Annotated in this window: 52 protein-coding genes and 3 pseudogenes (2 of these 55 only partly in view); 33 read left to right on the plus strand and 22 right to left on the minus strand. The window is 58.0% G+C overall.

Translation table 11 applies throughout. The annotated features are described in order from the left end of the window. The 5 genes in view from C3F38_RS14540 to C3F38_RS14560 are tightly spaced (at most 39 nt apart) and all read left to right on the plus strand, a layout consistent with a single transcriptional unit that may run on beyond the window. On the plus strand, positions 1–828 hold the 3' portion of the coding sequence (locus C3F38_RS14540; protein ID WP_223294936.1) for a PP2C family protein-serine/threonine phosphatase. Its footprint begins 408 nt before the window's first position; the window shows 828 of its 1,236 coding nt (coding positions 409–1,236); its start codon lies beyond the left edge, outside the window; its stop codon occupies positions 826–828. Between the two features lie 27 nt (positions 829–855). Then, positions 856–1,197 (plus strand): STAS domain-containing protein, encoded by a 342-nt coding sequence (locus C3F38_RS14545; protein ID WP_038871672.1) that lies wholly within the window; start codon positions 856–858, stop codon positions 1,195–1,197. Positions 1,198–1,222: 25 nt separating this feature from the next. Further along, positions 1,223–1,675, plus strand: a complete 453-nt coding sequence (locus C3F38_RS14550) for an ATP-binding protein (protein ID WP_038871669.1) — start codon at positions 1,223–1,225, stop codon at positions 1,673–1,675. 39 nt (positions 1,676–1,714) lie between these two features. After that, entirely contained in the window at positions 1,715–3,595 is a 1,881-nt protein-coding gene (locus tag C3F38_RS14555) for a diguanylate cyclase domain-containing protein (RefSeq protein WP_038871667.1), read from the plus strand. A gap of 4 nt (positions 3,596–3,599) precedes the next feature. After that, complete coding sequence (locus tag C3F38_RS14560) at positions 3,600–5,375, plus strand: sensor domain-containing phosphodiesterase (RefSeq protein WP_038871664.1); 1,776 nt, start codon at positions 3,600–3,602, stop codon at positions 5,373–5,375. 11 nt (positions 5,376–5,386) lie between these two features. Here the strand turns inward: C3F38_RS14560 and C3F38_RS14565 are convergent, their stop codons facing one another. The 7 genes from C3F38_RS14565 to C3F38_RS14595 all read right to left on the minus strand — a co-directional run bounded on the left by C3F38_RS14565 (position 5,387) and on the right by C3F38_RS14595 (position 16,854). Beyond that, positions 5,387–7,570: a glycoside hydrolase family 2 gene (locus tag C3F38_RS14565; protein WP_055312862.1), complete on the minus strand. Its 2,184-nt coding sequence runs from the start codon at positions 7,568–7,570 to the stop codon at positions 5,387–5,389. Beyond that, positions 7,567–10,248, minus strand: a complete 2,682-nt coding sequence (locus C3F38_RS14570) for a response regulator (protein WP_038871660.1) — start codon at positions 10,246–10,248, stop codon at positions 7,567–7,569. Before C3F38_RS14570 ends, C3F38_RS14565 begins: the two co-directional genes overlap by 4 nt. Next, positions 10,245–10,697, minus strand: a complete 453-nt coding sequence (locus C3F38_RS14575) for a hypothetical protein (protein WP_038871657.1) — start codon at positions 10,695–10,697, stop codon at positions 10,245–10,247. Before C3F38_RS14575 ends, C3F38_RS14570 begins: the two co-directional genes overlap by 4 nt. Position 10,698: 1 nt before the next feature. After that, on the minus strand, positions 10,699–12,081 hold the full coding sequence (locus C3F38_RS14580) for a DUF3131 domain-containing protein (protein ID WP_047730702.1): 1,383 nt from the start codon (positions 12,079–12,081) through the stop codon (positions 10,699–10,701). Then, positions 12,066–13,634, minus strand: a complete 1,569-nt coding sequence (locus tag C3F38_RS14585) for a DUF3131 domain-containing protein (protein WP_047730701.1) — start codon at positions 13,632–13,634, stop codon at positions 12,066–12,068. The genes C3F38_RS14580 and C3F38_RS14585 overlap by 16 nt, the downstream gene beginning before the upstream one ends. A 19-nt stretch (positions 13,635–13,653) precedes the next feature. Next, positions 13,654–14,934: a DUF3131 domain-containing protein gene (locus tag C3F38_RS14590; RefSeq protein ID WP_233790553.1), complete on the minus strand. Its 1,281-nt coding sequence runs from the start codon at positions 14,932–14,934 to the stop codon at positions 13,654–13,656. Positions 14,935–15,015: 81 nt separating this feature from the next. Next, the gene (locus C3F38_RS14595; RefSeq protein ID WP_055317124.1) at positions 15,016–16,854 is read right to left on the minus strand and encodes a glycosyltransferase; all 1,839 of its coding nucleotides are present in this window, start codon (positions 16,852–16,854) and stop codon (positions 15,016–15,018) included. A gap of 306 nt (positions 16,855–17,160) precedes the next feature. Between C3F38_RS14595 and opgC the strand changes: the two genes are divergently transcribed. Then, a complete protein-coding gene (gene opgC, locus C3F38_RS14600; protein ID WP_055317125.1) occupies positions 17,161–18,363 on the plus strand; it encodes an OpgC domain-containing protein in 1,203 nt (400 codons plus the stop codon). A 63-nt stretch (positions 18,364–18,426) separates the two neighbouring features. On the opposite strand, the gene C3F38_RS14605 is transcribed toward opgC, so the two are convergent. After that, positions 18,427–19,296, minus strand: coding sequence for a LysR substrate-binding domain-containing protein (locus C3F38_RS14605; RefSeq protein ID WP_055313530.1), 870 nt, complete (start codon positions 19,294–19,296; stop codon positions 18,427–18,429). A 181-nt stretch (positions 19,297–19,477) separates the two neighbouring features. Between C3F38_RS14605 and C3F38_RS14610 the strand changes: the two genes are divergently transcribed. From C3F38_RS14610 to C3F38_RS14645, 8 genes are all read left to right on the plus strand, one after another. Next, positions 19,478–20,644, plus strand: a complete 1,167-nt coding sequence (locus C3F38_RS14610; protein WP_233211737.1) for a nitrate/nitrite transporter — start codon at positions 19,478–19,480, stop codon at positions 20,642–20,644. Between the two features lie 373 nt (positions 20,645–21,017). Then, positions 21,018–21,335: a cupin domain-containing protein gene (locus C3F38_RS14615; protein ID WP_038871643.1), complete on the plus strand. Its 318-nt coding sequence runs from the start codon at positions 21,018–21,020 to the stop codon at positions 21,333–21,335. A 357-nt stretch (positions 21,336–21,692) separates the two neighbouring features. Further along, positions 21,693–22,484: a helix-turn-helix domain-containing protein gene (locus C3F38_RS14625; protein WP_055317128.1), complete on the plus strand. Its 792-nt coding sequence runs from the start codon at positions 21,693–21,695 to the stop codon at positions 22,482–22,484. Positions 22,485–22,642: 158 nt separating this feature from the next. Continuing rightward, complete coding sequence (locus C3F38_RS14630; protein ID WP_233211738.1) at positions 22,643–24,106, plus strand: phospholipase D family protein; 1,464 nt, start codon at positions 22,643–22,645, stop codon at positions 24,104–24,106. Positions 24,107–24,485: 379 nt separating this feature from the next. Continuing rightward, the gene (locus tag C3F38_RS26215; protein ID WP_139108060.1) at positions 24,486–25,151 is read left to right on the plus strand and encodes a hypothetical protein; all 666 of its coding nucleotides are present in this window, start codon (positions 24,486–24,488) and stop codon (positions 25,149–25,151) included. Positions 25,152–25,252: 101 nt separating this feature from the next. Beyond that, entirely contained in the window at positions 25,253–25,327 is a 75-nt protein-coding gene (locus tag C3F38_RS14635) for a helix-turn-helix domain-containing protein (RefSeq protein WP_080479051.1), read from the plus strand. A gap of 99 nt (positions 25,328–25,426) precedes the next feature. Beyond that, positions 25,427–25,783 (plus strand): hypothetical protein, encoded by a 357-nt coding sequence (locus C3F38_RS14640; protein WP_071934102.1) that lies wholly within the window; start codon positions 25,427–25,429, stop codon positions 25,781–25,783. Between the two features lie 509 nt (positions 25,784–26,292). After that, positions 26,293–27,696 carry an ISNCY-like element ISKpn21 family transposase gene (locus tag C3F38_RS14645; protein WP_001567368.1) on the plus strand — a complete coding sequence of 468 codons (1,404 nt, stop codon included), beginning with the start codon at positions 26,293–26,295 and terminating at the stop codon, positions 27,694–27,696. A 28-nt stretch (positions 27,697–27,724) separates the two neighbouring features. Here the strand turns inward: C3F38_RS14645 and C3F38_RS14650 are convergent, their stop codons facing one another. After that, entirely contained in the window at positions 27,725–28,357 is a 633-nt protein-coding gene (locus tag C3F38_RS14650; RefSeq protein WP_001567369.1) for a hypothetical protein, read from the minus strand. A gap of 225 nt (positions 28,358–28,582) precedes the next feature. Here C3F38_RS14650 and C3F38_RS14655 point away from each other — a divergent pair, with 225 nt between their 5' ends. From C3F38_RS14655 to C3F38_RS14665, 3 genes are all read left to right on the plus strand, one after another. Next, a complete protein-coding gene (locus tag C3F38_RS14655; protein WP_077253535.1) occupies positions 28,583–29,929 on the plus strand; it encodes an ISNCY family transposase in 1,347 nt (448 codons plus the stop codon). A gap of 48 nt (positions 29,930–29,977) precedes the next feature. Next, the gene (locus C3F38_RS14660; protein WP_004143398.1) at positions 29,978–30,373 is read left to right on the plus strand and encodes a helix-turn-helix domain-containing protein; all 396 of its coding nucleotides are present in this window, start codon (positions 29,978–29,980) and stop codon (positions 30,371–30,373) included. Between the two features lie 852 nt (positions 30,374–31,225). Beyond that, positions 31,226–31,603: a VOC family protein gene (locus tag C3F38_RS14665; protein ID WP_055317264.1), complete on the plus strand. Its 378-nt coding sequence runs from the start codon at positions 31,226–31,228 to the stop codon at positions 31,601–31,603. Between the two features lie 84 nt (positions 31,604–31,687). On the opposite strand, the pseudogene C3F38_RS14670 reads toward C3F38_RS14665, so the two are convergent. Further along, positions 31,688–32,142, minus strand: a pseudogene (locus tag C3F38_RS14670) (YbaK/EbsC family protein). Positions 32,143–32,309: 167 nt separating this feature from the next. Between C3F38_RS14670 and C3F38_RS14675 the strand changes: the two are divergent. Both C3F38_RS14675 and C3F38_RS14680 read left to right on the plus strand, forming a co-directional pair. Further along, positions 32,310–32,735: a DUF2231 domain-containing protein gene (locus C3F38_RS14675; protein WP_103767482.1), complete on the plus strand. Its 426-nt coding sequence runs from the start codon at positions 32,310–32,312 to the stop codon at positions 32,733–32,735. Positions 32,736–32,745: 10 nt separating this feature from the next. Further along, positions 32,746–34,047, plus strand: coding sequence for a sorbosone dehydrogenase family protein (locus C3F38_RS14680; protein ID WP_038871605.1), 1,302 nt, complete (start codon positions 32,746–32,748; stop codon positions 34,045–34,047). Between the two features lie 43 nt (positions 34,048–34,090). Here C3F38_RS14680 and C3F38_RS14685 read toward each other — a convergent pair whose 3' ends face one another. Continuing rightward, positions 34,091–34,696, minus strand: coding sequence for a class I SAM-dependent methyltransferase (locus tag C3F38_RS14685; protein ID WP_055317263.1), 606 nt, complete (start codon positions 34,694–34,696; stop codon positions 34,091–34,093). 231 nt (positions 34,697–34,927) lie between these two features. Between C3F38_RS14685 and C3F38_RS14690 the strand changes: the two genes are divergently transcribed. From C3F38_RS14690 to C3F38_RS14700, 4 genes are all read left to right on the plus strand, one after another. Then, positions 34,928–35,392: a DUF2946 domain-containing protein gene (locus C3F38_RS14690; RefSeq protein ID WP_071890212.1), complete on the plus strand. Its 465-nt coding sequence runs from the start codon at positions 34,928–34,930 to the stop codon at positions 35,390–35,392. Between the two features lie 161 nt (positions 35,393–35,553). Beyond that, positions 35,554–37,620, plus strand: a complete 2,067-nt coding sequence (locus C3F38_RS14695; protein WP_055317262.1) for a TonB-dependent copper receptor — start codon at positions 35,554–35,556, stop codon at positions 37,618–37,620. A 141-nt stretch (positions 37,621–37,761) separates the two neighbouring features. Continuing rightward, positions 37,762–37,923 carry a hypothetical protein gene (locus C3F38_RS26415; RefSeq protein ID WP_162838235.1) on the plus strand — a complete coding sequence of 54 codons (162 nt, stop codon included), beginning with the start codon at positions 37,762–37,764 and terminating at the stop codon, positions 37,921–37,923. Positions 37,924–38,033: 110 nt separating this feature from the next. Next, positions 38,034–38,513 carry a GNAT family N-acetyltransferase gene (locus C3F38_RS14700; protein ID WP_038871599.1) on the plus strand — a complete coding sequence of 160 codons (480 nt, stop codon included), beginning with the start codon at positions 38,034–38,036 and terminating at the stop codon, positions 38,511–38,513. Positions 38,514–38,526: 13 nt separating this feature from the next. On the opposite strand, the gene C3F38_RS14705 is transcribed toward C3F38_RS14700, so the two are convergent. Then, entirely contained in the window at positions 38,527–39,420 is an 894-nt protein-coding gene (locus tag C3F38_RS14705) for a LysR family transcriptional regulator (RefSeq protein ID WP_055317261.1), read from the minus strand. Between the two features lie 84 nt (positions 39,421–39,504). Here C3F38_RS14705 and C3F38_RS14710 point away from each other — a divergent pair, with 84 nt between their 5' ends. Next, positions 39,505–40,281, plus strand: a complete 777-nt coding sequence (locus C3F38_RS14710; RefSeq protein ID WP_055317260.1) for an NAD(P)H-dependent oxidoreductase — start codon at positions 39,505–39,507, stop codon at positions 40,279–40,281. A gap of 37 nt (positions 40,282–40,318) precedes the next feature. On the opposite strand, the gene C3F38_RS14715 is transcribed toward C3F38_RS14710, so the two are convergent. Next, positions 40,319–40,873: an NAD(P)H-dependent oxidoreductase gene (locus tag C3F38_RS14715; protein ID WP_038871591.1), complete on the minus strand. Its 555-nt coding sequence runs from the start codon at positions 40,871–40,873 to the stop codon at positions 40,319–40,321. A gap of 104 nt (positions 40,874–40,977) precedes the next feature. On the opposite strand from C3F38_RS14715, the gene C3F38_RS14720 reads away from it, so the two are divergent. Both C3F38_RS14720 and C3F38_RS26225 read left to right on the plus strand, forming a co-directional pair. After that, on the plus strand, positions 40,978–41,337 hold the full coding sequence (locus tag C3F38_RS14720) for a helix-turn-helix domain-containing protein (protein ID WP_025302868.1): 360 nt from the start codon (positions 40,978–40,980) through the stop codon (positions 41,335–41,337). Then, positions 41,334–41,501: pseudogene (locus tag C3F38_RS26225) on the plus strand (hypothetical protein); the annotation flags it as partial. The gene C3F38_RS14720 and the pseudogene C3F38_RS26225, both read left to right, overlap by 4 nt. Positions 41,502–41,551: 50 nt before the next feature. Here C3F38_RS26225 and C3F38_RS14725 read toward each other — a convergent pair. Then, positions 41,552–42,172, minus strand: coding sequence for a transcriptional regulator (locus C3F38_RS14725; protein ID WP_047730687.1), 621 nt, complete (start codon positions 42,170–42,172; stop codon positions 41,552–41,554). 513 nt (positions 42,173–42,685) lie between these two features. Between C3F38_RS14725 and C3F38_RS14730 the strand changes: the two genes are divergently transcribed. Together C3F38_RS14730 and C3F38_RS14735 are read left to right on the plus strand one after the other, a co-directional pair. Continuing rightward, the gene (locus tag C3F38_RS14730; RefSeq protein ID WP_055317259.1) at positions 42,686–43,033 is read left to right on the plus strand and encodes an antibiotic biosynthesis monooxygenase; all 348 of its coding nucleotides are present in this window, start codon (positions 42,686–42,688) and stop codon (positions 43,031–43,033) included. A 540-nt stretch (positions 43,034–43,573) separates the two neighbouring features. Continuing rightward, on the plus strand, positions 43,574–44,848 hold the full coding sequence (locus C3F38_RS14735) for a Glu/Leu/Phe/Val dehydrogenase (protein WP_047730686.1): 1,275 nt from the start codon (positions 43,574–43,576) through the stop codon (positions 44,846–44,848). Between the two features lie 39 nt (positions 44,849–44,887). On the opposite strand, the gene C3F38_RS14740 is transcribed toward C3F38_RS14735, so the two are convergent. After that, entirely contained in the window at positions 44,888–46,426 is a 1,539-nt protein-coding gene (locus C3F38_RS14740; RefSeq protein WP_047730685.1) for a long-chain fatty acid--CoA ligase, read from the minus strand. Positions 46,427–46,561: 135 nt separating this feature from the next. Between C3F38_RS14740 and C3F38_RS14745 the strand changes: the two genes are divergently transcribed. After that, a complete protein-coding gene (locus C3F38_RS14745) occupies positions 46,562–47,131 on the plus strand; it encodes a DJ-1/PfpI family protein (protein WP_004937978.1) in 570 nt (189 codons plus the stop codon). Positions 47,132–47,138: 7 nt separating this feature from the next. Here C3F38_RS14745 and C3F38_RS14750 read toward each other — a convergent pair whose 3' ends face one another. From C3F38_RS14750 to C3F38_RS14755, 3 genes and pseudogenes are all read right to left on the minus strand, one after another. Continuing rightward, positions 47,139–47,492 carry a DUF1493 family protein gene (locus C3F38_RS14750; protein WP_038871577.1) on the minus strand — a complete coding sequence of 118 codons (354 nt, stop codon included), beginning with the start codon at positions 47,490–47,492 and terminating at the stop codon, positions 47,139–47,141. Positions 47,493–47,548: 56 nt separating this feature from the next. Further along, entirely contained in the window at positions 47,549–47,725 is a 177-nt protein-coding gene (locus C3F38_RS26860; protein ID WP_162272811.1) for a hypothetical protein, read from the minus strand. Between the two features lie 16 nt (positions 47,726–47,741). After that, positions 47,742–47,957, minus strand: a pseudogene (locus C3F38_RS14755) (hypothetical protein); the annotation flags it as partial. Positions 47,958–48,116: 159 nt separating this feature from the next. On the opposite strand from C3F38_RS14755, the gene C3F38_RS26865 reads away from it, so the two are divergent. Continuing rightward, positions 48,117–48,206: a potassium-transporting ATPase subunit C gene (locus C3F38_RS26865; protein ID WP_158006784.1), complete on the plus strand. Its 90-nt coding sequence runs from the start codon at positions 48,117–48,119 to the stop codon at positions 48,204–48,206. A 5-nt stretch (positions 48,207–48,211) separates the two neighbouring features. Here the strand turns inward: C3F38_RS26865 and C3F38_RS14760 are convergent, their stop codons facing one another. After that, entirely contained in the window at positions 48,212–49,333 is a 1,122-nt protein-coding gene (locus C3F38_RS14760; protein ID WP_047730684.1) for an agmatine/peptidylarginine deiminase, read from the minus strand. Between the two features lie 143 nt (positions 49,334–49,476). On the opposite strand from C3F38_RS14760, the gene C3F38_RS14765 reads away from it, so the two are divergent. From C3F38_RS14765 to C3F38_RS14775, 3 genes are all read left to right on the plus strand, one after another. Then, positions 49,477–50,340: a LysR substrate-binding domain-containing protein gene (locus C3F38_RS14765; protein WP_055312660.1), complete on the plus strand. Its 864-nt coding sequence runs from the start codon at positions 49,477–49,479 to the stop codon at positions 50,338–50,340. 161 nt (positions 50,341–50,501) lie between these two features. Further along, the gene (ggt, locus tag C3F38_RS14770; protein WP_047730682.1) at positions 50,502–52,175 is read left to right on the plus strand and encodes a gamma-glutamyltransferase; all 1,674 of its coding nucleotides are present in this window, start codon (positions 50,502–50,504) and stop codon (positions 52,173–52,175) included. Between the two features lie 203 nt (positions 52,176–52,378). Further along, positions 52,379–54,676, plus strand: coding sequence for an FdhF/YdeP family oxidoreductase (locus tag C3F38_RS14775; RefSeq protein ID WP_094300741.1), 2,298 nt, complete (start codon positions 52,379–52,381; stop codon positions 54,674–54,676). 63 nt (positions 54,677–54,739) lie between these two features. On the opposite strand, the gene C3F38_RS14780 is transcribed toward C3F38_RS14775, so the two are convergent. The 3 genes from C3F38_RS14780 to C3F38_RS14790 form a co-directional block, all read right to left on the minus strand. Further along, the gene (locus C3F38_RS14780; protein ID WP_048233999.1) at positions 54,740–55,510 is read right to left on the minus strand and encodes a DeoR/GlpR family DNA-binding transcription regulator; all 771 of its coding nucleotides are present in this window, start codon (positions 55,508–55,510) and stop codon (positions 54,740–54,742) included. Between the two features lie 113 nt (positions 55,511–55,623). After that, entirely contained in the window at positions 55,624–56,847 is a 1,224-nt protein-coding gene (locus tag C3F38_RS14785; RefSeq protein WP_055317257.1) for an FAD-dependent oxidoreductase, read from the minus strand. Further along, on the minus strand, positions 56,837–57,137 hold the 3' portion of the coding sequence (locus C3F38_RS14790; protein WP_048234005.1) for an NAD(P)/FAD-dependent oxidoreductase. The gene runs 1,103 nt beyond the window's last position; 301 of the gene's 1,404 nt are visible here — the last part of the coding sequence; the start codon falls outside the window, past its right edge; its stop codon occupies positions 56,837–56,839. Before C3F38_RS14790 ends, C3F38_RS14785 begins: the two co-directional genes overlap by 11 nt.

The raw sequence follows: 57,137 nt of genomic DNA on the forward strand, positions 1-57,137 counted from the left end.
ACGCTGGCGATTCGCAACCAGCGGTTGAGCAGCGCCTACCGGCAAATCGAGCAGGATCTGCAGGCTGCCGCACGATTGCAGCGCAGCGTGTTGCCGGCGGCAGCGTTGACGTTCAGCGGCTATCAGGCGGACTGGATGTTTTTGCCTTCCGCGTACGTTTCCGGCGACCTGCTGAACTATTTTGCGCTCGACGCCCGTCATTTGGCGTTTTACTGCATTGATGTCGCCGGTCATGGGGTGAGCGCCGCGATGCTTTCCCTGGCGGTCGCCAGAGAGTTTCTTACCGGCCGGGCCGATGGGCGACTGCTGATCGACGAGGGAGGCGTCATTGCGCCTCATCAGGTGGTCGCGGCGCTCAACCGGCGTTTTTGCTTCGACAACGAAGAAATCACCAGCTATTTCACGCTTATTTACGGTTTTATCGACACTCGAACCGGGCGGGGGGCGCTCTGTCAGGCCGGGCATCCGACGCCTTTCATTATCTGCCGGGACGGTGAACTGCGTACCGTCGGCCTCGGTGGTGTCCCCGTTGGGCTTTTTCCCCAGTCGGAGTATCAAAGCTGCGAGTTTTCTCTGGCGCCCGGCGAACGGCTCTATCTTTACAGTGACGGCATCAGCGAATGTGAGAACCGCGCGGGAGAGCTCTATGGAGAAACGCGGCTGCAGCAGTTACTGACAGAGCATCGTCTGCTGGCGACGGCCGCGGTTTTCCAGCGCGTTGAACGCGAGCTGGGCGACTGGAGCCGACCGGAGCCTGACGGGCTCGCAGAGTACGGCCGTTTCTTTAATGACGATATTTCGCTGGTGGCGATCGAGCGCACCGCATAACCGCAGACAACTTCGATGAGGAAGACCATGAATTTTGAAATGTACACCGAAAATGACATCGAGATCGTGGTGCCGCTGGTGCGCCGCCTCGACGCTTCCGTCGCGCTGGCGTTCAAGCAGCAGGTGCTGGAAGTGATCGAGCGTAACGGTAATCACGTACTGCTCGACTTCAGCCGAGTCGATTTCATCGACAGTAGCTGTTTGGGCGCGCTGGTGTCGATACTCAAGACGTTGAACGGAAAAGGGGAACTGGTGCTGTGTTCGCTGAACGGCAATATTCAGCATCTGTTCAAACTGACCCGTATGGACCGGATTTTTACCATCGGCGCTACGCGGCAGGACGCGCTAAATATCCTTGCCCGCGAATAGCGTGGCGTTTAACCGGGAGGCCTTGATGGAGACAGCCACCACCACGCTGCGCCTGGGTGCGGCGCTTGAAAATCTGGATACGCTGAGCAACGCTTTTCAGCGGTTCGTGGCGCCGTTCGCGCTTGATCCGGCAGCGATATATCAGATGGATTTGGCGGCCAGCGAGGCATTCAGCAACATCGTCCGGCACGGCGTCAATTACGACGTGCGGCATAACGTGGATGTGACTATGTCACTATTTGCCGACGCGATCGCCGTGACGCTCACCGACAGCGGGCGTCCTATACCGGCGGACATTCTGCAGGCGGTAGCGGATAAACAGCGGTCGTTCCCCGAACCGGGCTCGCTGGAAAGTTGGCCAGAAAGCGGAATCGGATTGATACTGATTTATTCCATGATGGACGAAGTTCGTTACCGTTCCGCCGACGGACGCAACGAACTGATTCTGATTAAAAATACGACGGGCGATCGGACCTGAAAGGCGGCGTGGCCCGTTGGAGACGCAACAGGAGTCAATATGCTCGAACCCTGCTTCCCCGAAAACGAGGCCGAACGCCTGTCGGTATTGAATTCGCTGAACGTGCTGGATTCGAACTCGGTGGAAAAGCTGGATCGCATCACGCGGCTGGCCGCCAAATATTTCGGCGTCACCATTGCGCTGGTGTCACTGATCGACCGGGATCGCCAATGGTTTTTATCGCGCTATGGCTTGGATGCGCGGGAAACGCCGCGCAATATCTCGTTTTGCGGCCATGCCATCTTGCAGCGTGAAACGCTGGTGGTGCCCGACACTGCCAAGGATCCGCGCTTTTTCGATAATCCGCTGGTGGTCGGTGGCCCGAGGATCGGTTTTTATGTCGGGCAGCCGTTGTTATCGCTGGACGGCTTGCCGCTCGGCACGCTTTGCATTATCGACAGCCACCCTCATCCTTTTCCTCAGGACAAACTGGCCGACCTGCATGACTTCGCCGCGGTAGTGGAAGAGTATCTGCAAAGCATTGAGCGCCACGTCTATACCGAAAACCTGAAATCCGATCTGCAGCGCACGGAGGCGCTATTCGAGCAGACCTTTTCTCAGGCGGCGGTGGGCATGGCGCTGGTCTCGCTGCAGGGCTATTGGCTGCGGGTCAATCCGCGCATCTGCGAAATGCTGCAATACTCCGAGCGCGAGCTGATGGATCGCACGTTTCAGGACATCACTTATCCACTCGATCTCAATACCGATCTGGAGTACTTGCAACAGCTGCTGAAAAACGAAATCAGCACCTATTCGATGGAAAAGCGTTATTTCCGCGCCGACGGCTCGATCGTCTGGGTGCAGTTGACGGTGGCGCTCAATCGCCTGCCGAACGGCAAGCCGGACCATTTTATCTCGGTTATCGTCGACATCAGCGAGCGCAAGGCGGCGGAGGCCGACCTGTTCGCCTTGCAGCATGAGCTGGAAGAGCGCGTCGAAATCCGCACGCATGAGCTCAACGTGGTGGTTAAAAAGCTCAACGAAGAGATAGAAACCCGGGTACTCGCCGAATCTCAGCTCAGCGCGGAGAAAGAACGCCTGCGCGCCATTACCGACAACATGCCGGCGTTAATCAGCCAGATCGACGCCAATGAACGCTATCTGTTTGCCAACAGCGCCTATAAAACCTGGTTTGGTCTGGAAGAGGCCAGCCTGCAGGGCATGACGGTGCGCGAGTTTATGGGCGAAAGCGTCTATCAAATGGCCAAGCCGATGATCGAACGGGCTCTAGCGGGCGAAATGGTCAGTTTCGAAAACGAATTGCAGACCCAGCAGGGGCTGCTGATGATCCACACCACGCTGGTGCCTTGCGAAGCGCAGGGATTTTACATTCTCGCCATGGACATCACTGAACTGAAGCGCCTGCAGCAACGGTTGGAGTATGACGCGACGCACGACATGCTGACCGGATTGACCAACCGACGCGCATTTCTGCGCCGGTTATCGGGCACGCTGCAGGCCTGTTGCCACCAGCGACAGATGGCGCTGCTGTTCATCGATCTTGATGGTTTCAAGACCCTGAACGACAGCTATGGCCATGACTTCGGCGATGTGATCCTGAAGACGTTCGCCAAATTGCTCAGCGCCTGCGCCGGCGAACGCCACAGCGTATCGCGCCTGGCCGGCGATGAATTCACGGTGATCCTGTGGCCGTTGACGGCGCCGCGGCGCGAGGTCAACGAATTCTGCGAAAAGGTGTTGGCGCAGCTGGCCGGCATTTCGCAGATCGGTCAACAAAAGGTCTGCCTGTCCGCCAGCATTGGCGCGGCGATCTCTTCGAACGGAGAGGTGACGGCGGAAATGCTGTTGGCCAGCGCCGATAGCGCAATGTATCAGGCGAAATCCGCCGGCAAAGGCACTTACGCCATCTGCGAGCTGTGAACGAATGCTAAGACATCTCAGTAAGAACGAAGACGAGCGCCTGGCGGCCATCGATGCACTGGCGGCCTTGGGGGCCGGCCACGACGATGCGATCCATCAGGTGCTGAATATCACCCGTAAACTGCTGGAGGCGTCGGGTTGCCTCATCTGCCTGTACGGATCGCGCAAGATCTGGCTCCGCGCACAGATTGACATCGGCTTTGAAGAGATAGATTTCGCCAGCCCTTTGTTCAATTTCGTTCGCCTGCAGGGCGAGGCGCTGTTTTGTCCGGATACTTTCGCGGATGAACGCTTTGCATCGGATCCCATGGTCAGGGGGGAGGCGGCTGTCCGCCACTGTACCGCCATCCCGCTTTCCACCCGCGAAGGTTACACGATCGGCGCATTTTGCCTCGTTGGCCCGCGACCAAAGCACTTAACGCGTCGCCAGGTCGAACTGCTACGCAGTATGGCCACTATCGTTGCCGAGCTCATCGAAGCACAGAGCGAAATCGGCCTGGTCGATGCCATTACCCGCTTGCCCAATCGTCAACGTCTAATGGGGGAGCTGGGTAATCTAGCGGATACGGGAAAATACGCGTTATTGCTGGTCGATACGATAGATATCAAGTACGCCTACGAGATGGCACGCTCCTTCGGCCTGTCTACGGTAGAGTTACTGCTGGGGGACATCGGCCATTTCCTGAAAGAGACTTTTCTCAGCGATCGGATGTTATACAGCATCGCGCCAGGACGTTTCGCCGTCATCATCGCGGCGCAGCAAATACCGCAGGCCAAGCACGATTTGTTGCGCTGCGCCGACCGTCTGCACCGCGAAGTGAGGGGGGACGTGCCGTTGCGGCTGGAACTTTATGCCGGTTATGCGTTATTTTCCGCGCCGCATGCCGATCCTGCCGAGATTTTGCGCCAGGCGACCAGCGCGCTGCATGATTCGATAGACGAAGGCAGGATCGTTTCTCTTTACAGCGAGCCGAAAGATGCGGTGCGTAAACATAAGTTCAATCTGTTCAATGAATTGGCGCAGAGTCTTAAGCAGAATCGCGGGCTGTTTTTGGAGTATCAGCCCCAGATTGATTTGACAAGCGGCAGGATTGTCGGTGCGGAGGCATTATTGCGTTGGCGGCATGAACGCTTGGGGGCTATCCCGACGGCGGAATTCATTCCGCTGGTGGAAAATACCTCTCTGATAAAACCGCTTACCGAGTTCGTCATCGCGCAGTCGATTGAACAGCTGCTGTTGATGCGCGAAGCGGGGATCGTGTTCCCGATTTCGATCAATGTGACGGCCGGCAATCTGGCCGAGCGGCACTTTGCTGCGCGGTTGCACGAGGCCATTGTCCGGCGAGGGCTGCAGCCGGGCGATATTGAGATAGAGTGTCTGGAGTCGCAACGTATCCAGGAAAGCAGCGTGGCGCTGGCCTGTCTGCATACGCTAAAGGCTAACGGGCATCGCATTGCGCTGGATGACTTCGGCGCCGGTTACAGCAATTTAAACTATTTGCGCCATATCCCCGCCGACGTTGTCAAACTGGACGCCTCCCTGATCAAACAGCTGAAGAGCGATGCGGAAAGCCGCATTATCGTGCAAAACATCATCGATATGCTGCATAAGCTCAACTATGAAGTCTTGGCGGAGGGCGTGGAAGACCAAGAATCGCTCCACTACCTGACTCAATATCGATGTGACGTCGCGCAGGGCTTCTATTTTTCACCGGCGGTGACGTTGGAGAAGCTCTGCGCGTTAGTCGACATCCACGGACAGCAGCGGCGAAAACCGTAGCGCGGCATCGTTTATGGGATGCCCACCGAAAATTGCCGGCGATTCTCACCCAGGCGAAGGCCGTTGCTGTCCGTCAGTTCCGTCACTACCTGCAAGGGCTGTGCCGTACGCGGCGTGAGCTTGAGCTCCTTCAGTTTACGACCGCTGTCCGCCGGCAGATCGAGCGCCATCTCGCCGCGCGCCAGCTCCTGCTCGCCTTGCGTTACTCGCCAACGCAACGTGGCAGCGGTGTAGTCTTGCCAGCGATCGTTGATCGCCCACAGGCCGACCTTACCGCTTTCGCCCGGTCGCCAGTTGAGCGTGAGCGGCTCGATGGAGGGCAGCACCGGTTGATAGGCGCGTTGCAAGGCGAAGTAACCCGCTTTGGGGTGCCGTTGATAATCGATGACCGCCCAGTTGATTGAAGGCCAGGTTTCGCTGAACATAAACTGGAACAGAGCGGCGACCGGTTGATAGCGTTGGCGTCGATAGCTCTCCGCCGCCAGTTGGATGCCTTCCGCCTGATAACCCTGGGTGTTGGCGATAAAGCTCTCTATCGTAGCGCCACGCGACAATTTGGCCAGGCCAAAAGCCTGCTCGGGCTGGAAGTTGTGATATTGCCACACCTTCCAGCCCGGATCGTCGGGTGACGTGCTGGCGGGCCACAGCTTCGCCGCCGGAATGATGGTGCGCAACGTGGCGAGGCGAGGGAGCGCCTGCGCGCCAAACTCGCTGATGATCGCCGTGGTCGCCGGCTTGAGGAAATCACCGACAGAGCCGAAATACCATCCCTGCCAGTAATGCTCGGCGACCGTCGACCAGCGGTGAACGATGCGGGTGCGGTCTTCGCTCAACGTGTCCGCCACGCGTTGCGCCAGCCGGCGGTTGAGCGTGGGGGTCCAATCGGTAAACCGCTGTTTCATCCACGGGGAGTCGAAAGGCGGTTCATTTTGCCCGGCCCACACGATCACCGAAGGGTGATTGCCCCGTTGTCGCAGCAGATCGCCGGCCTGGCGCGCCGCTTCGGCGGCGAAGGCTTCACTGTCGTCATACCCCCATTGCAGTGGCATATCTTGCCACAGCAACATGCCCAGTTCATCGGCCTCGCGATACAGCGCCTGGCCGGCAACGTGCCCGTGCACCCGTACCGCGTTGATGTTTGCCGCGCGCATCAGCAGCAGATCCCGGCGATAAAGCGGGGCGGTCATGCTGCCGAGCCACGGTGAGCCGATATAGTTGGTGCCGCGAATAAACAGGCGCCGGCCATTGATCGTCCAGCCGTGGCCTGATGCCAGCTCACGAACGTCTCTCAAACCGGTTTGCGACGTGTGTCTATCCAGCAAGCCTTCAGCGTCGGATAACGTTGCCTCGATGCGATAAAGATGTTGCGCCCCATGGCCGTATGGCCACCAAAGTGCGGCGCCCGGCATCGGCAGCGAAACGGCGAGCGGTGCTTCGCCGGTCAACGTTACGCGGCGAGAAAGGCGATAGCTCTTGCCGGTGAAATTCAGCGGCGTCAGGCGCAGGATCAGGCGCGCCTTTCTCGGCCGATTCACCCGATAGTCGAGACGGATGTCCAGCGTCGGCCGCGCCAATCCCTGACGCCAGTCGGGCAGCGCCGTGAGGTTATCGATCGCCGCACCGCGGCTAAGGCGTAGCGTGACCGGCTGCCAAATACCGCCTGAGTTGGCGTCCTGGCCCTGCGGCGACCAGGCACCGCCGGGGCGGGTATCGTGCTGCGACAGTACGCCTTTAATCACGCGCTTGTGCAGCGGCCAGACGCTGCCGGGGGGTTCAAACGGACTGTCCACCCTCACCAGCAGGTGGTTTTCGCGCTGAGCCGCCTGCGTGACGTCGAACTGGAAACGCTGAAAATAGCCCTGATGCCGCCCGATAAAACGCTGATTGAGCCAGGCCTCCGTGCGATAGTCGACGCCGTCGAAAGTGAGCGTGGCCAGCCGATCGTGGGCGAGGCGCGGCAGGGTGAATGTCGTGCGGTACCACAGAGCGCCCTGGTGATCGACGCCGGCGCTGTACCAGTTCGCCGGAACCCGCAGAGGACGCCAATTCGGCGTCAGGCGCTGCCGATCGTCATGGGGCGGGTTGGCGTCCTGGTATTGCCAAACGCCATCGAGAGAAACGCTGCGCGGCGTTTGGGCAAGGGGGGATGACGCGCAGACCAGCAGCCCCAGAGAGAGCCAGAATTTTGTTTTCATGTTGCCTCCACGATGGCGATCAGCGCGTCGCGTAGCTGCCGGCTCAACGGCGCCAACTGCGACTGCAGAGAGGGGAGCGACGCGAGATCGCGGGCGCCGGCGGCCTGCTCAATGGCTTGCAAACAGGGTGTCAGCGGCGAGCCGGCAAAGTGCAGCGTTTCGCCTTTGAGGCGATGCGCGCAGCGTTTGATCTCGTCGCATGTCTGAGCGGCGATCGCCGCTTGCAAGGTATTCAACAGACCAGGCAATTCGTCGATAAACATCGCCGCCAGCTCGTTGAACAGCGCCGGATCGTTGTCCAACTGCGCGAGCGCAAGCGGATAATCGAAGGCGAGCACCGGAGCCGCGACGACCTGCGTAATTTCCTCCGCCAGTTTCTCCAGCAGGATGGGTTTGGCAATGTAACCGTCAAAGCCGAGCTGCAGGCATTTTTCTCTGTCGCCTTTCATGGCGTGTGCGGTCATGGCGATGATCCGCTGCGTCGGTTCGCCCGCCGGTTGCCGCCGCTCTGCCTGACGAATCGCCTGTACCGCTTCGACGCCGTCCATTTCCGGCATCTGCAAATCCATTAGAATGACGTCGTAGCGCGCCGTTTGCAGCCGGTTCAGCGCTTCGGCGCCATTGCCGGCCAGATCGGCGCTGTGCCCCAGTTTGCCGATAAAGCTGAGCGCCAGCTTTTGGTTGATCGGATTGTCTTCGGCGATCAGCAAATGATAGCGGGGGGCCGCCGCGTTCACCGGCGGCTCGTGGGTGGGGGGGGCGGCTGCGGGCGCGCTCGGTAGCATCGGCATCAGCGCCTGCTCCATGGCGGCAAACAGTTCCTCGGCATCGATAGGCTTCATCAGGAAAAAGGAGACCCCGACTTTTTTCAGCACCGCCTTATCGATCCGGCTGCCCGTCGAACTCAGCATAATCAGCGTGCAATGCCGCAATGATGGGGTAGACATGATCTCCAGCGCCAGCGCCATACCGTCCATTTCCGGCATTTGCGCATCCAACAGCACCAGCGGGAAAGGCGCGCGATTGTTCATCAGCGCCAGCGCCTCTTTGCCTGAACCGGCAAGAGTGGGTTTCAATCCCATATTGCGCAGCAGGTCGGACAGCAGACGCAGGTTGGTGGCATTGTCGTCCACCACCAGCACCTCGATGCCCGCGAGCGTCTGCGGCCAGCCGACGCTTTCTCTGCGCGCGCCTGACAACACCGGCAGGGAAAAATAGAAACAGCTGCCGCGCCCGGCATCACTGTCGACCTGCAATTCTCCTCCCATCATCGCCACCAGCCTGGCGGAGATCGTCAGCCCGAGACCGGTGCCGCCGTATTTTCTGGTCGTCGAGTTATCCGCCTGGCTGAACGATTCGAAAATGACTTTCTGCTTGTCTTTGGCGATGCCGATACCGCTGTCGCGGATGCTGAACAACAAACGATGCGGATCGTCGGCCACCGGCTCAATACGCAGCACCACTTCGCCAGCGGGAGTAAATTTGAGCGCGTTGCCGATCAGGTTGGTCAGTATTTGGCGTAGCCGCAACGGGTCGCCATAGATCTCGTCGGCAACGTCAGGGTGGATATCCACCAGCAGCTCTACGTTTTTCTCGGAGAACTTGGGCGTCAGCGGGCGGGTGATCTCCTGAATCAACGGCCGTAGGGCGAAATCTTCCGGATCCAGGCTGATCTTGCCCGCTTCGATTTTGGAGAAGTCCAAAATGTCATCGATAATTTTCAACAACGCGCGCGCGGAACTGTATGCCATCGTGATGTAGTCGCGTTGTTCCTGATTCAACTCGGTCTCAAGGCAGAGTTGGGTCATGCCGAGAATGCCGTTCATCGGCGTGCGTATTTCGTGGCTCATATTGGCGAGAAACTCGCTTTTCGCCTGGCTGGCCGCTTTGGCTATCTCAACCGACTGGCGGGATGAGGCCTCCGCCTCTTTGTGTTCCGTAATATCCTGCAGCGTGCCGATGACCCGCTGCACTTCGCCGTGCATGCCTTGCTGCACGATCTGGCCCTGCAGCGACACCCAGCCGTAACGCTCATCCGTGCGCTGCACTTTTGCTTCGCAGGCGAAAATCGGCAGGATGGCCCGGCTCGCCTGGCGAATACTCTGCGTGAAATGCGCCAGACAGTCGGCCGGAAAGGCCTGCGTCCACAAGCTGCCGGAAAGCACCGGATTGGTGCGCGGAATATCCAGCAACAGCAGCAACGCGTCATTGACCTGCAGCTCGTCTGTTGCCAAATCCCATTCCCAGATGCCGATGCGCGAGGTTTCGGCCGCCAGAATAAAGTCACTGTGCAGCCGTTGTTCGGCTTTAATGACGTCGGCATAGCGGCTGATATCGGTATGGGTACTGATCACGCCGCCCTCGGGCGTCCGGTGGTGCTGGATATACAGGGTGCGATCGGTGATCCGTCGAACTTCGTAATGATCTGGCCGGCGGTAGTTGGCCAGCAAGGTGGCCGCCATGCGCTTTTTGGCTTCGTCATGCAACGCCGGATAGCTGATGTCGATCATCATGCGTAAGACGTCGGCGAGCGTAAGCCCGACGCGTAACCAGGATTCAAGGCCGGGGTAATACTCGATTACGCGCCGGTTCCAATAGCTCAGCCGTTCTTCGGCGTCATAAATGGCCAGCGCAATAGGCGGGGCGTTGAGCGCGGAAAGCAGCGGCAGCTTGTTCATCCCGGCAGCCCCGATTGCGCGCTGGGATTGTGATGCAGTTCGGCCTGCCGCCGCATGAATTCCAGCCCCGGCGCCAGCACGATGGCCCAGGCGGTCAGGATCTCTTCATCGCATTCGGGATCGAGATCCCGCACGGTTTGCAGCACGGCCTTGCGCCACAGCGCATAAATCGACGGCGGCAGATTGAGGCTTTGCGGGCTGCCTTCTTGCGTCACCTGCACCAGGTAATCCGCCACGATATGGGTATTGGCGACCGAGAGCATGTAGAAAAAGGTTTTATAAATGATTTTCTGTTTTTCCAGCCGCTGAGCGATGCTGCCCGGCGAGCTAAGGTCTTCGGTGCTGCCGATAAACAACGCATAAAAATGGGTGAAGAACCGATCGCCTTTATCTCCCTGAGTGATGCGGCTGTAGCTGTTATTGAACAGCTCTTCATAATTGATGCCCATGTCATCCTCCTTTCGCGCTGGAGAGCGGTAGACGCTCCTGCGGCAGACAGTGCCCAGGCCAGTTGAAGACGTCTTTCATGCGTACGCCAAGGTAGCCGTCGTTGAGCGGTGCCTGCAGCAGCGGGCCACGGTTTTGTTTGAACAGCAATGCCTCCAACACCACGGTGTTGGTGGTGAGGGTGAAGGTGGCGTTGTAGCCGCCGTTGGCTTCGTAACGGCCTTCAAACCAGCCGCGTTTCTCATCCTGATGCAGCCGGCCCAGCTGCATCAGCGCGTCGGTGTAACGGGTGTCCCACAAGGCCCACAGGCCGAAAATGGCGCGGGTCGAGAGCAGCGCCAGCTCCGGCGCATAGCGGCCGTCGTCCGCCAGGGTATTCCAGGCATAGCCGTTGGCGAACAGGCTGTCATACACCTCCCACGGCGCCGTGCTGCGCGAATATTGCGCCCGGGCGGTGAGGATTTTCTCCCGACGCCAGCGCGTTTCCTGCGCCTGGTAAAGGCGTTGGGCCCGTTGTGCCATGCTGACGTCGGCCGCCTCGCCGGGATGGGGTGCCGGCCATCCCATCTCGAGGCCGGTCAGCAGATAGGGGGTGCTTTCGATGCCGGCGGGCGCGCCGGTGAGGCGCGGATCGCGTGCCGTAACGGCGAGGGGCTCACCGTAGACGACCGCGGTTTTGAACGGTGCCGTTCGCGTTGATGTACGCTGAAATCCCCACAGGCGGAAAGCCGCGCCGTTGTAGTCGGCATAGCCTACGTCGCTGGCTGCGGCACTGCGCCAAGCGCCGTTTTGCTCTCGTCCGTCGAGCGGCTGGCCGTCTTGGGTCAGCAGGTTGCAGAAGTTCCAGCGCAGCGCGATTCGTTCGAGGAAGGTGCGGTATTCGGGGAAGCTTTGCGCCGTGAAACGCATGCCAACCAGCAGGCGAGCCATCCCTTGCGCTTCGCCGGCGGTGCCACCGTTCTGACTGAAAGCGCCGCTGACCGCATCGTACAACGCACCGGGCGCGCCTATGCGGGTCACCGGTAAACGATCGAGCGTCGTCAGCAGCGCCGACAAACGGGCATCGAACTCCCGCTGCGGGATCAGATCCAAACGCCGCGCGGCGCTCAAGGCAATCAGGCTGTCGCCGATGTTCCACAGCGAAACGATCGGGTAACGATCTTTGCCGTTCACCAAACCGGAGCCGGGCTGCGTGTTGTTCTGCACATAGCGCCAGGCAACGTCGGCCCATTGCCGCTGCTCCTCGGTTAACGCACCACGGCGAGGCTGCTGCTGCCAGTGCTCCCACACGGACCCGGCGCCGTCGGGGCGCGCCATGACGCCCAGCAACACGACCAGCCCGAGTGCGATGACGACGGAAACGATCAGCGTCAGGGTTTTAAGCATGATGTCGCTACCGGAGGCAGTTTCATGGGCGCGTCATTCTGGCACTGCGGGCATTTACAGGCTTTGCAGGAAGGCGCATTGCGCAGCGCGACCCCCGTTTGTTGACACCAGGTCTTCAGGTTGGCGTCCGGCGTGATGAAAGGCCGGTTAAAGGGCGTGTTTTTGTCGTCAAACACGTTCACCAGCGTTTTATCCCACAGGGCCGGCGCATACTTGGCGCTGCTTGGGTCAGGGGTATTGAATTTCAGCAGTCGCCCCTGCTTTTTGAACAGCAGGGCTTCGAGCATGATGCCGTTGTTGTTGGCGGTAAACTCACGGATCGGGCCGGCGCCGTTTTCATACAGGCCTTCGTAGAAACCTTTGTCTTTTTCACTGGCGTTCTCAATCACGTCGAGCAGCCGATCGGTATACGGGGATTGCCACAGGCTCCACATGCCGAGCGCCGCTTTGAGCGAGATGGCGGCGGTATCGGGCACGTATTCTCCCTTGTCCGTGATGGTGTTCCAGTCGAAGCCGTCGGAGTAGACGGTGTCGTACACGAAATACGGCGCGCGATCGAGCTGATGTTCGGAACGCGCCGTCAGACGGCCGGTAATCTGGTAGCGATTTTCCTGCACCTGATAGACGCGGTTAGCGAAGTCTTGCATCCAGGGGTGGCTGTGTTTAGCGAGATCGTCACTGCGATCGTCGCTGGTGTCCCAGCCCATCTCCAGCCCGTGCAGCACATAGGGTTCGGTCGCCACATAGTTATGCTGACTGGTGGTGCGCGGATCGCGTGAATCATACGGCACCAGAACACAATAAATGTCCGCCAACTGGTAAGGCTCCGCGCGGGAGGCCTGGCAGGTGGAGAACCCCCACAGCTGGAAACCGCTGGCGGCGTATTCCTCATAGCCCAGCCGGCCTTCCTGGACATAAACCGGCTGTTTATTGGCATCCAGATTGGCGCCATACAGCGTGCCGCAGTCGTCGATGATATGGCTGAAATCCCAACGCAGCACGACGTTATCGACGTCGTTGGCAAATTCGGGATAGCGCTCTTTGATGATTTTCAACCACAGCAGCATTCTGCCGATATCGATGGATGAGAAGCCGATCTCGCCGGGCTTGTTGAGATAATCGACCTTTTGCGCGGTGATGGTGTTGTAGGCCTTGTTCGGCATCTGGTTTTGGAACAGCGGCACGGTGTTGAGCGTAGCGAGAAACTTGATCAGCCGCTGATCGAACTGTTCCTTGTCGATGATACCGAGCTCGCGGGCGGCCGTCAGTGCGGCCAGGTAGGAGGCGCTGTCCCACATGGTGGTTGAAGGGTAGTTGTTGACGGCGTTGACCAGCCCGGTCGCCGGTTGGTAGTTGGTGACGAAGTATTGCCAGGCTTTGACCGCCATCGCCTGTTCGCGCGGCGTCAGGTCGCCGTGGCGCTGCGGATAGGCGGCGGCGGGCAGTTGGGTATCGCCCATGGCCGCAGGCACCGTCAGCAACAAGAGCAAACAGCCGCACAGCGCGCGCCGACACAGCGTGACAAACGGCCTGACGGAATAATGATGAAACATAGTGGCTCCTTATGACTGATTACGGCCGTTGACCGTCGGCAGGATTCGCAGGGGGCGCGGGAGCGCAGTTTTGGCAAAACAGCGGCCCTTGCGCGATATAGACCAGGCTTTCCAATATCAGGGCATTGGTATTGGCACCGATCACCCGGCTCTGTTGCCCATTGGCGGCGATGATGCCTTCGTACCAGCCGCGCCCCGGCTCGAACAACACGGCGGCACGCCGGCGCATCTCGTCACTCCACGGCGTGCGAAACAGCGCGTACCACCCGAACACCGATTTGGTCGACAGCTGCAGTGCCGCCTCTTTGATTTCCGCCCGCGATTTGTCGATCAGTGCCGGGAAGCGGCTGATGACGGCATCGTCGATAAAACGCGGCAACTGTTCTTCATTGTCGGCGTTCACATAGGCGTAATCGCCGTGGCTGCGGTAGCGGCTTTCCTGTACTTTCATCACCCGCCAGCTGATTTCCGCCGAACGGATGTCGAACCCCGCCTCCAGGCCGGTCAGCAGATAGGGCATGGTGGTAACGACCGGGTGATCGACCTTGCCGATTTTGACCAGGCTGTCGTAGGGAATACGCAGGCCGTCAATACTGATGGTGCGCGGCGAGGGCTGTTGTGAACCGAGAACGATGGCGGCCAGGGGGCTGACGCGACGCAGCCCGTTGACGGCGTAAAGCTGATAACCGTAGCTGTCGCGGTTGCCTTGGGTGACGAGCTGCCATTTCTTCGCCGCGCGGAAATTCAGCGGCTGTTGCGGCTCCTGCTGCATAAATAGGGCGTCGAACCGCCAGGGGGCGGTTAAGCGCGCGATCGCCGCGGTCTGTTCCGGGTACAGCCAGGCGACGATGTCCAACGCCATCAACAGACGGCTGATATCGACGGCCGACCAATCGGGTTGGCTTTCGTTTTGGCTGAGGCTGTTCAGCCGGATCGAACGCTGGGTATGGTAATACAGCGACGGCAACTGGCCGTCGGCCAGGGGTAACGACGACAGCGTTGTCAGAACGGCATTCACGCGCGCATTGAGCTCGTCGCGCGTAATGATCCCGAGCCGTTGCGCGCTCACGGCTGCCATCAGATAACTGCCGGTATCCCACATGGTGGTATAGGGCTGGTTGTCGATGGCATTCGCCAGTCCGTTGGACTGCGTGTTGTTGACGAAGTATTGCCAGGCGATGCGCGCCCAAACGGCTTCATCGAAGGTGAGCGCGCGCGGTGCGGGCAGCGTTGGGAAATCGGCGCTCAGCGTCAGCTCGGCGCTTTCCGCCGGGGCGGGGGGGCATATGCGTCTCAACATAAACCACGATGCCGAATGCCAGCAGGAAACCTATGATGACCGCAATATAGCTCCGCGCTTGCAACAATGAGTGTTTCCACGTCATGCTTGCCCGGCCTCCTGCTGCTCGGAAGGCGTTTCTGATTCAGGACGCCACAGCGCGGCGAGCACCATCGGCAACATGGCGATAATGTTTACGCCGCCCCAGAAAATATTGATCACGTAGCCGGCCGGATCGTCCACTTTGCCGAGATACAGCTGAATGCCGCCCCATAATAGCCCCAGCAGCGTCAAGGCAATGATGGCCAGCTGAGGTTTGACCAGCGTCAGGAAGTTGCCTTGCTGGCGCTCTTTGGGCGTGACGTGGAACTTGATCTTCTCGCCGCGCAACACCGTATCCAGCGCACGCAGGTTCATGGAGTACAGCGAAAGGTAAGAGGCTTTTCCGTCCCAGGCAGAGATCCCCCAGGTGCCGAACATGAAAGCCAGCTCCGACAGCAGGAAAAACGGTAAGAAGTGCAGGTAAAAGGGCAGCGAGTAAGCGGAAACCGGCGGAATGCCGGTAAACAGATAGATTAGCGGTGAGATCAGGAACACCGTATTCCATAAGCAGGCCAGATATGACCAGAACGTGGTGCCGTACATCAGCTTCTGCGCCAGGCTCAGCCTGAAGTTCTTCGCGCTGAAGACCGCATCATGCAGCGCAATATCCAGCGAGCCCGCCGCATATTTGAAACGCTGAATCATCCAGGTCAGCAAATCCTGCGGCGACAGCATTTTCGATTCCACCTCAGGATGCATGACGGAACGCCAGCGCCGCTCGGGATCGCCGTGCAGTACGATCGAAGTATAAATGTCTTCCGACACGTGGAATTTATAAGGGGTCAACTCGGTATCTAACGCCACCTGGGGTTTCATCGCCCGCCCCAGCTCGTCGCGCAGCCCGGCATCCGTTACGTCGCGGGTATAGCGATCGATTTCCGTTTCTACGGCGCGTGCATAGCTACGCAACGCGCTCTGCATAATAGCCTCGCGCCGATGAAGCGACGCCGCGCCGCAACAGAAGGCGGCATTGGCCCAGTTGCGGCGGCGCAAGATCACGTCGTAAAACATCTTGGGATCGTTGAAGAAGGGATCGTGGCCGACGGTGAGGGGGCCCATCACCTTTTCCAGCGCGCGCCCGGCAACATAGCCGGGCTGCCCGAGCTTGCCCTTCAACCAGTACGGCAGACGCTTTCCTGCGGGCAGATCGTAAAACCATTGTGGCGTTTGCACCCAGGCGACCAAAGGATCGCGAAAATAGCCCAGCGTGTCGGTCAAGATGGACGGGAAGACACGGGTATCGGCATCGCAAATGACGATGAAGTCCCCGTCCGTGTGTTCCAGCCCGTTACGTAGATTGCCGGCCTTAAAACCGATGTTGTTCTCGCGTGACAGATAATTCACGCCTTCTTGTTCGGCGACGCGGCGCATCTCGGCGCGCTTGCCGTCATCCAGAACGTGAATGCGATAATCCAGGGGGAAGGGGTAAGTGACTCGTTTGGCATCCTGAATCGACAGCCTGACCAGTTCGGTGTCTTCGGAATAGGTGGCGATAAACAGATCGACTTTGACCGGACGCGGCGCAATCGCGTCATCGGAATCGAGGCATTGCCGTATATCGCGCGGTGGCGGCCGGCGTTCGACGTCGCGTACCTGCCACAGATTGAAGGTAAACAGGATCGTGCCACAATAGGCCAGGGTCTCCGCTATCACCAAGGGAACGGCATACCATAAGGCGTCATAATTGAGCGACGCCATCCAACGCCAGCGAATGTAGTTGGCACCGACCACAAGAGCGGCAACGGCAAGTGTTTGCCAAAGGAACGCAATTGCCCGCGAGGTTTTTAGCGGTGCAGGGGGGCTCCTTTTTTCAAAAGATGAAAAATAAAAATGCGCCATGCATTTCATTCCCGGCAAGGAGGTCGTGATATAGATAGAGAGTTTAGTTAAGGGTGAAGGATTAGCAAGAACATTGCTTTAAAATTAAACGTGCACTCCGTTCTTTTTATATGGTTGTCATGAGCAGGTGCGGCTGTAAAAAAACATGCTGCTAGCGGATAAATTTATTTTCTCATCTAAAATTCCTAGAGGCCTGCCTGGGGAATAAAATGATTAGTAAGTTATAGATTTATTCTTTAATTAATTATAGGTGCAATCAAACCGCGTGGTGCCGTCTTTCAAACCGAGTCATCATGAGATAACCAAATGAATTTACAGCAAGTTGATGAGTATCCGGCGACGGCGCTTCACTATGTTGCCATCGGGAGGCGTGATTTACGCATCGATATGCTGCGCGGCATAGCCCTGGTGATGATGGTGGCTGCGCACGTAGAGATTATGTCTGTTTTGAATGTTTTCACCTGGGAACGATTCGGTTTGACGACCGGGGCGGAAGGTTTTGTTATTTTGTCCGGCTTTATTCTCGGCAATATGAAACGGCGACAGTTACAAACTGAGCCTATGTTGACGGTGGCCTATTCTCTGTTACGGCGTGCGGTGAAGCTTTATTTCGTTAACATCGTTATTATTATAAGTATTTTGCTGCTGCAAATGCTGGACTTTATCGATACCTTTGAAGTGACGCATTTTGTCGATCGTTTTTCAGGGGCCGTGTACTCGATGTATCCGGTGAATGAACAAGTCAAAGAGGCCTGGTTTAACGAGATTATTTTTTTACAGATCGGGCCGCATCAAACGCAAATTCTGGGGCTCTATTTCTATCTGCTGTTGTTCAGCCCGTTGTTCCTCTGGCTATTGAATACGGGCAGGGGGGCCGGCCTGCTGGCGCTGTCGCTTATCGTTTATGGCTACTACCAGATCAGCGGCATGCCGATGACGTCGGCGGAGTTCGAGTTCGCTTTCCCTTTCCTGGCCTGGCAGTTGATCTACGTATTGGGCCTGTGCTGCGGGTGGTATAAAGAGGAGATTGCGTCGCTGGCCCGCACCCAGGCAGGCAAAATGGCGCGTTATGCCATGGCGGCGGTGGCGTTGAGCATGCTGTTCGTCGCGCAAAACCATACCAATCCCTTTATGCCACCGGCATTGATGATGCATGTGATCCCGGCGGCAGAGTTCAACTGGTTTTATCAGCACCTTGCCGCCAAGAATGCGCTGGGGCCCGTGCGCATCCTGAATGATTTTTGCCTGATCGCCAGCGTCTATTGGCTGCTGACCGTTTGCTGGCAGCCGATCAACAAGGCCGTAGGGTGGTTCCTGATCGTGCTGGGGCAAAACTCGTTGTATACCTTCATCATTCACGTCTATCTGGTGTTGTTCATCAGCCAGTTCGTGACCTTCGATCTCTGGACGCAACAGTGGCTCTTCAATACGGCGGTACATGTCGCCGGGTTGATGGCGCTTTGGGTGATGGCGCGCTATGGCCTGTTGAAAAAGATTGTTCCCAACTAAGGGATGTCTGCGCTGCCCGAAGAAGTCGTAGATGAAGGAAATAACAGTTCTGTCACTCCGCCGCTAGACCTGAAACGCCTGCAGCCAGGCGGCGAATTTTCTCACGACCTCATCGTCCCGATCGCGCAGCAGCAGGGAATAAGCGCCGGTTCGGATAGTCAACGCCGGGAAAGGCGACACCAGCCGGCCGGACGACAGATGTTTGGCGCAGAACAGGTAAGGCACGACGGCCAGCCCCAGGCCGTCCTCGGCCGCCTGAATGGCGGCGAAGGTATGGTCGAGCGTGAGCGGCGGCGGCGAGGCGTCCAACGCCGTCGGGTAGGTATTCAGCCAGCTGTGCCATAAATCCTCACGGGCGCGGATGCGGATGGCGGTATGCCCGGCCAGCGTGCCGGGCGCACTGACCGGCATGGCGCGCAAGTAGCTCTGGCTGCAGACCAACAGGCTCTCTTCCTGCAGAAAAGGGATCGCTTTCAGCCCGGAGAAGTGCGCGGGATCGCGCCGGATCGCCAGATCAAACGGCGTATTGCGATCGACGGCCCCTGTGCTGGTGGTGATATCAATCGCGACCTCCGGATGAATCTCATTGAACGCCGCCAGCTTCGGCATCAGCCAGTGCATGGTGAACGTCGGCAGGCTGTGCACCACCAGCCGCTGCCGGCCGGCGCTCGCTTTCAGTGCGCTTTCCGCAGCATACAGTTCGCTTATCACCCGCGAAGCGGTGCGGGAAAAATTCTCGCCGGCCGGCGTCAGCCGCACGGACTTGTGTCCGCGATAAAACAGTGTGATCCCCAGCTGCTCTTCCAGGCTGCGAATGTGGCGGCTGACCGCGCCGGTGGTGAGAAACAGCTCATCCGCAGCGGCGCTGAAGCTGCCAAGGCGGGCGGCGGCTTCGAAAGCGGACAGGTGCGGCAGGGAGTGAATTTTTTTCATAGGTTGAGTCTAGCTCAACCAAATGAGCGAGGAAAGATCGTTTGTCAGACATTGATTTTTCTCACTATTATCACGCATCTTTCCCGGTTTGCCGAGTGTGCCATGCAGCGATTTTCCTCGTCTGTCGTTCGTGTTAGTCGAATTATCCTCACCCCTCGATGGACAGGGAGGCGGCGCTGAGATGCGAGCTTTCTTTCTGCTTTGCGTGAGCCGGGCCGGCCTCTGCCTGGGCACCATGATGTTCGCCGGTGCACTGCCGACCATCAGAAGCGAGTGGCAGCTCGACGCCGCCTCCGCCGGTACGGTGCAAACGGTGTTCAGCCTGACCAACGCCCTGGCGTTGCTGGTGGCTTCCTGGTGGTGTGATTCGCTGGGGGCGCGCCGGGTTTACCTGCTGTTTTCTTGGCTGGGCGCCGCTGCGCTGATGCTGTTCGCCGTGTTTGCCCATTCTTATGCCGGCGCGCTGGTGTTGATGGCCTTCGTCGGCCTGACGCAGGGCGGCGCCTATACGCCGGCACTGCTGCTGGCGATGGGGATGAACGGCCCGGCCCGGCGCGGTTACGCCATCGGCATGATGCTGGCGGCCAGTTCGTTGGGGTATTTTCTGTCGGTTTTCATCGCCGGTTGGAGCGCCATGCGCTGGGGGGCCGGCGTGGCGTTTTCCCTGTGTGCCGCCGGTGCGTTGCTGGGGGCGCTGGCGGGTTCGTTGGCCCTGGTCGGTTATCGGGAACCGCAGCTGCGCACGCTGGGGAGGCAGACGAAACGTGAAAGCTATGCGATCACCTATGCGACCCTGCTGTTGCTGATCGGGTATATCGCCCACAGCTGGGAACTGCTCGGCAACTGGGCCTGGGCGCCCAGCCTGGTCAGCGAGGCGTTGAGCGGTTTCTCTCTGGATCCGCTCAGCGCCGGATTGATCGTCGCGGCGGTGATCCACCTGGCCGGCATGGTTGCCACGCTGATTGTCGGCACCGTTTCCGACTATTTCAACCGTGCATCGGTGCTGATGTTTATGGGCGCCGCCGGCGCGTTGGGCTCGCTGCTGATGGGGTGGTCGGCGAACTGGGGGCCGGGCTGGACGCTGCTGGCCGTCAGCATCGGCAGTTTCTTCATCCTCGGCGACTCCGGCGTGCTGTCGGCCGCGATGGCGGACAACGTGCCGCCGCAACAGCTCGGCAGCGTGATGGGCTGGCGATCGCTGCTGGGGTTCGGCATCGGTTCGTTCGCCCCTTTATCCTTTGGCGTCGTGATGGATACCACCCAGAGCTGGTGCACGTCTTATGCCGTATTGGCCTGCGGCGGTGGAGTAGCCTGTCTGGCGGCCTGCTTGCTTTGGCGGCAGCACTGACAATGAGGTACGGACATCATTAAAGGAATGGAACATCATCACGCATGGTTATCGTGGGCGCCGGGATTGTCGGGGCATCGGTCGCGCACGCCATTCCGCACGCTTATCGCCCCGAGCGATTTGACGACGGGAAATGAATATACGCTTAACCTGGCAGCGGTTTTTTGCGCCGTCGGCGAGGCTCTTATATATTTAGTAGCATGCCTGAGGCAGGTTAGGCATGAAGCGGTGGCCGTACAGGCCGCTGCAAGTACGACAGTTAATCCGTTCGCCAAGAGGCTGCGAGACGGTGCTTTCGGTAGGGACAGCCGCCAATCGTTTTTATGGCGACCGAAGGCGGAGCAGCTACTCACAGGTCACGAGGACACTTACCATGCATAAGAGAACACTGGCGTCACTGCATTACGAAAACATGCCTTACGATGGGGTGCGTTTTCATATTTTGAAACGGGAGACGCCTGGCCATACGGCGTTGCTGAAGTTGGATGCCGGGAGCCGACAACCGGCGCGTTTTCATCCGGGGTGGGTGAAACTGATGGTGCTGAGCGGTGAACTGAAGGTTGACGATCAGACGTTGCAACCCCATGAGATGTTAATCATCCCTGCCAATACCGCCTATACGGTACAGGCCATTACTGAAGTGATTTGTCTGGCGATTTCCGAACTGGACGGCGCCGAGTTGGCCCGTTGAGGTGATAACATGAATGGATAGAGGAGAGCCTAGGTGCTCTCCCTATCCCTGCAGCATTAAGCCGCCCCCCAGGCTGAGCTACCTGCTGATTGATGCGTATACCTCCTGATTTAAGCCACCGTGCTTTCCCTTTCCATCACTTTCGGCCACGTCGCCCCCGCAACGAGCCGCCATCGCGCAGCGCATGCGCAACGTCATCGCCTTTGTTTTACGCAGAACGATGAAATTTTGGTGTAAATAGTGAGTTTCTTCGCATAAGGCCCCTGGTGTGGCTTGCGAGAACGTCACTATATGGAGGATCATACGTCGCCTCTATCAAATAAAAGACATTTGCGTTATCAAAAGGGACAAACGACCATGGGATTCGAAGTCGACAACGCCGAAACGAAACGCATCGACCTCAGCAGCCACGAAAACTCCTCGTTCGAGGTAACGGGGCTGGTGAAACACTATCCGGCGGGCTTTGTGATTCCTTACCACTCGCATAAACGCTGCCATTTGCTCTATTCGCAACAGGGCGTTATGGCGGTCGAGGCGAGCAGCGGGCGTTGGATCGTGCCGCCCACCACCGCGGTCTGGCTGCGGCCGGGGGTAGAACATCAGCTGGTCATGCAGAGCAACATTTGCGTTTACGGGATTTTGGTCGATGAAGTCACCGCCGCGCGTTTGCCGCTGCGCGACGGCGTATTGCAGGTCTCACCGCTGCTGCGAGAACTGATCGCTCAGCTGGCGACGCTGGCGCCCGAAGGGGCGGAGACCAAACGCAATACGCTGCTCAGAGCGTTGTTCCTTGAGGAGCTGAGCCTGCAGCCGCAGCTGGCGCTGCATCTGCCTTGGCCGGCAGAGGCGAGAATGGCCGAGATTTGCCGGCTGTTGGTCATCACGCCGGCCGACGATAGCGGCATTGAGGCCTGGGCCGATTCACTGGCGATCAGCGCGAAAACCTTCCAGCGTCACTTCACTCAGCAAACCGGCATCACCTTTGGCCAGTGGAAGCAGCGTCTGCGGCTGCTGTCGTCCATTCCGCTGCTGTTGGCCGGCAACTCGATCATCCATGCCGCCTTCGAAAGCGGTTATGAGAGCCACAGCGCCTATTCGGTGGCGTTTAAAAAACTGTTTGGCGTTTCGCCTTCGCGCTTTACGCTATAGCCTTATTGTAGAGCGAGCTTCTCCTATAGATTGAAGCAACCTAATGACGTATAAAGCAAAGCAGTCAACCTCCGAGGCCGCTTCCCGTGATAAAAATTGTCGTATATCTGATTATCGCCGTGACGATCGCCATTATTGCGGCAAGAGTCCTCTTTCGTTTGCCGGATATTTCCCAGCGTCTGCCGCAGGCGGCATTGCCGGCGGATCCTGCCGCGCTATTGCCGGCGCGGGCCGCCGAACAGATGGCGGCGCATCCCGGCCTGAGCGGCGTGGTGCCGCTGGTCAGCGGCCACGATGCGTTCGCCAGCCGCCTGGCGTTGGCGCGGATGGCGGAAAGGTCGATCGATGCCCAGTACTATATCTGGCATAACGACACCTCCGGGCAGATCCTGCTGAAAACCCTGTATGACGCGGCTCAACGCGGCGTGCGTGTGCGGCTGTTGCTGGACGATAACGGCGTCGCCATGGATGAGACGCTGGCGGCGTTGAACGCGCAGAAAAACATCGAGATCCGTCTGTTTAACCCGTCTACCGTGCGTACGCCGAAGCTGGCCGGCTACGCCTTCGACTTTATGCGCATGAATCGGCGCATGCATAATAAGTCCTATATCGTCGATGGCGCCGTGGCGATCATCGGCGGGCGCAACATTGGCGACGAGTATTTCCAGGTCGGCGACGAAAACTATTTCCTCGATCTCGACGTGTTGAGCGTCGGTAGCGTGGTGGCGGAGACTGCCGACGTCTTCGATCGCTACTGGAACAGCGCCTCGGTATTCGGCGTTGAGCAGATTATCCGGGGCAAAGGCAATCTTTCTGCCTTCCTGACGCAGGCCACCGCGACCGAAAGCAGCGACCGGGCCCGCAAACTGGCGGTGCAGCTGGAAACCAGCGCGGTGCGCTTTCGCGATGGCGCCGTCCAGCCGGAATTCACCCAGGTAGAGCTGGTGGCCGACGATCCGGCGAAAGGGCTGGGCAAGGCGTCGCGCGATCGGCTGATGGTGACGCAGCTCGGCAAGATCATCGGCGGCGTCGGCCGGCAACTGGATCTGGTTTCCGCCTATTTCGTGCCGGGGCGGGAAGGGGCGAGCTTCTTTGAATCGCTTGCCAAACAGGGGAAGTCCATACGCGTGCTGACCAACGCGATGAACACCACCGACGTGCTGGTGGTGCATGCCGGCTACGCCAAATACCGGCGTGAGCTGCTGCAGGCGGGCGTCGAGCTGTTCGAACTGAAGCTGCGCGCCGGGCAACCGACGGGGCGCAAGGAACTCAAGCCGCTGGGGCTGTCCGGCGCGGCGTTGCATGCGAAAACCTTCGCCATCGATGATAAGCGGGTATTTATCGGTTCGTTCAATTTTGATCCGCGCTCGGCGCACCTGAACTGCGAAATGGGCTTCTTGATAGACAGCCCGACGCTGGCGGCCGACACCCGCCAACTGTTTGATGGCCCGCTTGAATACGCCGCCTATCGGCCGGTATTGACGCCCGAGGGCAAAATGGTGTGGAACGAAGCCTTCGAAGACGGCCACACCGAGGTGCATCAGCAAGAGCCCGGCGCCGGCTGGGTAAAACGCATTATTCTCACCGTGGCCGGCTGGTTGCCGATCGAATGGATGCTGTGACGGTACGGCGGGAGGGAAAAGTAAGGTTCGCCGGTTTTGGCCGGCGAACCTTGCGAGGCTCAGTAGACCAGCTTGTCACGGTGCTTGCGGATAAACGCCCTTAGCCGCAACGGCTGTCTGCCCGCGATCTGCGGGAAATTATCGAAAACCTCATCGACGCCTGGGATATCGCGAGCCGCCATGCGGTGAAATTAACTAATTCTTATAAGTTTTCTTTGTTTTTCATTTCAATGAAAATCGTTTTTATTTGAAGTAAAGTTGTAGATATCCACAATGGTAGCTAATGTTTAAATGAAATTCTTGTTGAGTTCCTTTTTAATGAGTTAATTAATTCTGTAAGTGATTGTTTTAATTAAATTTAATTTAAAGGTGGAGTGAGATGAAATTAAATGTTTTTCTGCCAATCGCTATTTTGGGCTCTTTTTCAAGTTTAGCTATGGCTGACAGTTTTAATTTAGAAAATCCAGATGGTTTGCGCTATCAGCTAAAGTATGGTGAGACTGTTGTCAAAGAGGGTAAAGACACAAGATTCTATGACTCACGAAATCCTGTAGTTCCACAGAAGAATATTTCAATCTCTGTCGAAGATGAAAATGGTACTAGCATTGCTGAAAAGTCAGTACCATCATCCCTCAATGGAAATAGTCGAGGGTGTAACTATTCAATGATTGTTACATCACATCATGGCTGGAGAATCACTGGGAATTGTATTGAAACTGAAGGTAACTACAAGCCTGATGCACCACATATCTATACTGTAGAAAATAATTCAAAGAAAAAAGTTTATCCGGCTTTTTCAGTGGATAAGGCCAATAACTTTTCTTCAGATTCTGTCTTGGGATATCTAAATCCGCATGAAACAAGGTTGTTCTCAGTAAGTACCGATTACTGGAAGGCAACATCAATTAAAGAGCATTCAATGATTCAAGTTGGCTTTTATAATCCTTTTACAACAAAATACATTCCGTGCGGTGATAAAACTGAAGAGATTGATAAGGATAGAGTCTTCACACTCAATGAAGATTTGACCTGCTCTATAAAATAATGGTTTTCATATCAATTCCCGAGACCAGCTTCGAGCTGGTCTTGTAAGCAGACCCATTTTAGTTCCACGCGCGGGCCCTTCACCAGAAGGGCATTGGTGCAATGGAAATTGCTCGGCAGCTCAACATTGCCCGTTCCACTGTTTATAAAACTCTGGAAGATACAAAGACCTCGTGATAACTGCATTTTTCTTGCTTCAAATGTAAAAATGAGTTAATGGTTAATTGCTTTACAAAGGATTACACAAGTTTAGCCAATAATCAAAAGGAGTTGTTTATGAAAGTTCTTGATCCTTCAATCTTAGATTTTGTCTCTGGCGGTCGAGGCAACAATGGCGGTGACCGTGTTGATAATGGTGGTAGAACTAGTAGTGGGAAAGGTGGTGGCAGTAACAACACTAACGGTGGTTATTACTCAAAACAGGGTGATGCCATAACAAATTGTAATAATGGAATTATCGGTGGGATGATTGCAGGTTCCCTCGGTGGAGTGGGAGGACTCGCTGTTGGGCTCGTCGGAGGAGCAATAGCAGGCGGCTGCTTCAGTAATCAAGGTTCCAATGGTGGGCAGAGTAGCAATGCAGGGAGTAAAAATAACTGTAATAACTCAATGGGCGGTTCTTGTAAGGTCTGAATTTTCAGCAATAACATGAGATTGCTATCATCAAAAGGATTGTAAAAGTGACAACGATTATAAGTTCATTAATTGTATTTTTATCTATCCTGGTTGGCTCCGTTCTTCTCAGCGGTGCAGGCGTTATTAGCTATCAAGCGTGGTTTTCTGCGCCAGTTAACTTATCAAAGTTTTTAATTACTGTTGTCACTTATTGCTCGCTTGTTTACTCAGCATTAAGAGTTTATAGGAAATTTAAAAAATAAATTTTCCATCAACATTCCATAGAGCATGGTAGTAGTAAAAGGTTAGGGGGTCTATGGAAGAGTCCCGATAAGCAGCAGAGAGTTACGTACTCAGGAAAACTCCACGCTATGGCGGTTAGTATTCACCATGTTATATTTAACATAATATACATTATGCGCACCAAGGTTGTAATGGCTCAATAGTAATGTCCGCCTGTGGCTCAATTCAGATGTCCGCGCTATGGTAAGCTTCACTGGTCCGTTTAAACTACCGGGAGGCATATCATGAGCGCAGAAAGCTCAGGAGTGTTTACTTTGAAAGAGATCAACCGGATCAAGATTATACAGGACGTCATTGAACGTCGCATCACAACGCGCCGTGCGGCCGAGCACCTCGGTATCAGCGACAGGCAATGCCGCAGACTTCTTGCCCGTTACCGTGAAGGCGGACCGCTTGGTATGGCCAGCAGACGATGTGGCATGCGTGGTAACCGCCAGTTGCCACCCGGGCTCGCAGATCAGGCTCTGGAACTGATCAAGACGCGTTATGCTGATTTCGGTCCGACTCTGGCGCGTGAAAAGCTCGAAGAACTCCACGGACTGTTTCTTGGCAAAGAAACTGTCCGGCGCATCATGGTGCGGGCTGGCTTATGGGTTCCCCGTAAACAACGTGCCGCAAGGATCCCTCAACCACGGTACCGGCGTCCGTGTACTGGTGAGCTGATACAAATAGATGGCTGTGATCACGACTGGTTTGAAGGCCGTGGCCCGGCCTGCACCGCGCTGGTCTATGTTGATGATGCAACCAGCAAACTGATGGAACTGTTGTTTGTTAAATCGGAGTCCACGTTTTCTTACTTCGAAGCCACGCGGCGCTATATCGATAAGCATGGTAAACCGCTGGCACTGTACAGCGATAAAGCCGGTGTTTTTCGTGTTAACAATAAACACGCCACAGGCGGAGACGGGCATACTCAGTTTGGGCGAGCCATGCATGAACTGAACATCCAGACTATCTGTGCAGAAACCAGTCCCGCCAAAGGGCGTGTAGAACGAGCTCACCTCACTTTACAGGATCGTCTGGTCAAAGAGCTGCGGTTACAGGGCATTTGTTCAATGGAGGCTGCAAATGACTTCGCTGAGGCCTATATGGCTGACTATAACCGCCGTTTTGGCAAAGTACCGCGACATGATTTTGACGTACACCGTGCTGTAGAACATGATGAGGACCTGGGGCTTATTTTCACTGTTCGTGAAAAACGTAAAGTCTCAAAATCGTTGACGATACAATATGATAAAATGTTGTACCTGATTGAAGACAGCGAACTGAGTCGCCGTGCAATAGGTAAATATATCGATGTGTATCACTATCCTGATGGCAGAAAAGAGCTGCGCCTGAACGGTACGCTACTTCCCTACTCTACCTACGACCGACTGTCAGAAATCGACCAGGGCGCGATTGTCGATAACAAGCGTCTTGGCCGAACCCTGGAGTTTATCAGTCTGGTGCAGAGCAAGCGGGATAACACGCGCTCTCAGTCAATTCCCGCTGGAGATGGCCCTTCCCGACGACGGCCAAAGCAGGAAGGGAAGAAATCCCAGCGCTCACTGGATAATGATGACATGCTCGAAGCACTCAAACAGCTTCAGTCACGTTCAGAGGACATTTTTGGTAAAAGAGCCCGCTGATGGTACTCACTGGCCGGACAGTGGTTGCTCACCAGTTGATATTGTCCGGCCAGACCCATGATGTATTATTCATTTCGTTCAGCATCTTTATGTCCTGCTTTTCACGGGCATACTTACCCCATAATGAATGAAAAGAACGAACAATACTGATTAACTGCTTTTTTCTTTGCTCCGGAGATAGGCTGATAAAATAGCAGCACCTGCTGTCAATATTATCCTCAATGAAATTAAAATCAGAGTCTGATGCATATTTTACTGTTAGCATAATATCATTCGACGTTGTTCTCTCAGACTCTGTTAATGCTGATTCTATCAGGTATTCAAAGGCATACATGACAGACAGCTGGTTTTTGTCTGTCTGAATATAACCCATTGAGTTTCTGAGTATTGAGGACTGTACCAGGACCAGAGGCCATAAAAGCTCAACACCATAAAGCTTATATGTATCATGTTGATCATACTGATGTTGCTCAACACGACGATTACCTTCCCGTGCTTTACGAATATCATAGGCAAGGGATAACATAAATCCGTCTTTAACTTTAATCAGTGGGCTTTCATCCACGATGTAATGAATGAGTTCATGTAATTCATTCAGGGCTTCTGAATCTCCCCACAGTATAAAACCTGCATTGTTCGGCGTTAACTCGTATCGAAGCATGGGCTCAATCATCCTGTTGTTTCAGTCGGAGGAAAGTCTATCAGTAAAGAGAATGAGAGATCAAAGTGGTCATTTTAATTGAGCTGGATAACGGACATTTCAATTGAGCCTTGACAAAGGTTGTCAGCACAAAGCGTTATTGTCGTCTCAGCACAATTCACACGCGTCGTGTACGCTAAGCCTTCATTTTGCTCAGCACAGGACCGCGATCTTATGTTGGTGACTATGACAGACAAAGAACTTTACCGGCTTGGCATCATTCAGCGAGTATTTGACCGGGCTTTGCTTCAGCGCGACGCAGCAGACATACTTAAGCTCAGTGTTCGTCAGGTGCAGCGTCTTGTGCGTCTGTACCGGACAGATGGCGCAACCGCATTTGCATCTTCCCGCCGTGGACGTCCTGCAAACAACCGGATCGATGAAGAAACACGCTGTAAAGCCCTGGATTTGATCCGGTGCCACTATTCAGATTTTGGCCCAACGCTCGCAACCGAAAAACTGGCTGAACGCCATCATATATATCTCTCCGTTGAAACCATCCGTAACTGGATGACAGCCGACGGTCTCTGGCGTCCTCATTCCCGCCGGCGAACCCGGGTTTACCAGCCGCGCTATCGTCGCGACTGTTTCGGCGAACTGGTTCAGATCGATGGCTCTCACCATGACTGGTTCGAAGGAAGAGCCCCAAAATGCTGTCTTCTGGTCTTCATGGATGACGCCACAGGTCGCCTGATGCACCTGCGATTCTGTGATTCAGAAAACGCGTTTGACTACATGATGGCTACCCGGCAATACATTGATAAACATGGTAAACCTGTCGCATTTTACAGCGACAAGCATGCGGTGTTCAGGGTCAGCGGACCCGAGAGCCGACGTACCGGCACAACCCAGTTCGGACGGGCTCTCCGGGAACTGGCGATCGAATTGATTTGTGCCAACAGCAGCCAGGCAAAAGGTCGCGTGGAACGGGTAAATAAAACGCTCCAGGATCGACTGATTAAAGAGATGCGCCTGCAGAACATCAGCTCGGTTGCTGAAGCCAATCAGTGGATTGAACATTTCATGTCTGATTTTAACCGTCGTTTCTCCCGGCCGGCAAAATACCCTAAAGATCTGCACCGTGCGGTCACACAGAGTCCACTGGAGCTGAATGATATCTTCGCCTGGCAGGAGCTACGGACCTTATCGAAAGCACTGACTTTTCAGTATGATAAAGTCATGTATATCATTGAACCCACCGAACAAAATACGCGCATAGCAGGTGAAAAAATTACCGTTTATGATTACCCTGACGGAAGCATTACTTTCCGGCATCAGCACCGGCCACTGGGTTATAAGATTTTCGATAAACTGACCTGCGTTGATCAGGGGGCGGTTGTTGATAACAAACGACTGGGTGCCGTTCTGAGGCTGGCACAGCAGAAACAGGACGAGCTGGAGGCTGAAGGAAAGCGAATGCGCAGTACAAAAATGCCCCGCAGGCGCGCTCAGGAGCGTGCACTGGAAGAGCTCAGGGCGATCAACCCGGTGCTGGCCAGTCCGCAGGATTTTATCCCCAGCCTGAAGCGATGAGCCCTTCCCTCACCTGTGGATCTGATATGGCCGACAGATGAGAGAAAAATGGACGACAACAAACCAGTGCTCCTGACACTTCACGAAGCGCTACGCCTGGATTTGATTGAAGCCTATATGGCGCGGGAAATCACGCTGGCAGAAGTGGCAGAGTCCATGGAGCTCACCCGTCGTCAGTGCTCCCGCCTGATTAAGCGCTATCGCGAGCTGGGGCCAGCCGGTCTGGTCAGCCGGCGCCGTGGAAAGCCCGGCAATCATCAGTTAAACACCACCATCAGAGATCAGGCACTGCAGCTTATTCGCTCACGCGGCCGGGGTATGAATCCGTCAGCCATCTGGCGAATTCTGACCACAGAATACGGTGTCCGGATTTCAAAAGAGACCGTACGTAAACTGATGATAGCCGAGAAAACCTGGCAACCACGTTCTTCCTCCAAAGCCTGACTCAACCTTAAAAAGGCATTGTCCAGACTCTCCACTGACGTCAGGTCAGCTTTGTTTTCAGCACGACATTTCAACATTGGCTAGACAAAGGTGATGATATGTGGATTCTGCCGTCCGGGCCTGATTCATGGGTTTTCTCCTGCGGCCAGCCATGCTGGCGCCGGCTGCTCTCATGCCGCTGAACTAATTCGTTTTTCAACCGACCATAAGCCGCCGGTTTTTGCCGGCGGTCTTCTGCTGCCTGGTGTTTGTGTTGCTCAGCAATACCATGATGCTTGCGCAGAAAATCTCTGAACGCTAACTGTCTGATCGCCTGTTCACTTGCTGCAGCAACGCCTGCCGGTAATGCCGTTCTCGCCACGCGGCGTAGACCTCATGTCATGCATCCTGTTATTCACACCATCCAACGCCGCCAGGCTTTCAAGTCCAGCAAGATAACAATTGTTGGTTTGGCACTGCTGTACTACCGATATGATGAATTACCCTTAAACACACCAGCCAATATCTCGCGTAGTTTCAGCGCTTCATCTTGATAGTGTTCCAGAGATCATAGCTCTCGACCGTGATGATGCGTGCTGCCATTTCCCGCTCAAGTAATGATGACCGGACATGATTTTCTATGGCGCAAACTGCCGGTATTGGCCAGAAATCCCCTGCTTTTTTGATCGCGCTACGTGAAATCTGATAAAACGTGGCGGCTACGATACTGCAGATTTCTCCCAAACGCGTCACTTAAACGGGCACGATTTGTATGCTAAATGCGCATTGGCGTGCGTTTGCATCGCTTTCGGCGCCCACCACGGCGTTGGCTATACTGAAGGGAATATTCTTCCACGCTCCAGGAGCCTCTCCATGTTTGACCATGTGAAATTTGGCGTCAGCGACTTTGCCCTTAGCAAAGCGTTTTTCCTCAATGCGCTGGCGCCGCTGGGCGTAAAGATCGTTGCCGAAGGCGAGCCCGGCTATGGCGTCGAACTTTGTCCCGATCGGGATAACGTGTCATTGTGCCTGTTTCAAACCGATGAAAAACCGGCACACCTGCACCTGGCATTTGCCGCAAGCAGCCGTGAACAGGTCGATGCGTTCTACCACGCCGCGCTAAATGCCGGCGGCATAGACAATGGCGCGCCCGGTTTGCGGCCCAATTACCATGCCCACTACTATGCGGCATTTGTGATCGCCCCGGATGGCCACAATATCGAAGCGGTTTGCCATAACCCGATGATCTAGTGATTTTTCCAGTTAAAACAGCACATTAATCATGAGTAATACATTGGATTTAACATAATGCGATTGTGACATCGTCACTTAACGTTACCTCGTCACGTCAATCCACTCTGCTCCGGTGATGCTGGCCAGCCGCTGTGGCGCAATTCTCACGCCGGAGTTATCGCTGCCACCTGCCGGAAGCACTTCACCGTAGCTGCACAGGCTGCGATCGCAGTAAATTCTCACCGCTGCCGGTGCGGCAAAGGGGCAAACGCCGCCGGGCGGATAGCCGGTCAGCGCCTCCACCTCCTCCGCCGGCAGCATGCGCGCCTTTACGCCGAAGAATTGTTTGTACTTCTTGTTGTCGATTCTGGCGGTTCCCGCCATCACCAACAGCACCACGCCGTCGTTCACGCGAAACGACAGCGTCTTGGCGATCTGCCCACTTTCCACGCCAAAGGCTTCCGCCGCCAGCGCCACGCGGTATTCTTTGTCAGCACCGTTACCGCCGTTTCCGGGGCGTGCTCGGCCAGAAATTGCTGAACGCGCTCTATACTCATGCCCTTCCTCCCGATGTTGCTAAGCCATTGATAATGCCGCAGTGAGGGTTTAGGTTTTAGCATCGCATGCTAAAAATGAGAATCAAAATTGTTCAAATCGGTGAATCTGAACAAAGCTTTAAGGGGCCTACGCCTTTTTACCTATCATTTTTCATGGAGATACCTGCATGACCACGCAAACCACAGCAAGGCCTTCAGCGGTCGCGGTGGCCGTCTATGAATGGCTCAATCCGCTACCCTACGGATTTTTCACCGCGGCGCTGATTTTCGACATCATCTATGCCTGCACGGCGAATATTCAGTGGGTCAATGGTGCCAGCTGGCTGATCGCCATCGGCCTGGTTTTTGCCATTATTCCCCGGCTGATTAACCTGGTTCAGGTGTGGTTCGGCAGCGGCCGGCTGCAGGGCTCACCGGTCAGGCTCCATTTCTGGCTGAATCTGATCGCCATCGTTCTCGCCATCATTAACGCTTTCGTGCATAGCCGGGATGCGTATGCCGTGGTGCCGCAAGGCCTGGTGCTGTCTGCGATCGTGGTCGCGTTGCTGAGCCTCGCCAACATTCTGCTGGCCGTGGGCGCCTGCGCAAAATAAGGAGGTTTTCATGAAGCTATCATCCACCGCGATTGCGCTTTCGGCCGTGCTGGCGCTGGCCGGCTGCGATAACAGCGCCGTCATTTCGCCAGAACAACAAATGGGGCCGGATCCGGTGTTGCCGGCGGCGCAAAACTTCCTGATGCCGCCGATGCAGGTGCCAAAAGGCGTCGGCTGGCAGCAAAACCAGATGCCGAAAGTGGCCGAGGGTTTGAAAATCGATAAGGTGGCGGACGGTTTGCTGCATCCGCGCCAGCTGCTTACCCTGCCGAATGGCGATGTCCTGGTGGTGGAAGCCAACGGGCCGGGTACGGAGGCGGTGAGCACGCCCAAGCAGCTGATCGCCGGGCTGGTGAAAGGCCAGTCCGGTAAAGGCGGCAAAGGCGGTAACCGCATCACCCTGCTGCGCCCAACCGCCGACGGCAGCTGGGAAAAGCATGTTTTCCTCGAGGGGCTCGATTCCCCATTCGGCGTCCAGCTGATTGGCAACACCCTGTACGTGGCCAACACCGGCAACATCATGCAGTACACCTATCAGCCGGGCGAAACGCGCATCAGTGATGCGGGTAAAGAGCTGGCCGATCTGCCGGACACCATCAACCACCACTGGACCAAGGCCCTACTGGCCAGCCCGGACGGTAAAAAGCTGTATGTCGGCGTCGGCTCCAACAGCAACATCACCGAAAACGGCCTGGCCGTAGAGTACCGGCGCGCCGCCGTGCTGGAAGTGGACACCACCTCTGGCGCCAGCCGTGTCTTCGCCAGCGGCCTGCGCAACCCGACCGGGCTGCAGTGGGAACCGCACAGCGGCAAGCTGTGGGCCATCGTCAACGAGCGTGACGAGATCGGCGCCGATCTGGTGCCGGACTACCTGACCTCGGTACAGGACGGCGGCTTCTACGGCTGGCCTTACAGCTATTTCGGCCAGCACGTCGATCGGCGGGTGCAGCCGGCGCGGCCGGATCGGGTGGCGAAAGCCATCAAGCCGGACTACGCCCTCAGCTCGCACGTCGCGCCCCTGGGGTTGCTGTTCTATACGGCAAACGCGTTGCCGGCCGAGTATCGCGGCGGCGCCTTTGTCAGTGAGCACGGCAGCTGGGATCGCTCGCCGCTGAACGGCTACCGGATCAGCTACGTGGCGTTCGAGCAAGGTAAACCGGTCGGCAAACTCAAAGCGGTGGTCACCGGCTTTGTCTCCGACGACGAGAAGGAACTCTATGGCGCACCGGTAGGATTAGCGGTCGACAAGACCGGCGCCCTGCTGATTGCGGATGACGTGGGCAACACCGTTTGGCGAGTCAGCGCTAAATAACGCTCACGGGCAGGTTCTGGGGAATCTGCCCGTGACATTGTCACTAAACAAGCTGCGCCAACCAGACCGTTCTTCCCCCGCAGGCGGGATCTTCCACCACATGGTCGACCACGCGGAAGCCGTTCACCTGCAATAAACGTCTGTACTCCTCCGGCGCCAGGCTGGCGTGAAACAGCGGCTGGCCTTCGAAGCTGCCGATCGCCACGCCGTCGGCTGGGCCGCTGGTGAACATCAGTGCGGCCTGCGGCCTGGCATGCCGTCTGAACAGCGGAAACATCCGGCGCTGATCGTCGCGCGCCAGATGAAAGAAGCTGTCCCAGGCCAGCAGGCCGTCGAACTTCGTCGCCAAATCCAGCTGGCGCATATCCATTTTTCGCCACTCCTGCTGCGGAAAACGCTGCCGGCAGCGCGCGATCATCGCCTGAGCACCATCGACGCCGGTGACCCGATACCCCTGTTCGATAAAATAGGCGGCGATCGGCGTGCCATTGCCGCAGCCGAGATCGAGGAGCCGCGCATTGGCCGGGGTGAACTGCAAAAAGCGATCGAGCCACGGCCGTTCAAACAGCGTGGTGGGTCTGAGACGTTCCCAGGCGGCGGCATGTTCGTCATAAAGCGGGATAATGGTGCTCGCCAGTTTTTCCGTCATTAATATTGTCCCCGTCACGTGATTGGCGCCAAAAAAAATAGCCTTTGGTCAGAATTAAAGCGCTTATCCGATAATATATTCATCAACAGACCGTTGACCAGAAATAAAAGGTTTTAACATTTCGACATAAACCAGTACAATTCCCTACCCTGTGTTAACCCTTTTTTTAGGTTGATTGTGTCGTTAATTCAGCGCTCTGCATCGCGACATCGGGCCGCCGCCTGGTTAGGGATGTTTGCCATTCTGATGTTGTTCATTGCGCCGGTGGTCTCGCGATCCCTGGAGCATGTACGCGCCGGAAGTGCTGGAACGACCGTCATGGCGGATTGCGGCATGGAGATGCCGATGCATCACGGGATGCACTCGCCGCCGCCTGAGCCTGAAAAAGCCTCACAGCCGCTGATGCAGCACGGCGGCGGCCATCACAACATGGCGATGATGATGGACGACAGCGCCTGCGGCTACTGCGTGCTGTTGCTGCACGCGCCGCTGCTGGACGTGAGCCACGCCCCGCTGTTCTGGTCCCGGTTGCTGGCTTCGCGCCCGCCGCCGATTCACTATCTCGTTCCCCTGTTTGCCCACGTCGTTCATACCGAATTACAGCCGCGCGCCCCCCCGTCTCTTTCCTCTGATTTAACAATAAACCCATTGCCGTTCTCTGTATTGCCGTTGTTCGCTTCAACCCGGCGGAATTAATTCGCCCAACGGTTAATCATCGAGACGACATTATTAATCCGGTTATTTCCACGTTGATGGAATTAACCCCCGTATTTTCCGATGGTGATTTTCGCCAGGCCACCCCACGCCTGAATAATCCCACGGCCAAGAACGGAAAAAAGTTAGCTTAAGGAAAGATGATGTTTAAACCGACTTATAAAAAGAACGCCGTTACCCGCGCCATCACCACCGCCATGCCGCTGTTCCTGCTGGCCGGCCACGCGGCGCAGGCGCATCAGCACCCTACCGACGCACAGGTTAATGATGGCGACGTGATCACCGTTACCGCGCCGCTCTACTCTCCGTTGACCATCGTCACCTCGCCGAAAACCCCGCGCCAGCCGGTGCCGGCTAGCGACGGTTCGGACTACCTGAAAACCATCCCCGGCTTTTCGCAGATCCGCAACGGCGGCACCAACGGCGATCCGGTGTTCCGCGGCATGTTCGGTTCGCGGTTGAAGATCCTCACCGACGGTTCGGAAATGCTGGGCGCCTGCCCATCGCGGATGGATGCGCCGACCTCTTACATCTCGCCGGAAAGCTTCGATCTGTTGACCATCACCAAAGGGCCGCAGACGGTGCTGTGGGGGCCGGGATCGTCGGCGGGCACGGTGCGTTTCGAGCGTGAACGCCCGCGCTTCGACAAGCCGGGCATCAAGGGCAACGCCAGCGTGCTGACCGGCTCCAACGGCCGATGGGACGAGAATATCGACGCCAGCCTCGGCGCCGAACAAGGCTACCTGCGAGTGATGGCCAACAAATCGCGTTCCAACGACTATCAGGACGGAACGAATACGCGCGTGCCGTCACGCTGGGACAAGTGGAACGGCGATCTGGCGCTCGGCTGGACGCCGGACGCCGACACGCTGCTGGAAGTGACTATGGGCCGCGGCAACGGCGAAGCGCGCTATGCCGGCCGCAGCATGGACGGTTCGCAGTTCAAGCGCGAAAGCCTGGGCATGCGGGTGGAAAAATCCAACATCGGCGAGGTGCTGGATAAGCTGGAAGCGCAGGTCTACTACAACTACGCCAACCACGTGATGGACAACGTCACCCTGCGCTCGCCGGGCAGCGGCGGCATGGGTGGCCACGGGGGCCATGGCGGTATGAGTATGGGCGGCCACGGCGGGCACATGATGTCCTCCGGCATGACGATGCAGCTCGATCGTCGCACCGTCGGCGGCCGCGTGATGGGCACCTGGCAGTGGCAGGACGTGAAGCTTGAAAGCGGCCTGGACACCCAAACCAACACCCACCGCAGCATGAGCCGCGGCAGCTGGGAAAAAGACGCCCAGTTCAACAGCTACGGCGCCTTCAGTGAACTGACCTGGTCCACCAGCGAACAGGATAAACTGATCGGCGGCGCGCGTCTTGACCGCACCCTGGTGGAGAATTTCCGCAGCGGCAGCGACGGGGAGCGTTCGGACACCCTGCCGAGCGGCTTTATGCGTCTTGAGCATACGTTGGCCGACCTGCCGCTGATGCTGTATGCCGGCGTCGGTTATACCGAGCGCTTCCCGGATTATTGGGAGCTGTTCTCGCCGAAGCTCGGCCCGAACGGCAGCAAGGATCCGTTCTCCAGCGTCAAGAGCGAAAAAACCACGCAGCTCGACATCGGCGCGCAGTACAACGGCAAACGCTTCAACGGCTGGGTCTCCGCTTACGTGGGCCGCGTCGATGATTTCATCCTGTTCAAATACGATCCGCACAACGCGCGTCTCAGCCAGGCCGATAACGTCAACGCCAACATCATGGGCGGTGAAATGGGCATGGGTTACCCGCTGAGCGAGCACTGGAAAACCGACGCCAGCCTGGCCTACTCCTGGGGCAAAAACACCAGCGACGGCCGGCCGCTGCCGCAGATCCCGCCGCTGGAGGCGCGTCTGGGGCTCACCTATGAGTACGGCGACTGGAGCGGCACCGGGCTGTGGCGTTTGGTCAGCAGCCAAAACCGCGTGGCGATCAACGAAGGCAACGTGGTAGGCAAAGACTTTGCCGAAAGCGCCGGCTTCGGTGTGCTTTCCGCCAATGCCGCCTACAAGGTGAATAAAAACGTCAAGCTGAGCGCCGGTCTGGATAACATCCTGAACAAGACCTACAGCGAACACCTCAACCTGGCGGGCAACAGCGCCTTCGGGTATTCGGCCAACAGCGCGGTGAATGAGCCGGGCCGCACCCTGTGGGCCAAGGTTAACGTCACCTTCTAAACCGTACGCCGGGCGATGGGCAACCGTCGCCCGGTCAGGCGATATGCGATCCGGTTCTTAGGATATGAGTTTTAAGTTTTTCCCATTCGGTTGAGCGGCGATTAGTATCACTCTCAATGTAATCAAGGATCCGGAGGGAATATGCAAAAGCTCACTCGTTTTCTGGCCCTGCTCGGCGAGCTGATGATTGAAAAAGCCGAAGACGCCGCGCCGCAGGCTGCTCAGCCTGACGATCGCGACGACGCGTTGCCACCGCGCCTCGAACGTGGGGTTCCGCTGGCCGACCGCTTCCTGTTCATGTAATTCCCCGCACTGTCTTTTGGTCAGGCACGTTCCGATATTTCATTATCGGACGCCTGCGTCTATCTTCTTTCGATGGTTCCAGCCGATTCATCATAGGAGATAGCAACGCAATGAAGATCAGAACGGTAACCCCGCAAGACACTGAAGCCCTGACGCAGTTATTGAATGACGTGATCGGCGCCGGCGGCACGACGGCGATAGAAACGCCCCTCACCCCCGCCGAATTCAGCGAATGGTTCATCAGCGGCAGCAATGCGCTGAGCTGCCAGGTCGCGGAGGTAGATGGGCTGTTGGTGGGCTTCCAGGCGCTGAGCGCAGATGATGCCCTGCCGCCCGATACCGCAGATATTGCCACCTTCTCCCGCCTGTCGCCGAAGGTGCGTGGCGTCGGCAGTGCGTTGTTCCCTGCCACATTAGCGGCGGCGAAGTCTCACGGTTTCAAGCACATCAACGCCACCATTCGGGCGGATAACGTCGGTGGCCTCGCCTACTATCACAAAATGGGCTTTCGCGATTACGATCGTTTGCCGCAGGTGCCGCTCAGCGATGGCACGCCGATCGACAGAATCAAAAAACGCTTCTCCCTTTAACCCGCCAACCCGCTCACACTGAACGCACGATATGTTCGCGCAGCCATCGGTGAGCGGGATCCCGATGCGATCGTTCGTGCCACAGCATGGTCATTTCAAAGCCCGGCACCGCCAGCGGCGGCTCGAGCCGTTGCAATAAAGGCTGGTTGCGCACCAGCCGCTCCGGCAGCATCGCCACCAAATCGGACTGCGTCAGCACGGAGATAACGAACAGAAAATGCGGCACGGAAAGCACCACCCGCCGCGTCAGCCCCACGTCCGCCAACGCCCTGTCGGTCATGCCATAGAACCCGCCGCCGTCCGGCGAGACCATCACCTGCTCCAATTGGCAAAATTGCGCCGGCGTCAGCCTGGCATGCAGCTTGGGGTGGCCGACCCGGCCCACCAGCGCATAGCGTTCGCTAAACAGCGTGCGCTGCCGCAGGCCGGATGGCGCACCTTCTCGGGTATGAAACACCAGGTCGATTTCCCCTTGCTCCGCCCGTTTGGCGAGGTGCGCCGGGGCGATCTCCAGCACCGCCAGCCGGGTGCCGGGCGCCGCCGTGCGCAAACCGTTCAGCGCCGGCAGCACGATGGTGGATTCGCCGTAGTCAAAGGCGGCCACGCGCCAGGTATCGGTCGCCACGGCGGGATCGAACGGCGTCGCCGGCGTTACCGCCAACTCGAGCGCCGCCAATGCCTGACGTAACGGTTCCCGCAGCTGTTCCGCTCTGGCGGTCGGACGCATGCCGCGTGGGCCGGGCAACAGCAGCGGATCGTCAAAGATCGCCCGCAGTTTGGCAAGATGCATGCTGACCGCCGGCTGGGAGAAATTGAGCCGCTGTGCCGCGCGCGTGACATTGTGCTCTGCCAGCAGCGCATCGAGCGTCACCAACAGGTTGAGATCCAGCCGCCTTAAATTATTCATAGTTATACCTGGGATAACGGTAATTCATTTCTAATATACCGACTAACGCCCTAACCTGCAGCTCTCACACCAAGGAGAGCTGTTATGAATGTGCTGATTGTATACGCCCACCCGGAGCCGCTGTCGCTGACCGGCTCACTGAAAAATTTCGCCGTTGAACGCCTGACGCAGGCCGGCCATCAGGTACAGGTGTCCGACCTGTACGCCATGAAGTGGAAAGCGGCGCTCGACGCTGACGACAGTCTGGAAGGCCCGGCAACGGCTCGTTTCGATCCTTCGCTGGATTCGCAGCGCGCGTTCGCCAACGGCATGCAGAGCGCCGATATCGCACGGGAGCAGCAAAAATTGCGCTGGGCGGATGCGGTGCTGCTGCAGTTTCCGCTGTGGTGGTTCTCGATGCCGGCGATCCTCAAAGGCTGGGTAGAGCGCGTGTATGCCTATGGTTTTGCCTACGGCGTGGGTGAGCATTCCGACACCCATTGGGGTGACCGTTACGGCGAGGGGACGCTGGCGGGCAAACGGGCGATGCTGATCGTTACTGCCGGCGGCTGGGAGTCTCATTACGCCCCGCGCGGCATCAACGGGCCGATCGACGATATCCTGTTCCCGATCCAGCACGGCATGCTGCACTACCCAGGCTTCAAGGTGCTGCCGCCGTTCGTCACCTACCGCGCCGGCAAAACCGATGAGGCACGCTTTGCCGCCCTGTGCGAGCAGCTCGGGCAGCGGCTGGATAATCTGTGGAACGCCGAGCCAATCCGCTTCCGGCGGCAAAACGCCGGTGACTATCTGATCCCGCAGCTGACGCTGAAAGCGCATCTCGCGCCGGGGCAAGACGGTTTCGGCGTTCACACCGAGTAGCAGGATGCGCGCGCCCTGGCGCATCCGAGGCGCGGCGTTAATTCAGGGCGGCGAGAAATGCCTGGTAGCCTTGCGCGCTGCGATCCAATTCGTGGGATTGCAGCGGCTCCACCGTCCCGTCCGACGCGGCCTCCTTGCCGTAAAAGGCGAAGAACGAAGCATAGTCGGCCCGCACGTAGCCGGCGGTGACTTCAAACGGCCGGAAGATTTCCTCCAGCGAATAACGATAGCGCCCGTCGCGCGCATAATCCTCTGCACGCACCCCCGCCGTGACCGCCAACGCCAGCTTCTTGTTTTGCATCTTGTAGCCGCTGCGGGAACCGTAGGCCCAGCCGTAGGTGAGCACGTCGTCCAGCCATTTTTTCAGCAGCGGCGGGCTGCTGAACCAGAAAATCGGGAACTGCAGTACGATGTTGTCATGGGCTTCAATTAGCCGCTGCTCTTGGGCGACGTCGATCTGCCAATCCGGATAGGCCTGATGCAGTTCGTGCACGGTATACCGCTCCGGATAGCGCCGCAGCTCCTCCAGCCAGCGTTTATTGACCACCGAGTTCGCTATATCGGGATGGGTCACCACTACCAAGGTTTTCATATCGATTTCTCCAGTCAGGTGTCTACCGGCGCATCATAGGTTATGCTGGAACAATGTAAAATACGCACACTCACGACACATACTTACCCTGGAGAAAGTACCCAATGACCGCTGAATCCCACTGCAGCCCAACGGGCATCAGCCTCGAAGACACCGGCTATGGCTATACGCTGTCGGTGATCAACGGCAAATATAAAATGATTATTCTTTACTGGCTGGCGTTGTATAAGCCGGTATTACGGTTCAACGAGCTGCAGCGCTGTATCGGCACCATTTCGTACAAAACGCTGAGTTCGACGCTCAAAGAGCTGGAAAAAGATCGCCTGGTGGTGAGAAAGGAGTATCCGCAGATCCCGCCCAAGGTGGAGTACAGCCTGTCCGAGCGCGGGCGTTCGCTGATCCCGGTGATCGACATGATGTGCAACTGGGGGGAGCAGCACCGGCCGGAACAGCCGGTGCCGTGAGAAATGACCTCGGCCAGGCCTCGTCGGCGCTGCGCGGTGCAGCGCTTCAGCTCAACGTACAGAACCTGGCGGACAAGAAATACGTTTCATCCTGCAGCGGCGAGTACGCCTGCATCTACGGCAGTGGCCGCAGCATCATCGCTTCGGTCAACTACCGCTGGTAACCAAAATGGGCGGCCAGCGCCGCCCATTTCTTCCGCCTTTCCCGCCGCCTTTACTCCTGCTTCAGCTCTCGCAAATGCTTGTACACCGTGGCGCGCCCCATCGACAGCACGTTGGCGATGTAGTCCGCGGCGCTTTTGGCCTTGAACGCCCCCTGATGATAGAGATCGCTGACCAGCCGTCGTTTCTGTTCGCGGCTCAGCGCGCCGAGTGCGGCGTTTTCGCGCCGCAGCCAGTCGTGCAGGAAGGTGTTGATCTTCTCCTGCCAGTCATCTTTGAACAGCGCTTGCGGCTGTGGCTGCAGCCGGGTGACCGACAGGAACATGTCCAGCGCGTTGCGGGCGTCCTCGAACATCGCGGTGCTCAGGTTGATGCACAACAGATAGCTGGGCTTGCCCTGCTCGTCGCGCGCGGCGATGCTCACCGAGCGCATCTTTTTGCCGTCCCAGTTCAGCTTCTCATAGGGGCCGGTCACGCCGGCGCCGCCGGCAAGTTCGAAGTCGTCCAGCCCGGCGTCGTCACCCGGTTTGCGCTTCGACAGGTTGTTCGCCAGATAGGCAATCTTGTTGGTGGCCAGATCGTGGATTACCACTTCCGCATTCGGGAAAAACAGCGCCGCGACGCCGTCGGCGACCGAGCGCAAAAGTTCGAGTTGAGAAGAAGAGTTCGGCACGCTGGGGTGTCTCCGTATAGCCCGGTTTGGTTTGCTGTTCAGCCGCTTAGCATACCGCAGTTGCCGCCGCTTGCCGAGTGGGTGGCGTTTGCGCTCCCTGCTCCGACGGCGGCGCTGCAAGCGCCCTTATTGTTCACACCCGGGATCAGGATTGTCCATTGCCGGTCGTCGGAAAAATATCCCCCGCCAGGCGAAAGAGGAAAGGGAAATATTTAAAGTCACTTTATTCACATGCCATTTTGTTATTTAAAAGCCGCATCTTTGCCAATGACATTAATCCCTATCCCTTTATTGAATTATTCACTTCATGCCGATAGCGAATTGATTAGCGGACTCCTTTATACAAGAAAAATCTCATAAAAATCATCATCTTTTGCATAAAGAAAAACGTCAATTCGGACTATTCCTAACTATTTCCTTCTGGCATAGAGAATAAATTTAACTTGCAGTACTGCAATAAGGATGCAGCTTAATTTGAGTTGTATAAGCAATTTAATTTAAAGGACTTTTACTATGAACCATGAATCCATGGCGGACTGTTCCGCCAACGGCTACATTATTGAAGTTTCAAGTTTTAAACTGCCGGCCTCACTCAGCCCTGAAGCGTTTGCCGTATTGGACAAGCGTGTAGAAGAGGAATTTATCTCAAACCAGAACGGGTTCATTTCGCGTGACTCAGGCATCAGCGTAGACAATGAACCTCGCTGGGTGAACATTGTAAAATGGGAGACGCTGTTGGATGCAGATGAAAACATCTACCGATTTACACGGGCTTCCGCGCCGGCGTCCGTCAAAGAATATCTGGCGAGTATCGGCGCTGAGCCGGTGGAATTAAAACGCTATCAGCATACCGGCGCGTAATGCGTGCCGGATGACCACGCCACGGCGGCGCGGTCTTCTTTAACGCTGATTGGCAAAACCTGAACGGGTGGCCGCTCGCGGTCACCCGTCCGTTTCAGGTGAGCACATTTGTCAGACCCTACCTCGACGACCGCAACACATTAAAACAGCCTCGGATTATGCTTCTCTTTGCACGATAAAAACACGGCCGCAGACGGCTTTTTAACAGGATTTTAACGCTGCCGAGGGGAAACGCCATTGTCAACATAGCAGTTAAATAAAATGAAACTTTTTGATCACATTCAAGCTTCTGAAAAATAGATGAAAAGGGTTTTTATGCGCTTTATATGCATAAAGTATGCATGCACCCGCTCAGTGCCAATGAAAAGTAATTAACTATTCATTTGCCGCCCTGCAGGCGGCGAAAAACCGTCCGCTGGCCAGATGAGAGGGGGGCTAACAACCGGCATAATTAGTGGTAAATTTAGCGTCGCAAAGTGTTATGCGCTTGCTAATCCACGGTTAAACGAAATAAATACCTCTAATATATAAAGGTTGGTTATGGAAAAGCTATCCTACGCTTCAGACAGCAGCACCACCGCTTGGGCTACATATCTGCAACAAATCGATCGCGTCGCCCCTTACCTCGGCGAGCTGTCACGCTGGGTTGATACGCTGCGTCATCCTAAGCGCGCTTTGATTGTCGATATCCCGCTGCAGATGGACGATGGCACCATCCGTCACTTCGAAGGTTTCCGCGTACAGCACAACCTGTCGCGTGGGCCGGGCAAAGGCGGTATCCGCTTCCACCCTGACGTCGATCTGAACGAAGTGATGGCCCTGTCCGCCTGGATGACCATCAAGTGCGCCGCGGTCAACCTGCCGTACGGCGGTGCCAAGGGCGGCATCCGCGTCGATCCGTTCAAACTGTCTGAAGGTGAACTGGAGCGACTGACCCGCCGCTACACCAGCGAAATCGGCTTCATCATCGGGCCACAGAAAGACATTCCTGCGCCGGACGTCGGCACCAACGCCAAAGTGATGGCCTGGATGATGGATACCTACTCCATGAACCACGGCACCACCATCACCGGCGTGGTCACCGGTAAGCCAATCCACCTCGGCGGCTCCCTGGGCCGTGAGAAAGCGACCGGCCGCGGCGTGTTCGTCACCGGCAGCGAAGTGGCCAAGCGTCTGGGCGTGCAGATTGAAGGCGCCAAAGTGGCGGTGCAAGGCTTCGGCAACGTGGGCAGCGAAGCGGCTCGCCTGTTCGTCGGCGTCGGCGCGCGCGTCGTCACCATCCAGGACCACTCCGCTACCCTGTTCAACGCCAACGGCATCGATCTGGCCGCGCTGACCGAATACCAGGCCAAGCACAAGCAGATCGCCGGCTTCCCTGGCGCCAGCGAGATCGAAAGCGAAGCGTTCTGGTCGGTCGACATGGACATCCTGATCCCTGCGGCGCTGGAAGGCCAAATCACCCGTCAGCGCGCCGAAATCCTCAGCGCCAAGCTGGTGCTGGAAGGCGCTAACGGCCCGACCTTCCCGGAAGCGGACGACATTCTGCGTTCCCGTAACATCACCGTGGTCCCGGACGTTATCTGTAACGCCGGCGGCGTAACGGTCAGTTACTTCGAGTGGGTGCAGGACATGGCGAGCTACTTCTGGAGCGAGTCAGAGATCAACGAGCGTATGGACAAGATCATGACCGACGCCATGGTCCACGTCTGGAACAAGGCGGCCGAGAAAGAGTGCAGCCTGCGCACCGCGGCTTACATCGTGGCCTGTGAGCGCATCCTGACCGCACGTAAAGAGCGCGGCATCTACCCAGGTTGATGCCCGTATCCCGGCCTGCCCCGGCAGGCCGGATTTTCCTCAGCGTAAACAGCGCTTCAACACCTTACCGGTACTGGTCATCGGCAAACGCTCGACGAACTCGACGATACGCGGATACTTGTACGCCGCAAGCCGCTCCCGGCTCCAGGCAATCAGCGTTTCTTCCTCGATCGGCTCTTCCGTCTCTTTCAACACCACCACCGCTTTGATCTCTTCGCCCAGCGACGGGTGTTCAACGCCGATCACCGCCACCAACGACACCGCCGGATGGCGAATCAGCGCCTCTTCAATCTCGCGCGGATAGACGTTGAACCCGCCGCGGATGATCATGTCCTTGGCCCGATCGACGATGAAATAGAAGCCGTCGGCGTCGCGGCGCGCCAGGTCACCGGTGCGGAACCAGCCGTTTTCCAGCACCTCCGCCGTCGCCTCAGGGCGGTTCAGATAGCCTTTCATGATGTTGTAACCGCGCACCGCGATCTCCCCGACCTGGTCGGTGCCGTCGACCGGCTGCCCGGTGGCGTCGAGCAGGCGCACCTCCACGCCCCAGATCGGTTGGCCGATGGAGCCGGGTTTGGTTACCCGATGGGGATGGTTAAAGGTGGCGACCGGGCTGGTCTCCGACAGCCCATACCCTTCGAGAATGTTGACGCCGAAGCGGCGCGAGAAATCCTCCAGGATCTGCACCGGCAGGCTGGCGCCGCCGGACACCGCCATACGCAGCGTGCTGCGCAAGCGCTCGATATCCGTGTGCTCATCCAGCGCATTCAACAGCGCCCAATACATGGTCGGCACCCCGGCGAAGAAGGTGATGCCGTACCGTTGCATCAGCGCGATGGCCTGCGCGGCATCGAAGCGCTCGACCAGCACCAGAGTGGCAGCAGCGGCAAACCCGGCGTTCATCTGCACCGTCGAACCAAAAGTATGAAACAGCGGCAAGGTCACCAGGTGACGATCGGGGGCCGTCTCCGAACCGTCGAACAGCCGCACCGATCCCAAGGCGTTGAGCACCAGATTGGCGTGAGTCAACTCCGCCCCTTTGGCGCGGCCGGTGGTACCGCTGGTATACAACACCACCGCGGTGTCGCTTTCGAGCGTCGTCGCCGAAGCGAATTCGGTAGCCTGTTCGGCTATTGCCGCGCTGAAACGCTCCCCCTCGAGCGGCAACCGATCGCCGATGATAAACACCTCGCGGCACTGCTCCGCCTTCGCCGCCGCCCTCAGCGCTTCCTCCCCCAGCGGCAGGCCGCTGCTGCCCTCGAAACAAAACAGCGCCACCGCCGCCGAATCCGCCAGGTAATAGTCGAACTCTGCGCTTTTAAGCAGAATATTCAGCGGCACCACCACCGCGCCGCTTTTGAGAATGCCGTAATAGATAGCCGGAAACTCCGGCCGGTTCGGGCAGGCCAGCGCCACCCGTTCACCGGGCCGCACGCCGCGCGCGGCCAACAAATTCGCCACCCGATTGGCCATTTCGTTAAGCGCCCGATAGCTGAGCGGGTTGTCGTCCTGTATCACCGCCGGCCGCTCCGGCCAGGTGCGCGCACTCTCTTCAAGCAAGGTAGCCAGATTCAGCATCGGGGATCCTCCCTGGGGTTGAGCGGCGAGAAAAGCGCCGCAGTATCACGAGTATAGATAGGCGCTTTGCGGTTCGCATTCCCAGGGGCGCTGGGCTATACCTTAGGCAATCCCTATCCCGCAGGAGTTGTGATCATGAGCAAGAAAAAGATTCTGATGCTGGTCGGCGACTACGCCGAAGATTACGAAACCATGGTGCCGTTTCAGGCATTGCAGATGATCGGCCATTGGGTGGACGCCGTGTGCCCCGGCAAAGCCGTCGGCGATTATATCCAAACCGCAATCCACGACTTTGACGGGGCGCAGACCTACAGCGAGAAACCCGGCCACCGTTTTACCTTAAATGCCGACTTCGCCGCCGCCAAAGAAGAGCACTACGATGCGCTCTTGATCCCCGGGGGCCGGGCGCCGGAATACCTGCGTCTGAACCCCGACGTGATCGCACTGGTGCAGGCGTTTGACGCCGCGAAAAAACCGATCGCCGCCGTTTGCCACGGCCCGCAGCTGCTGGCGGCGGCCGGGGTGTTGAAAGGCCGCACCTGCAGCGCCTACCCGGCCTGCGCGCCGGAAGTGCGGCTGGGCGGCGGCCATTATGCGGAGATCGGCATCGATCAGGCGCACGTCGACGGCAATCTGGTCACCGCCCCGGCCTGGCCGGCGCATCCGCAGTGGCTGGCGAAGTTCGCCGAGGTGTTGGAGCAATAACGCGGCGCTAGCGGAGCTGCTCGATCAGGAAGTGGATGTCGTACAGCCACCGCTTAGCGCGCGCGGAACGCACCAGCATCGATACGCACAGCGGCCGGGGATGCTCTTTGCACGCGGAGGGGGAAAACCAGCGCCCGGTGTTGGTCGGCGGCCGGAAATACAGTTCGTGGTTGTAGTTGCCGCTGTCGACGCCGAAGGTATCGAAGTAGCGGCGCATCAGCGTGTTGGAATCGCTGAACGACAGGTTGAGCGCGGTGTTGATCTCGGTTTCCGGGGTGATGGCCACGCCCTTCTTCAGCCGCCCTGATGCGTTGAAGGCGGCGATAAGCGCGATGACCTGTTGCTGAATGTCTTCTGCCATGACGACCTCGAGCCGATATGAGTAAAAGATGAATGCGGTTCTCTGTCTGACTCTGCTCACCGCAGCGAGTTCTGGCCGCCGGCCGGGTTTTCTGTTTCTTTACACTTTCCATAAAAAAACCGCGCGCAGCCAAATGCCTGGCGCGCGCGGTCGGCGGGCACCGGCGCCACCGGGCGCTGGTAGTGCGGATCCAGCGACATACAGCCGGTCAGCAGCGGTAAAGTTAACATCATGACTCGTGGCAACACGTTATTCTCCTGCCTGTGACGGCGGGTTGACGGGCCGACGGGTAAACATACGGCGCACCAACACATAAAACAGCGGGACGAAAAAGATGGCCAATGCGGTGGCGGTGATGGTGCCGCCGATGATGCCGGTACCGGCGCCGCTGGATACCGCCGCGCCAATCAGCGTTTCACCCCGCTGGTGCATCTCCTCGGCGAACTCGACGATCAAAATGGCGTTCTACCATCGGTATTGCCGGCATCGACAGAACAATGCGCTTTAATATGCTGGCAACGTCAGGAAAAGCGGTTGAGGCCGCCGGAGATGTCAATACGCTGATACTGGGCAAAACCGGCAAGAGGTCTAATCGCTTATCAACGCGCATATTCAGCCACCCATTTGGGGATATTTGGCGAACCCCGCGTCAACGTGCTCAAGCTGAATATGGCGCTGCAAGCAGCGCTTGGCTCGCAGACGCGCACGCGGTGAATGTCTTACACCGGCAGCTGGTTGGTCGCGCAGTGAATGCCTCCGCCGCCGGCTGCGATAGCGTCGATCTCCAGCTGCACCACCTTGCGCTGCGGATAGAGCGCCGTCAGCAGCTCAAGCGCCGCCCGGTCCGCCTGCGGGTCGCCAAACTCCGGGGCGATCACCGCGCCGTTGATGACGAAATAGTTGATGTAGCCCGCCGCAAAATCCGGGTTGTTGCGGCTGAATCGGCTGTCGCGCGGCGCCAGCGGCGGCGAAAGCGTATGCACCTGCAGCCGGCGGCCGTCGGCGTCAGTCGCCGCCTTGAGGATCGCCAGATGTTGCTGGGTAACCGCATGGTCATAAGAGTCCGGATCGGTGTCCAGATTGGCCACCACCACACCCGGCCGCACGAAGCGGGCGTAAAAATCGACGTGGGCGTCGGTGATGTCCCGGCCTTTAATGCCCGGCAGCCAGATAATTTTGCGCAGGCCGAGCATCGCTTTCAGCTCCTGCTCCACCCGGTCCCGGCTCCAGCCTGGATTACGGTTCGCATTCACCCAGCTGCTTTCGGTCATGATGCCGGTGCCGTGCCCGTCCACTTCGATACCGCCGCCTTCGCCTATCAGTGCGCTGCGGCGCAGTTGGGCGGCACCGTAGCGGTTGGCGGCAAACGCCGCCAGGCGCGCATCTTTGGCATGCCGCTGTTTATTGCCCCAGCCGTTGAAGTTGAAATCCACCGCCCCGAGTTCGCCGGCGCCGTTGACGACGAAATTGGCGCCGAAGTCGCGCACCCAGATGTCATCCAGCTCGGTGACGACATAGCTGACATTGTGACTGCCGCAGGTGGCCTCGGCCAATTGCCGTTCACGCTCGCGGCAAAATACCGTCACCGGCTGAAACTTGGCGATGGCACGGGCGATACGGCCCTGCGCAGCCTGCACATCCGCCGTGAATTCGCCCCAGATAGCCCGCTGCGCGCCGAAGGCGAGAAATGCCCGCTGCTGCGGCTCCCCTTCGTCGGGCATCCGCCAGGCCGGATTAAGCGCAGCTTCTGCGTGACCGTGTAACGAAACGCCCAGCGAGGCCGTCAGACCGACTCCGGCGACGGCGGAAAGCTGTTTAATAAACACGCGGCGAGTTGACATTAAAGACCTCTTTTAATCATTTATAATTCAAAAAGTTAACCGAATAATTCACGGTTATGCGGTTGAATCTTATGCTAGTCTTCCCCTGCCACCGCGACAAACGATATATTTAGTGGATATCTGATTAGACAGGCTTATCGATAATGTTAAAACACTGGCCCCCCTTGAGCGCACTGCGCGGTTTCGAAGCGGCGGCGCGCCTGGGCAGTTTTCATCAGGCCGCCGAAGAATTGCACCTGACCCAGTCGGCCATCAGCCAGCAGATCCGCAGCCTCGAGGCATTTTTGGAACAGCCGCTGTTCTTCCGCACCGGCCGCAGCGTAACGCTGACCGACGCCGGCCACGATTTGTTCAGCACCGCACAGGTGATGCTGCAACAGCTGGCGGTCGGCATTCGCCGTTTGGATCAGTACCGCAAACCCAATCAGCTGATCGTCAACACCACTCCGGCTTTCGCCCGGCACTGGCTGATGCCGCGGCTGGGCGACTTCAATCGGCAGCATCCGCAGGTCGACCTGTGGCTGTTCACCAGTTTTGAACCGCCGAATATGGCGACGGACAGTATCGATCTGGCGATCCGCGACGATCTCAGCGCGCAGGCGGACTGCACCTTTAACGTGCTCTGCAGCGACCGGCTCTATCCCGCCTGCCACCCCAGCCTGCTGGCGCTAGCGGCGGAGCAGCGCATGACCCTGCACGGCGAACGGGAGATGGACTGGAGCCACTGGACGGTGGCGGGCGGCGCGCACGTCGGCCAGCGCGACAGCGGGCTGAACTTCTCCGATCCCGGTCTGCTGCTGGACGCCGCCTGCCAGGGGCTGGGCATCGCGTTGGTCAGCCAACTGCTGGCGCAGCAAGCGCGCGACGCCGGGCTGCTGCAACCGTTAACCGAACAACGCGTGCGCGGCGCCAACTGGGCGTGGCTGCTACACCGCGACAGCGAACACAACCCGCTCACCCGGCACTTCTGCCAATGGCTGCAGTCGGCGTTGCCCGCCGGTGCATAACGCGCCACGTCACGATTCGCTACTCTGGTCAGGCGGCCCCGCCTGACCGCTGCTACCTTCAATAAAGCGCCGCAACAGCCCGAAGAAAACGCGCTAACCTGCTGTTTCAAAATAATTAGTTGAATTCACCTGATAATTGAAAATCGCTAAAAGGATCTTCTATGTCTGCCGGTTTATTGAAAACGATAGCTCTGAGCGTGGCCCTGGCCTGCACCGTTCCCACCGCCTTTGCCGCCGATCTGACCGCCGGCGCGGTCGCTGCCCCGGATCAGTATGGCGCAAAAGTCGCCGCGCACATTCTGCAGGCCGGCGGCAACGCGGTCGATGCGGCGGTCGCCACCGCCTTTACCCTGGCGGTCACCTACCCTGAAGCCGGCAATATCGGCGGCGGCGGCTTTATGACGCTGTATATCGACGGCAAACCCTATTTCCTCGACTACCGCGAAGTGGCCCCCAAGGCCGCCAGCAAAACCCTGTACCTGAACGAGAAAGGCGAAGTGATCGAAAATCTCAGCCTGGTGGGCAGCCGCGCCGCCGGCGTGCCGGGCACCGTGCTGGGGCTGTGGGAAGCCCACAAGCGCTTCGGCAAGCTGCCGTGGGCCGAACTGCTGACGCCGGCGATCGGCTACGCCCGGCAAGGTTTCACCGTGGCGGATCAGCAGTATCAGTACCGTGAAGACGCCAACAAGCTGTTCGCCGGTAAAACCAACTTTGGCGACTATTTCGGCGCCATGAAGCCCGGCACGGTGTTCAAACAGCCGGAGCTGGCCGCCACCCTCGAGCGCATTGCGAAGTCGGGCGCCGACGATTTTTATCACGGCGAAACCGCGCGCCTGCTGGTGGCGCAAATGCAGCGTGACAACGGGCTGATCGGCGCGGCGGATTTGGCCGACTATCGGGTGAAATGGCGTGAGCCGATGCGCATCAGCTGGCGCGGCAACACCGTGTATACCGCCCCTCTGCCCAGCTCCGGCGGCATTGCGCTGGCGCAGCTGCTGGGGATAAAAGAAGATCGCGCCGCCGACTTCAAGGGCGTGCCGCTGAACTCGGCGCGCTATATCCACCTGCTGGCGGAAATCGAAAAGCGCGTGTTCGCCGATCGCGCCGACTACCTCGGCGACCCGGATTTCACTCAAGTGCCGGAAGCGCAGCTGATCGCCCCCGACTACCTGCAAAAACGCGCCGCAGAAATCAACCCGACGGCGATCTCGCCGACCGAACAGGTGCGGCCGGGGCTGGAAACCCACCAAACCACCCACTTCTCGATCGTCGATGCCGCCGGCAACGCGGTCAGCAACACCTATACGCTCAACTGGGACTTCGGCAGCGGCGTGGTGGTCAAAGGTGCCGGCTTCCTGCTCAACGACGAGATGGACGACTTCAGCGCCAAACCCGGCGTCGCCAATGCCTTCGGCGTGGTGGGCAGCGACGCCAACGCCATCGAGCCAGGCAAGCGCATGCTCTCCTCGATGAGCCCGACCATCATCACCCGCGACGGCGAAGTCAGCCTGGTGATCGGCACGCCGGGCGGATCGCGCATCTTCACGTCGATCTTCCAGGTGATCAACAACCTCTACGATTACCATTTGCCGCTGGCGCAGGCGGTGGCCGCCCAGCGCGTGCACCATCAGCTGTTGCCGAAGGACACCCTGTACTATGACAGCTTTGCGCCGCTGACCGGCAAACCGGCGGAAGAGCTGAAAGCCATGGGCTACACCCTCGAAGATCAGGGCTGGAACATGGGGGACATTCAGGCTATCCGCATCGATGGCCGCACGCCGGAAACCGCGTCCGATCCGCGCGGCCGCGGCGTGGGGCTGGTGGTGAAAAAGTAACCCTCCGGCGGCCCACCTCCGGTTAAACGGGCCGCCGCTCTCCCCGCACAGATGGCCGCTGTCTCCTTTTTTACTCATCTATACTGAATCGACAGGCCTGCGTTCAACGACGGCGGCGCCTGCGGTCCGCCTTGGACGATAAGGATAATATTCATAGTAAATCAATCACCTGTATTTATCGTAAGCGGTGTCGGAGGCAATCAATAATGGCGAAAAGACGAGCAGTTCCCGGGGTTCATCCCTACGATGGGCCCGCCGGCGGTTGGGGCGCGCTGAAAGCGACGGCCATCGCCGTGCGCACACAGATGGATACCCTGGAGGCGCCGGTAACGCTGATGCGCACCAATCAGCCCGACGGGTTTGATTGCCCGGGATGCGCATGGCCGGATAAAGAACATCGATCCACCTTCCAGTTTTGCGAAAACGGCGCCAAAGCCGTGACCTGGGAAGCGACCAGCAAACGCGTGACGGCCGAATTCCTGGCGCAAAATACCGTGACCTCACTGCTGCGGAAAACCGACTATGAACTGGAGGACTATGGTCGCCTGACCACGCCCCTGTTCTATGACGCCGGGACCGACACGCTGCGCCCGCTGGCTTGGGATGAGGCGTTTCAACGCATCGCCGCCGTTTTGCAGACGCTGCCGCCGGAGCAGGTGGAGTTTTATACTTCCGGCCGCGCGTCCAATGAGGCGGCCTATCTGTTCCAGCTGTTTGCGCGGGAATTTGGCAGCAATAACTTCCCCGACTGTTCCAATATGTGCCATGAGCCGACCAGCGTAGGCCTGCCGCAGTCGATCGGCATCGGCAAAGGCACCGTGTCGCTGGATGACTTTGACAGCGCGGAGCTGATTATCTCCATCGGGCACAATCCGGGCACCAATCACCCGCGCATGATGGGCACGCTGCATGAATTGGCGCGCAAAAAAGTGCCGATTATCGTGTTCAATCCGCTGCGCGAGCGGGCGCTCGAGCGTTTCACCGATCCGCAAAACGTCATCGAAATGGCGACCTACAGTTCGACCCCTATCGCCTCCACCTACTATCAGGTCAAAGCCGGCGGCGACGCCGCGGCGCTCAAAGGCATCGCCAAAGCGCTGCTGCAGTTGGATGACGAACATGGCAATGCGCTGGACCACGCCTTTATTGCCGAGCACACGGAAGGTTTTGCGGATTTTGCCGCCGATCTGAAGACCACCGGTTGGGATGCGATTGAGGCGGAGAGCGGCCTGGCGCGCCGGGATCTGGAACAGGTCGCCGCCGCTTACGCGAAATCCAACGCCACCATCGTGACCTACGGCATGGGCATTACGCAGCACAACAAAGGCACCGCCAACGTGCGCCTGATCGCCGATCTGCTGCTGTTGCGCGGCAACATCGGCAAACCGGGCGCCGGCATCTGCCCGCTGCGCGGCCATTCCAACGTGCAGGGCAACCGCACCGTCGGCATCACCGAAAAACCCTCGGCCGATTTTTTGGCGAAGCTGGAAACGGTGTTTGGCTTCACCCCGCCCAAAGCCCACGGGCATGATGCCGTGAAATGCATGCAGGCGATGATCGACGGCGCCTCGAAGGCGTTGATCTGCCTGGGCGGCAACTTCGCCGTGGCGCTGCCGGACCCCGAGCAGAGTTTCCCGGCGATGAAAGCGCTGGAATTAAGCGTGCATATCGGCACCAAACTCAACCGCAGTCATCTGTTGGTGGCGAAACAAACCCTCATTCTGCCCTGCCTGGGGCGCACCGAGCTGGATCTGCAGGCCGGCGGACGGCAATCGGTGACGGTGGAGGATTCGATGTCGATGGTTCACGCCTCGTCCGGCAAACTCAAACCGGCGTCGGAGCTGTTGCGTTCGGAACCCGCCATTGTGGCCGGCATGGCCAAAGCGGTGATGCCCGCCAGCAAGGTGCCCTGGGATGAACTGATCGAAGATTACGACGTGATCCGCGATTTGATCGAAAAAACCATCCCCGGCTTCGACGATTACAACGCGCGCATTCGTCAACCCGGCGGTTTCCGCATGCCGCTGCCGCCGACTGAGCGCCAGTGGCCAACGGCGACGGGCAAGGCGATGTTTTCCGTATTCAGCGGGCTGCATGAGGACGAGACAACGGCAGACAAAGACACGCTACGGCTCATCACGCTGCGCAGCCACGATCAGTACAACACCACCATCTATGCTCTGGACGATCGCTACCGCGGGGTCTTCGGCCGGCGCGACGTCTTGTTCATGAATGACAGCGATCTGCAACGTTTGGGGCTGGAGCATGGCGACGTGGTCGATCTGGAAACGGCGCTGCCCGGCTGCACTCAACGCCTGGAGGGCATCACGGTGATCGCCTACAACATTTCAGCCGGTTCGGTCGGCGCCTACTATCCGGAGGCCAACGTGCTGGTGCCGCTGCATTACATCGATGAGGAAAGCGGCACGCCTTCGTACAAATCGGTGCCGATCCGCGTAACGCTGAGATCCAAAGAGGTGCGCGAGGTCAACATCGCCTAGAGGAAAGCAGTTTGGAGGCCTTCTCCGGGTTGCTCGGCCCGGAGAAAGGCTTCTCATAACCCTTTATACCTGTGCCACCAACACATTGACGTTGGCCGGGAAAATCAGCCCTTCCAACGCGTTGCCGCTGTCGGAGGTCACCAGATAATCGACTTCGGGCCATTTGGCCACCAACGTCATCGCATGTCCGCGCAGCTTGTTTTCGTCCGCCAGCACGATGCATTTGCGGCTCTGCGCAATCATTTTGCGCGCGATGGCCGCTTCATTGACGTTCTGATCCATTACGCCGGTCTGCACGTTGACCGCGCCGGCGCCGATGATGGCGTAATCGGCGAAAAACGCCTCGATATTATTCAACGCGATTGCACCCAGGCACGCCATTTTGGAGTCGATGAACTGCCCGCCGATCAGCACCACATCAATGGAGTCATTTTCCAGACAGACATTGGCGATCAACGGCGAGTTGGTGATGACCGTCAACTGATCGATCGTCGCCAACTGCCGGGCGAACTCCAACGTGGTGGAGCCGAAATCCACGAACACCGTATCGCCCGGCTGAAGCAGCGTCACCGCTTTCTCCGCGATAGCGCGCTTCTCGGCCTCGGCGATTTTGGCCCGCTCGTTGAATTCATGCTCGAATTTGAACTGGCTGCTGACCGCGCCGCCGTGGATCTTCTTGATCAGCCGATAATCTTCCAGCTTGTTGAGATCGCGCCGAATGGTTTCCTGCGAAACCTGGAATTTATCCGCCAGCTCATTCACGTAAACCCGGCCGTTGGCCTGGATCAGCGCCAGTATTTCATTGCGCCTATCCACGGAATTAGAGATATCCATTCACATTACACTCGCTGCCTTAAGTAAGAGTGACTGCTTGCGCCGAGACTCGCGGCGTCAACTGACGGAATACTACGGGTTTCAGGGCGTTAGACGCAAGCCGTTGCCATCGTTCACCCGGCGGATTCGATGCTGATGTGCAGCGCGTCACGCTCGCCGTCGGCCGGCAAAGCGATGTTGCGCAGCAGGATGCGCCGTTCCGGCAGGCAGCGATGCGTTTTGCGATACAGCACTTCCTCGCCCAGCCGCACCACCACCGAACCGGACACCGCCCGTTCCACCCGCATATTGATCGTGACCCGGGTGGGTTTGCCGATCAGCGCCACGTTGGCAGGGGCGGTCAGGCGGATCCGCTCGTCGTGTCGCACCGGGAGAATTTGCCGCGCCGGCGGCAGCGTGCGCTGTAGAGAACGGGCAACGGCTTCGCCAACGCGCAGCCCTTCCTGATAACACTGGTCGCCCATGTCCGCCGGATGCAGCATGTTGCCGACGGCGAAATAGGCGGCATCGGAACAGCGGCCGAACTGATCGGTCAGCGGGCAGCCGCTGTCCGGCCGCTGCGCCAGGTGGCTCTGGCGGATCAGCGTATACTCCCCGGTGAAGCGGCCGGTGAAGATCAGGCTGTCGCAGGCGATGCGCTGTTTCTCCCCGCGGCGGTTTTGGACCTCGATAGATTCGACCCGATCGCGGCCGGCAATATCGGTCACCCGCGAAGAGTAATGGATCGGCACCCCCATCAGGCGCGCATAGAGCGCGCTCAGACGCCAGGCGACGGGTCTGTCGCCGTTTTCAATCATGGCGACGGCGCGCACGCCGGCGTTGCGCAGCGTCCACAGCGCGGAGAAACTGACCAGCTCGGTGCCGACCACCACCGGCGTCTTGCCCGGCTGCAGCCCGCGCAGATAGACGAACTGCTGCAGCGCGCCGGCGGTCAGTACGCCCTGCGGCCGCAGGCCGCTCACCAGGCGCGGATGGCGCGGCGTCTCTCGCACGCCGGTCGCCAGAATCACCCGCTGCGCTTTCAAGGTGTTGACGCCGCGGCGATCCGTGATGGTCAGCTCACCGTCCGGCTTGATGGCGAGCACCGTCACGCCGGTGCGGATTTCCACCTGCCCGGCGCGCACCAGTATCTTATCGACATAGGTGGAGCCGAGCATCGGCCGGTAAAACGTTTGCAGCCCGAAGGTGGGATGCCGACAGTGTCTCGGCACGCCGCCCGCTTGCTGCTCCCGTTCCAGGAGCACCACATCCTCGATCCCCGCCTGCCGCAGCGCGGTCGCCGCTGCGATCCCGGCCGGCCCGGCGCCGACAATCGCCACCTGATACTCAGTTTTCATCAATGCTCCCTACGGCCAGCGTCTGGCCAAAACGATCGCCTACCATTTCCGCCACCCGGCTGCTGCAATAAAAACCGTTACAGCGCCCCATCATCACGCGCGTGCGGCGCCGCAGCCCGCCGATGCACTCCGGTGGCACGGCGGAATCGAACACTGCCTCGATTTCCCGCTGGGTCACCAGTTCGCAATGGCAAACGATGCCGCCGTTGTCCGGGCGCGCGTAATCGCGCAGCGCGTAGTCGGCGAGCATCGGCATCTGCGGCCAATGCACCGTCTGCGGCGCCGTCGGC

The organism is Serratia sp. SSNIH1 (assembly GCF_002935055.1).
GTDB lineage: Bacteria > Pseudomonadota > Gammaproteobacteria > Enterobacterales > Enterobacteriaceae > Serratia > Serratia nevei.

Excerpts from the sequence above, each read along its gene's own strand:
- C3F38_RS14545 (WP_038871672.1), top strand. The coding sequence starts at position 856 with ATGAATTTTGAAATGTACACCGAAAATGACATCGAGATCGTGGTGCCG.
- C3F38_RS14550 (WP_038871669.1), top strand. The coding sequence starts at position 1,223 with ATGGAGACAGCCACCACCACGCTGCGCCTGGGTGCGGCGCTTGAAAAT.
- C3F38_RS14555 (WP_038871667.1), top strand. The coding sequence starts at position 1,715 with ATGCTCGAACCCTGCTTCCCCGAAAACGAGGCCGAACGCCTGTCGGTA.
- C3F38_RS14560 (WP_038871664.1), top strand. The coding sequence starts at position 3,600 with ATGCTAAGACATCTCAGTAAGAACGAAGACGAGCGCCTGGCGGCCATC.
- C3F38_RS14565 (WP_055312862.1), bottom strand. The coding sequence starts at position 7,570 with ATGAAAACAAAATTCTGGCTCTCTCTGGGGCTGCTGGTCTGCGCGTCA.
- C3F38_RS14570 (WP_038871660.1), bottom strand. The coding sequence starts at position 10,248 with ATGAACAAGCTGCCGCTGCTTTCCGCGCTCAACGCCCCGCCTATTGCG.
- C3F38_RS14575 (WP_038871657.1), bottom strand. The coding sequence starts at position 10,697 with ATGGGCATCAATTATGAAGAGCTGTTCAATAACAGCTACAGCCGCATC.
- C3F38_RS14580 (WP_047730702.1), bottom strand. The coding sequence starts at position 12,081 with ATGCTTAAAACCCTGACGCTGATCGTTTCCGTCGTCATCGCACTCGGG.
- C3F38_RS14585 (WP_047730701.1), bottom strand. The coding sequence starts at position 13,634 with ATGTTTCATCATTATTCCGTCAGGCCGTTTGTCACGCTGTGTCGGCGC.
- C3F38_RS14590 (WP_233790553.1), bottom strand. The coding sequence starts at position 14,934 with ATGTTGAGACGCATATGCCCCCCCGCCCCGGCGGAAAGCGCCGAGCTG.
- C3F38_RS14595 (WP_055317124.1), bottom strand. The coding sequence starts at position 16,854 with ATGGCGCATTTTTATTTTTCATCTTTTGAAAAAAGGAGCCCCCCTGCA.
- opgC (WP_055317125.1), top strand. The coding sequence starts at position 17,161 with ATGAATTTACAGCAAGTTGATGAGTATCCGGCGACGGCGCTTCACTAT.
- C3F38_RS14605 (WP_055313530.1), bottom strand. The coding sequence starts at position 19,296 with ATGAAAAAAATTCACTCCCTGCCGCACCTGTCCGCTTTCGAAGCCGCC.
- C3F38_RS14610 (WP_233211737.1), top strand. The coding sequence starts at position 19,478 with ATGCGAGCTTTCTTTCTGCTTTGCGTGAGCCGGGCCGGCCTCTGCCTG.
- C3F38_RS14615 (WP_038871643.1), top strand. The coding sequence starts at position 21,018 with ATGCATAAGAGAACACTGGCGTCACTGCATTACGAAAACATGCCTTAC.
- C3F38_RS14625 (WP_055317128.1), top strand. The coding sequence starts at position 21,693 with ATGGGATTCGAAGTCGACAACGCCGAAACGAAACGCATCGACCTCAGC.
- C3F38_RS26215 (WP_139108060.1), top strand. The coding sequence starts at position 24,486 with ATGAAATTAAATGTTTTTCTGCCAATCGCTATTTTGGGCTCTTTTTCA.
- C3F38_RS14640 (WP_071934102.1), top strand. The coding sequence starts at position 25,427 with ATGAAAGTTCTTGATCCTTCAATCTTAGATTTTGTCTCTGGCGGTCGA.
- C3F38_RS14645 (WP_001567368.1), top strand. The coding sequence starts at position 26,293 with ATGAGCGCAGAAAGCTCAGGAGTGTTTACTTTGAAAGAGATCAACCGG.
- C3F38_RS14650 (WP_001567369.1), bottom strand. The coding sequence starts at position 28,357 with ATGCTTCGATACGAGTTAACGCCGAACAATGCAGGTTTTATACTGTGG.
- C3F38_RS14655 (WP_077253535.1), top strand. The coding sequence starts at position 28,583 with ATGACAGACAAAGAACTTTACCGGCTTGGCATCATTCAGCGAGTATTT.
- C3F38_RS14660 (WP_004143398.1), top strand. The coding sequence starts at position 29,978 with ATGGACGACAACAAACCAGTGCTCCTGACACTTCACGAAGCGCTACGC.
- C3F38_RS14665 (WP_055317264.1), top strand. The coding sequence starts at position 31,226 with ATGTTTGACCATGTGAAATTTGGCGTCAGCGACTTTGCCCTTAGCAAA.
- C3F38_RS14675 (WP_103767482.1), top strand. The coding sequence starts at position 32,310 with ATGACCACGCAAACCACAGCAAGGCCTTCAGCGGTCGCGGTGGCCGTC.
- C3F38_RS14680 (WP_038871605.1), top strand. The coding sequence starts at position 32,746 with ATGAAGCTATCATCCACCGCGATTGCGCTTTCGGCCGTGCTGGCGCTG.
- C3F38_RS14685 (WP_055317263.1), bottom strand. The coding sequence starts at position 34,696 with ATGACGGAAAAACTGGCGAGCACCATTATCCCGCTTTATGACGAACAT.
- C3F38_RS14690 (WP_071890212.1), top strand. The coding sequence starts at position 34,928 with ATGTTTGCCATTCTGATGTTGTTCATTGCGCCGGTGGTCTCGCGATCC.
- C3F38_RS14695 (WP_055317262.1), top strand. The coding sequence starts at position 35,554 with ATGTTTAAACCGACTTATAAAAAGAACGCCGTTACCCGCGCCATCACC.
- C3F38_RS26415 (WP_162838235.1), top strand. The coding sequence starts at position 37,762 with ATGCAAAAGCTCACTCGTTTTCTGGCCCTGCTCGGCGAGCTGATGATT.
- C3F38_RS14700 (WP_038871599.1), top strand. The coding sequence starts at position 38,034 with ATGAAGATCAGAACGGTAACCCCGCAAGACACTGAAGCCCTGACGCAG.
- C3F38_RS14705 (WP_055317261.1), bottom strand. The coding sequence starts at position 39,420 with ATGAATAATTTAAGGCGGCTGGATCTCAACCTGTTGGTGACGCTCGAT.
- C3F38_RS14710 (WP_055317260.1), top strand. The coding sequence starts at position 39,505 with ATGAATGTGCTGATTGTATACGCCCACCCGGAGCCGCTGTCGCTGACC.
- C3F38_RS14715 (WP_038871591.1), bottom strand. The coding sequence starts at position 40,873 with ATGAAAACCTTGGTAGTGGTGACCCATCCCGATATAGCGAACTCGGTG.
- C3F38_RS14720 (WP_025302868.1), top strand. The coding sequence starts at position 40,978 with ATGACCGCTGAATCCCACTGCAGCCCAACGGGCATCAGCCTCGAAGAC.
- C3F38_RS14730 (WP_055317259.1), top strand. The coding sequence starts at position 42,686 with ATGAACCATGAATCCATGGCGGACTGTTCCGCCAACGGCTACATTATT.
- C3F38_RS14735 (WP_047730686.1), top strand. The coding sequence starts at position 43,574 with ATGGAAAAGCTATCCTACGCTTCAGACAGCAGCACCACCGCTTGGGCT.
- C3F38_RS14740 (WP_047730685.1), bottom strand. The coding sequence starts at position 46,426 with ATGCTGAATCTGGCTACCTTGCTTGAAGAGAGTGCGCGCACCTGGCCG.
- C3F38_RS14745 (WP_004937978.1), top strand. The coding sequence starts at position 46,562 with ATGAGCAAGAAAAAGATTCTGATGCTGGTCGGCGACTACGCCGAAGAT.
- C3F38_RS14750 (WP_038871577.1), bottom strand. The coding sequence starts at position 47,492 with ATGGCAGAAGACATTCAGCAACAGGTCATCGCGCTTATCGCCGCCTTC.
- C3F38_RS26860 (WP_162272811.1), bottom strand. The coding sequence starts at position 47,725 with ATGATGTTAACTTTACCGCTGCTGACCGGCTGTATGTCGCTGGATCCG.
- C3F38_RS14760 (WP_047730684.1), bottom strand. The coding sequence starts at position 49,333 with ATGTCAACTCGCCGCGTGTTTATTAAACAGCTTTCCGCCGTCGCCGGA.
- C3F38_RS14765 (WP_055312660.1), top strand. The coding sequence starts at position 49,477 with ATGTTAAAACACTGGCCCCCCTTGAGCGCACTGCGCGGTTTCGAAGCG.
- ggt (WP_047730682.1), top strand. The coding sequence starts at position 50,502 with ATGTCTGCCGGTTTATTGAAAACGATAGCTCTGAGCGTGGCCCTGGCC.
- C3F38_RS14780 (WP_048233999.1), bottom strand. The coding sequence starts at position 55,510 with ATGGATATCTCTAATTCCGTGGATAGGCGCAATGAAATACTGGCGCTG.
- C3F38_RS14785 (WP_055317257.1), bottom strand. The coding sequence starts at position 56,847 with ATGAAAACTGAGTATCAGGTGGCGATTGTCGGCGCCGGGCCGGCCGGG.